The sequence below is a fragment of the Mycobacteriales bacterium genome, from assembly GCA_035550055.1.
Taxonomy (GTDB): Bacteria; Actinomycetota; Actinomycetes; order JAFAQI01; family JAFAQI01; genus DASZTV01.
Window position 1 is genome coordinate 1 of the sequence record DASZRO010000049.1, and the last position, 56530, is coordinate 56530.

The 56530-nt window shown below is 69.5% G+C and carries 57 protein-coding genes; 14 read left to right on the plus strand and 43 right to left on the minus strand.

The window, feature by feature from the left end:
* On the plus strand, positions 1-217 hold a 217-nt coding region (locus VG899_07720), incomplete at its 5' end, for a methyl-accepting chemotaxis protein (protein ID HWA66241.1).
* Between the two features lie 93 nt (positions 218-310).
* Here the strand turns inward: VG899_07720 and VG899_07725 are convergent.
* The 6 genes from VG899_07725 to VG899_07750 form a co-directional block, all read right to left on the minus strand.
* The gene (locus VG899_07725) at positions 311-1258 is read right to left on the minus strand and encodes an acyl-CoA dehydrogenase family protein (GenBank protein ID HWA66242.1); all 948 of its coding nucleotides are present in this window, start codon (positions 1256-1258) and stop codon (positions 311-313) included.
* A 16-nt stretch (positions 1259-1274) separates the two neighbouring features.
* Positions 1275-2405, minus strand: a complete 1131-nt coding sequence (locus VG899_07730; protein HWA66243.1) for an acyl-CoA dehydrogenase family protein — start codon at positions 2403-2405, stop codon at positions 1275-1277.
* A 10-nt stretch (positions 2406-2415) separates the two neighbouring features.
* Positions 2416-2850: a nuclear transport factor 2 family protein gene (locus VG899_07735; protein HWA66244.1), complete on the minus strand. Its 435-nt coding sequence runs from the start codon at positions 2848-2850 to the stop codon at positions 2416-2418.
* A 2-nt stretch (positions 2851-2852) separates the two neighbouring features.
* Positions 2853-3908 carry a ferredoxin--NADP reductase gene (locus VG899_07740; protein ID HWA66245.1) on the minus strand — a complete coding sequence of 352 codons (1056 nt, stop codon included), beginning with the start codon at positions 3906-3908 and terminating at the stop codon, positions 2853-2855.
* A gap of 146 nt (positions 3909-4054) precedes the next feature.
* A complete protein-coding gene (locus VG899_07745; protein ID HWA66246.1) occupies positions 4055-4432 on the minus strand; it encodes a hypothetical protein in 378 nt (125 codons plus the stop codon).
* On the minus strand, positions 4429-4752 hold the full coding sequence (locus VG899_07750; GenBank protein ID HWA66247.1) for a hypothetical protein: 324 nt from the start codon (positions 4750-4752) through the stop codon (positions 4429-4431). The genes VG899_07745 and VG899_07750 overlap by 4 nt, the downstream gene beginning before the upstream one ends.
* Before the next feature lie 54 nt (positions 4753-4806).
* On the opposite strand from VG899_07750, the gene VG899_07755 reads away from it, so the two are divergent.
* Positions 4807-4929, plus strand: coding sequence for a hypothetical protein (locus VG899_07755; GenBank protein HWA66248.1), 123 nt, complete (start codon positions 4807-4809; stop codon positions 4927-4929).
* On the opposite strand, the gene VG899_07760 is transcribed toward VG899_07755, so the two are convergent.
* From VG899_07760 to VG899_07785, 6 genes are all read right to left on the minus strand, one after another.
* Positions 4926-6197 carry a cytochrome P450 gene (locus tag VG899_07760; GenBank protein ID HWA66249.1) on the minus strand — a complete coding sequence of 424 codons (1272 nt, stop codon included), beginning with the start codon at positions 6195-6197 and terminating at the stop codon, positions 4926-4928. The genes VG899_07755 and VG899_07760 overlap by 4 nt on opposite strands.
* A 34-nt stretch (positions 6198-6231) precedes the next feature.
* Positions 6232-6972, minus strand: a complete 741-nt coding sequence (locus tag VG899_07765) for an SDR family NAD(P)-dependent oxidoreductase (protein HWA66250.1) — start codon at positions 6970-6972, stop codon at positions 6232-6234.
* Positions 6973-7021: 49 nt separating this feature from the next.
* The gene (locus tag VG899_07770) at positions 7022-8080 is read right to left on the minus strand and encodes a dihydrodipicolinate reductase (protein HWA66251.1); all 1059 of its coding nucleotides are present in this window, start codon (positions 8078-8080) and stop codon (positions 7022-7024) included.
* Entirely contained in the window at positions 8077-9171 is a 1095-nt protein-coding gene (locus VG899_07775; protein HWA66252.1) for an SUMF1/EgtB/PvdO family nonheme iron enzyme, read from the minus strand. Before VG899_07775 ends, VG899_07770 begins: the two co-directional genes overlap by 4 nt.
* Before the next feature lie 111 nt (positions 9172-9282).
* Positions 9283-10935 (minus strand): chloride channel protein, encoded by a 1653-nt coding sequence (locus VG899_07780; GenBank protein ID HWA66253.1) that lies wholly within the window; start codon positions 10933-10935, stop codon positions 9283-9285.
* The gene (locus VG899_07785) at positions 10932-11426 is read right to left on the minus strand and encodes a MarR family transcriptional regulator (protein HWA66254.1); all 495 of its coding nucleotides are present in this window, start codon (positions 11424-11426) and stop codon (positions 10932-10934) included. Before VG899_07785 ends, VG899_07780 begins: the two co-directional genes overlap by 4 nt.
* A 38-nt stretch (positions 11427-11464) precedes the next feature.
* Between VG899_07785 and VG899_07790 the strand changes: the two genes are divergently transcribed.
* Positions 11465-11686, plus strand: coding sequence for a hypothetical protein (locus VG899_07790; GenBank protein HWA66255.1), 222 nt, complete (start codon positions 11465-11467; stop codon positions 11684-11686).
* A 4-nt stretch (positions 11687-11690) separates the two neighbouring features.
* Here the strand turns inward: VG899_07790 and VG899_07795 are convergent, their stop codons facing one another.
* From VG899_07795 to VG899_07825, 7 genes are all read right to left on the minus strand, one after another.
* Entirely contained in the window at positions 11691-12476 is a 786-nt protein-coding gene (locus tag VG899_07795) for an SDR family oxidoreductase (GenBank protein ID HWA66256.1), read from the minus strand.
* Between the two features lie 2 nt (positions 12477-12478).
* Positions 12479-13465: an NAD-dependent epimerase/dehydratase family protein gene (locus VG899_07800; protein HWA66257.1), complete on the minus strand. Its 987-nt coding sequence runs from the start codon at positions 13463-13465 to the stop codon at positions 12479-12481.
* On the minus strand, positions 13462-14055 hold the full coding sequence (locus tag VG899_07805) for a carboxymuconolactone decarboxylase family protein (protein HWA66258.1): 594 nt from the start codon (positions 14053-14055) through the stop codon (positions 13462-13464). The genes VG899_07800 and VG899_07805 overlap by 4 nt, the downstream gene beginning before the upstream one ends.
* Before the next feature lie 12 nt (positions 14056-14067).
* Positions 14068-15096, minus strand: a complete 1029-nt coding sequence (locus VG899_07810; GenBank protein ID HWA66259.1) for an alpha/beta hydrolase — start codon at positions 15094-15096, stop codon at positions 14068-14070.
* Between the two features lie 73 nt (positions 15097-15169).
* Positions 15170-16645: an alkaline phosphatase family protein gene (locus VG899_07815; protein HWA66260.1), complete on the minus strand. Its 1476-nt coding sequence runs from the start codon at positions 16643-16645 to the stop codon at positions 15170-15172.
* Between the two features lie 46 nt (positions 16646-16691).
* On the minus strand, positions 16692-18872 hold the full coding sequence (gene katG, locus VG899_07820; protein HWA66261.1) for a catalase/peroxidase HPI: 2181 nt from the start codon (positions 18870-18872) through the stop codon (positions 16692-16694).
* A 129-nt stretch (positions 18873-19001) separates the two neighbouring features.
* Positions 19002-20009, minus strand: coding sequence for an alanine racemase (locus tag VG899_07825; GenBank protein HWA66262.1), 1008 nt, complete (start codon positions 20007-20009; stop codon positions 19002-19004).
* 48 nt (positions 20010-20057) lie between these two features.
* On the opposite strand from VG899_07825, the gene VG899_07830 reads away from it, so the two are divergent.
* A complete protein-coding gene (locus VG899_07830) occupies positions 20058-21365 on the plus strand; it encodes a D-arabinono-1,4-lactone oxidase (protein ID HWA66263.1) in 1308 nt (435 codons plus the stop codon).
* Between the two features lie 16 nt (positions 21366-21381).
* Here VG899_07830 and VG899_07835 read toward each other — a convergent pair whose 3' ends face one another.
* The 8 genes from VG899_07835 to VG899_07870 are packed head-to-tail and all read right to left on the minus strand — an operon-like array spanning position 21382 to position 31100.
* The gene (locus VG899_07835) at positions 21382-22380 is read right to left on the minus strand and encodes a hypothetical protein (GenBank protein HWA66264.1); all 999 of its coding nucleotides are present in this window, start codon (positions 22378-22380) and stop codon (positions 21382-21384) included.
* Positions 22377-22742 (minus strand): hypothetical protein, encoded by a 366-nt coding sequence (locus VG899_07840; GenBank protein ID HWA66265.1) that lies wholly within the window; start codon positions 22740-22742, stop codon positions 22377-22379. The genes VG899_07835 and VG899_07840 overlap by 4 nt, the downstream gene beginning before the upstream one ends.
* Positions 22739-23047, minus strand: coding sequence for a hypothetical protein (locus VG899_07845; protein HWA66266.1), 309 nt, complete (start codon positions 23045-23047; stop codon positions 22739-22741). Before VG899_07845 ends, VG899_07840 begins: the two co-directional genes overlap by 4 nt.
* Positions 23044-26007: a branched-chain amino acid ABC transporter permease/ATP-binding protein gene (locus VG899_07850; protein ID HWA66267.1), complete on the minus strand. Its 2964-nt coding sequence runs from the start codon at positions 26005-26007 to the stop codon at positions 23044-23046. Before VG899_07850 ends, VG899_07845 begins: the two co-directional genes overlap by 4 nt.
* Positions 26004-28190, minus strand: a complete 2187-nt coding sequence (locus VG899_07855) for an MFS transporter (GenBank protein HWA66268.1) — start codon at positions 28188-28190, stop codon at positions 26004-26006. The genes VG899_07850 and VG899_07855 overlap by 4 nt, the downstream gene beginning before the upstream one ends.
* A complete protein-coding gene (locus tag VG899_07860; protein ID HWA66269.1) occupies positions 28187-28654 on the minus strand; it encodes a hypothetical protein in 468 nt (155 codons plus the stop codon). The genes VG899_07855 and VG899_07860 overlap by 4 nt, the downstream gene beginning before the upstream one ends.
* Before the next feature lie 7 nt (positions 28655-28661).
* Entirely contained in the window at positions 28662-29462 is an 801-nt protein-coding gene (locus VG899_07865; protein ID HWA66270.1) for an alpha/beta fold hydrolase, read from the minus strand.
* A gap of 24 nt (positions 29463-29486) precedes the next feature.
* Positions 29487-31100, minus strand: a complete 1614-nt coding sequence (locus VG899_07870) for a hypothetical protein (GenBank protein ID HWA66271.1) — start codon at positions 31098-31100, stop codon at positions 29487-29489.
* 151 nt (positions 31101-31251) lie between these two features.
* On the opposite strand from VG899_07870, the gene VG899_07875 reads away from it, so the two are divergent.
* The 5 genes from VG899_07875 to VG899_07895 all read left to right on the plus strand — a co-directional run bounded on the left by VG899_07875 (position 31252) and on the right by VG899_07895 (position 35222).
* Positions 31252-31923: a TetR/AcrR family transcriptional regulator gene (locus tag VG899_07875; protein HWA66272.1), complete on the plus strand. Its 672-nt coding sequence runs from the start codon at positions 31252-31254 to the stop codon at positions 31921-31923.
* Between the two features lie 3 nt (positions 31924-31926).
* Positions 31927-33363, plus strand: coding sequence for an AMP-binding protein (locus VG899_07880; protein ID HWA66273.1), 1437 nt, complete (start codon positions 31927-31929; stop codon positions 33361-33363).
* 94 nt (positions 33364-33457) lie between these two features.
* Positions 33458-33958 (plus strand): hemerythrin domain-containing protein, encoded by a 501-nt coding sequence (locus tag VG899_07885; protein ID HWA66274.1) that lies wholly within the window; start codon positions 33458-33460, stop codon positions 33956-33958.
* Between the two features lie 8 nt (positions 33959-33966).
* Entirely contained in the window at positions 33967-34524 is a 558-nt protein-coding gene (locus tag VG899_07890) for a type 1 glutamine amidotransferase domain-containing protein (GenBank protein HWA66275.1), read from the plus strand.
* Positions 34525-34595: 71 nt separating this feature from the next.
* Complete coding sequence (locus VG899_07895; protein ID HWA66276.1) at positions 34596-35222, plus strand: peroxiredoxin; 627 nt, start codon at positions 34596-34598, stop codon at positions 35220-35222.
* Positions 35223-35543: 321 nt separating this feature from the next.
* Here VG899_07895 and VG899_07900 read toward each other — a convergent pair whose 3' ends face one another.
* Together VG899_07900 and VG899_07905 are read right to left on the minus strand one after the other, a co-directional pair.
* The gene (locus tag VG899_07900; protein ID HWA66277.1) at positions 35544-35870 is read right to left on the minus strand and encodes a hypothetical protein; all 327 of its coding nucleotides are present in this window, start codon (positions 35868-35870) and stop codon (positions 35544-35546) included.
* A gap of 17 nt (positions 35871-35887) precedes the next feature.
* Complete coding sequence (locus VG899_07905; GenBank protein ID HWA66278.1) at positions 35888-37123, minus strand: alpha/beta hydrolase-fold protein; 1236 nt, start codon at positions 37121-37123, stop codon at positions 35888-35890.
* A gap of 63 nt (positions 37124-37186) precedes the next feature.
* On the opposite strand from VG899_07905, the gene VG899_07910 reads away from it, so the two are divergent.
* A complete protein-coding gene (locus VG899_07910; protein ID HWA66279.1) occupies positions 37187-38005 on the plus strand; it encodes an acyl-CoA thioesterase domain-containing protein in 819 nt (272 codons plus the stop codon).
* Positions 38006-38110: 105 nt separating this feature from the next.
* Here VG899_07910 and VG899_07915 read toward each other — a convergent pair whose 3' ends face one another.
* The 5 genes from VG899_07915 to VG899_07935 form a co-directional block, all read right to left on the minus strand.
* On the minus strand, positions 38111-38581 hold the full coding sequence (locus VG899_07915; protein ID HWA66280.1) for a MarR family transcriptional regulator: 471 nt from the start codon (positions 38579-38581) through the stop codon (positions 38111-38113).
* Complete coding sequence (locus VG899_07920) at positions 38578-40038, minus strand: DHA2 family efflux MFS transporter permease subunit (protein ID HWA66281.1); 1461 nt, start codon at positions 40036-40038, stop codon at positions 38578-38580. Before VG899_07920 ends, VG899_07915 begins: the two co-directional genes overlap by 4 nt.
* Before the next feature lie 33 nt (positions 40039-40071).
* Positions 40072-40479, minus strand: coding sequence for a MarR family transcriptional regulator (locus VG899_07925; protein ID HWA66282.1), 408 nt, complete (start codon positions 40477-40479; stop codon positions 40072-40074).
* Entirely contained in the window at positions 40476-41855 is a 1380-nt protein-coding gene (locus VG899_07930) for an MFS transporter (protein HWA66283.1), read from the minus strand. Before VG899_07930 ends, VG899_07925 begins: the two co-directional genes overlap by 4 nt.
* 138 nt (positions 41856-41993) lie before the next feature.
* On the minus strand, positions 41994-43229 hold the full coding sequence (locus VG899_07935; GenBank protein ID HWA66284.1) for a cytochrome P450: 1236 nt from the start codon (positions 43227-43229) through the stop codon (positions 41994-41996).
* Positions 43230-43326: 97 nt separating this feature from the next.
* On the opposite strand from VG899_07935, the gene VG899_07940 reads away from it, so the two are divergent.
* Together VG899_07940 and VG899_07945 are read left to right on the plus strand one after the other, a co-directional pair.
* Positions 43327-44337 (plus strand): LacI family DNA-binding transcriptional regulator, encoded by a 1011-nt coding sequence (locus VG899_07940; GenBank protein HWA66285.1) that lies wholly within the window; start codon positions 43327-43329, stop codon positions 44335-44337.
* On the plus strand, positions 44334-44681 hold the full coding sequence (locus tag VG899_07945; protein HWA66286.1) for a SemiSWEET transporter: 348 nt from the start codon (positions 44334-44336) through the stop codon (positions 44679-44681). Before VG899_07940 ends, VG899_07945 begins: the two co-directional genes overlap by 4 nt.
* On the opposite strand, the gene VG899_07950 is transcribed toward VG899_07945, so the two are convergent.
* From VG899_07950 to nadA, 4 genes are read right to left on the minus strand one after another with little or no spacing between them, the layout of a single operon-like run.
* Positions 44589-45455, minus strand: a complete 867-nt coding sequence (locus VG899_07950; GenBank protein HWA66287.1) for an aldo/keto reductase family oxidoreductase — start codon at positions 45453-45455, stop codon at positions 44589-44591. The genes VG899_07945 and VG899_07950 overlap by 93 nt on opposite strands.
* 10 nt (positions 45456-45465) lie before the next feature.
* Positions 45466-46365: a carboxylating nicotinate-nucleotide diphosphorylase gene (nadC, locus tag VG899_07955; GenBank protein HWA66288.1), complete on the minus strand. Its 900-nt coding sequence runs from the start codon at positions 46363-46365 to the stop codon at positions 45466-45468.
* Positions 46362-47963, minus strand: a complete 1602-nt coding sequence (gene nadB / locus VG899_07960) for an L-aspartate oxidase (protein ID HWA66289.1) — start codon at positions 47961-47963, stop codon at positions 46362-46364. The genes nadC and nadB overlap by 4 nt, the downstream gene beginning before the upstream one ends.
* Positions 47960-48958: a quinolinate synthase NadA gene (gene nadA / locus VG899_07965; GenBank protein HWA66290.1), complete on the minus strand. Its 999-nt coding sequence runs from the start codon at positions 48956-48958 to the stop codon at positions 47960-47962. The genes nadB and nadA overlap by 4 nt, the downstream gene beginning before the upstream one ends.
* 155 nt (positions 48959-49113) lie before the next feature.
* On the opposite strand from nadA, the gene VG899_07970 reads away from it, so the two are divergent.
* Positions 49114-49770 (plus strand): NUDIX domain-containing protein, encoded by a 657-nt coding sequence (locus tag VG899_07970; protein HWA66291.1) that lies wholly within the window; start codon positions 49114-49116, stop codon positions 49768-49770.
* On the opposite strand, the gene VG899_07975 is transcribed toward VG899_07970, so the two are convergent.
* From VG899_07975 to VG899_07985, 3 genes are all read right to left on the minus strand, one after another.
* Positions 49698-50828 (minus strand): acyl-CoA dehydrogenase, encoded by a 1131-nt coding sequence (locus tag VG899_07975; protein HWA66292.1) that lies wholly within the window; start codon positions 50826-50828, stop codon positions 49698-49700. The genes VG899_07970 and VG899_07975 overlap by 73 nt on opposite strands.
* A 5-nt stretch (positions 50829-50833) precedes the next feature.
* The gene (locus VG899_07980) at positions 50834-52036 is read right to left on the minus strand and encodes an acyl-CoA dehydrogenase family protein (GenBank protein HWA66293.1); all 1203 of its coding nucleotides are present in this window, start codon (positions 52034-52036) and stop codon (positions 50834-50836) included.
* Between the two features lie 496 nt (positions 52037-52532).
* Positions 52533-54065, minus strand: coding sequence for an MFS transporter (locus VG899_07985; protein ID HWA66294.1), 1533 nt, complete (start codon positions 54063-54065; stop codon positions 52533-52535).
* A 96-nt stretch (positions 54066-54161) separates the two neighbouring features.
* Between VG899_07985 and VG899_07990 the strand changes: the two genes are divergently transcribed.
* Entirely contained in the window at positions 54162-54785 is a 624-nt protein-coding gene (locus VG899_07990) for a TetR/AcrR family transcriptional regulator (protein ID HWA66295.1), read from the plus strand.
* A 310-nt stretch (positions 54786-55095) separates the two neighbouring features.
* On the opposite strand, the gene VG899_07995 is transcribed toward VG899_07990, so the two are convergent.
* On the minus strand, positions 55096-55794 hold the full coding sequence (locus VG899_07995; GenBank protein HWA66296.1) for a hypothetical protein: 699 nt from the start codon (positions 55792-55794) through the stop codon (positions 55096-55098).
* Entirely contained in the window at positions 55791-56300 is a 510-nt protein-coding gene (locus VG899_08000) for a sigma-70 family RNA polymerase sigma factor (protein ID HWA66297.1), read from the minus strand. The genes VG899_07995 and VG899_08000 overlap by 4 nt, the downstream gene beginning before the upstream one ends.
* Positions 56301-56530 lie beyond the last annotated feature (230 nt).

Genomic DNA, 56530 nt, shown 5'->3' on the forward strand with positions numbered 1-56530 from the left:
GATGGTGGATGAGACGACGACTGCGGCCAAGGAGATCTCGGTGGCCACGCAGCAGCAGCGTTCGGCGTCTGATCAGGTGGTCTCGGCGATGACCCAGGTCTCGGACGTGTCTCGCCAGTACGCGGTCGGGTCCAAGCAGGCTGCGGCGGCCGCCGCGCAGCTCAACAACCTCGCAGCCGAGCTCCGCGCCTCGATCGCCCAGTTCAAGGTCGCCTAGGTTTCCCTACGCCGAGCCCAACGTAGTTGGTCCTTCAGCAGGGGTTGAAAGACCAACAGCGTTGGGCTCGGCGGGGCTGGGGCCGACAGCCCGCTAGAGGGGCAAGAGCGGCGGCAGAGCGCGGCGGTCCACGACGGCGGCGCCGACCTCCCGGCGCAGCGCGGCGCTCGAGCCGAGCAGCGCATCGAGCAGCATCGTTCGCTTCAGGTAGCGGTGGAACGGGTGCTCGCTGGTGAAGCCCATCCCGGCGAGGACCTGCTGGGCGTGCTTGGCCACGGTCCTGGCAGCGGTTCCGGCGGCGATCTTCGCCATCGTCGCGGCGAACGGGGTCCGATCGGACCAGCCGGCATCCAGCACCGCTTCGGCGCCCTCGACCGCGACGAGGGACTCGGCGAGCTTGTGGCGGACGGCCTGGAACGAGGCGATCGGCCGGTCGAACTGGCTTCGGCTGACCGCGTGCTCTCGGGCGAGACCGAGCATGGCCCGGGCAGCGCCGGTGAGCTGCTGGGCGAGGGCGAGCTGACCCGCGGCGACGACCTCGTCCCAGGACACCGCCTTGATCTCGCTCACCGTCACCTGGCCGTGCACCGCACGCCAGCCGCCGCCCGGGTCGATGCCGTGCACCGGCGTCGGCTCGACCGCACCGGCCGGCAGCCGGCACAGGAAATGCTGCTTGCCGCCGTCGACGACGACCAGGACTTCGGTCGCCGTGTCGACCCGCGCGCTCGCCAGTCCGCGGATGGTCAGCTGGGCGCGGTCGTACGTCGCGGGCGGTGTGTGCCTGCCGATCGGCGGGAGCACGACCGCGCGTTCGGTGGACGGGTCGAGACCCAGCGCGAAGGTGAGCACGTCGTCGAGTGCGCTGGAGCCAGCGTTCAGCTCGCCGAGTACGCCGAACACCGCGCGGGTCGCGGCGGCGGGATCGTCAGCCAGGGCGGCCCGCCAGTCCATCGCGGCGAGCGCTTCGTCGACGCCGTCCTCCTGACGCGTCAGGGACTGCCGGAACGCGTCGGTGAACAGCCGAAGCTCCGCACTGTCCATCACGAGACCGGGCCCATCAGGCGTCGGCTCCCAGGTCGAGGAGGCGCCGCGCCACGATGTTGCGCTGCACCTCCGAGGTGCCGCCGTAGATCGTCGCCGCCCGGGAGTAGAGGAACTCGGCCCGCCAGTCGTTGCTGCGTACGTCGTCTGCGAGCAGGACCTGCTCGGGCACGGTTGCGGCGACCAGGTCGTAGACCAGCTGCTCGGCGGTGCCGAGCAGGATCTTGTCGATCGAGGTCTCGGCGCCGAGCTTCTCGCCGCGGGCAAGCCGGTGCTGCGTGGCGCGCGAGCGCGCCCGGAAGGCATAGAGCGCTTCGACGACGGCACCGAGGTCGCGTGGTTCGAGCAGCTCGGGGTCGGCGGTCTCGACGAGGCGTTGCAGCCGTTGCGAGAGGTACGCGCCACGCAACCACAGCGACGTGCTGCGCTCGTACGGCAGCAGGTCCATGGCGACGGCCCAGCCGTCACCCTCGTTGCCGAGGGTGCGCTCGGCGGGAACCTCGACGTCGTCGAAGAAGACTTCGCAGAACTCGTCCACGCCGTGCATCGTGCGCAGCGGTCGCACGGTGATGCCGGGGGAGTCCATGTCGACGAACAGCGCGGTGATGCCCTGGTGCCGCGACGCCGCGTCACCGGTCCGGGTCAGCAGCACGCACCGCTGCGCGAACTGCGCGTAGCTGGTCCACACCTTCTGCCCGTTGACCCGCCAGCCGGTGCCGGTCCGGGTGGCCGCGCACGTCAGCGCGGCGAGGTTGCTGCCGGTCGACGGCTCGGAGAACCCTTGGCACCAGGTCTCGTCGCCGCGCAGCAACAGCGGAACCATCTGCGCCGCCAGATCACGGGAGGCGAAGCCGATCATCGTCGGGGCGAGCACCTCGGTCATGCAGTAAGGCCCGGGCTGCACCAGGTCGCGCATGACCAGGGTCTCGGCGAGACAGGCGCGGCACAGGTTGTCACCGCCGAGCCCGCCGACCTCCGCAGGCCAGCCCCACCGTGCCCAGCCTGCGTCGTAGGTCAGCCGCTTGACCTTGTTGACCTGCGCGACGTGATCGGCGAGCGAGGCGGTCGCGCCGTGGGCCGGACGCAGCTCGTCGAGGTTGGCCTCCAGCCACGCCTCGAGTCCGTTGCGGAACTCGGTCAGCTCCATCGCAGGCAGGCTAGGCGCCGGCACCCGGCGCCGGCCGGCGAGGGTCGTGGGCCTTGCCCGCGTCGCGGGCGCCACTGCGCCGCAGGAACGTCATCGAGCGGGTCGCCAGCCGCCAACCGTCGGCGGTACGCCGGTAGGTGTCGGTGTACCAGCCGATGCGCATGTCGTGGTTGGACTGGTCGACGAAGCACAGAGGCTGCATGCCGGTGCCTTCGTCCCCGTCGAGGGCGAGCTGAGGTGGCCCGACCATGAACAGCCCCTTCGGTGCCGCCGCGACCAGCGCCGGGAAGTCGGCGAGGGCGTAGACCTCACCGAACGCGCTGTAGGTGCCATCCGGTGTGAACACTTCGACCACCGACGCGACGTCGTCGCGGGTCATGCCGACGGCGTACTTCGCGAGCAGCTGCTCGAGCTCGATGACGTCCTCGACCGGCAGGGTAGGCATCACTAGTCCTCGTATCCGTAGATGACGTGCACGGTAGGCGTGGTCGGCACCGACTGGCAGGTCAGGATCCAGCCGTCAGCCACCTCGTCGTCGAACAGCGCGTCGTTGACGTGCATCTTGACCTCGCCTTCGACCAGCTTGGCCATGCAGGTCGCGCAGTTGCCGGCTTCGCAGGAGAACGGCGGCGTCATGCCCATCTGCCGGGCGGTCTGCAGGATCGTGGCGCCCGGGTGATGGGTAGTGGTGGCGGTCCTGCCGTCGACCTCGATCGTCACCTGCGCTCGGTCGCCGGTGTCCGCGGTCGGTGCGGCGTACGCGGCGGCCTGCTCGGCGTCGTCGGCCGGCGTCACGGTGAACCGTTCGATGTGGATCCGTTGCTGCGGCACCCCGCGGGTGAGCAGCGTCGACTCGACCAGGTCCATGAACGGCGCCGGCCCGCAGATGAACACGTCGGCGGTGAGCGCGGCGTCGATGAACGGCTCGATGTCGGCCGCGGTGACGAAGCCACGGTCGCTGTCGAGGTGATGGGTGGTGAGCAGTCGTCCGGGATAAGTCGCGGCGAGCTCGTCGAGCCCGTTGTCGAAGATCACCGAGTCCACGTCACGGTTGGCATACAGCAACTGCGCGTTGCGGCTCGTGGTGGCGAGCGCGGTCTTGAGGATCGAGTAGATCGGGGTGATGCCGCTGCCCGCCGCGAACGCGACGAGGTTGCGGTCCTGCGGACCGAGTCGGAACACGCCGGCCGGGACGCTGGAGTCGATCGAGTCGCCCTCGTGCAGCGAGTCGTTGATCCAGTTGGACACCGCTCCGTCGGGCACCCGCTTGACGACCACGGTCAGCTCGTCGTCGACCGCCGGTGCCGAGGACATCGAGTAGGAGCGGTAGAAGGTCCGATCGCCGATCGGCACCCGGAAGGTGACGAACTGCCCGGCTTCGTAGCGGAACGCGGTCGCCAGGGCAGGCGGGACGTCGAGGGTGTACGACCGTGCGTCCGGGATTTCGACGCTCACCCGCTTGACCGGCAGCGGGTGGTAGCCGCGGTCATGTGAGACGCCCATAATCGGAAACGATAATCCCATTTCCGCTGCACGGTCAGGTCGTGCCGGATGAGTTCGCCCTATGGCTCCCTCCCATAGGGCAATGTGGCATTGCCCTGCCGCAGTGTCCGACTTAGCGCTTTGCCCGCGCCCGCTCGAGCGGCCAGCTAGACACGGATTATCTCGACGTGACGCTCTGCCGCGCCGACGAGGATTGCGATGTCGTCCGGATCGGATGTCAGGATCTCGTCGCCATCCTCGGCGATGAGGGCGAGTGCGGCATCGACTACGTCGCTAGTCCGCGTTGCGGCGAGCAGCTCGCCCGACAGCCGACCGAGGTCCTGATCGAGTGGGCGGACGTCGATTCCCGCCAGAGCCTGCGAAAGCCGTGCCTGACGTGGGGCTCCCCGCCACACCTGTCCGAGCACGCCGGCGTGAGTGATCGGCACTGACTGCGCAAGCAGCGCGCTCTTCAGGCGAATCCACATCGCTCGGTCGCCGCGCTCGATTGCGATGAGGCCACCGCTGTCCAGCACAAGTCTCACGCAACGCCTCGACGGGTTCGCTTCGTCGTCGCCGCGCGAGGGGTGCGGGAGCGTCGTCCGCGCACCACGACCGCGGTGGCCTGGTCGGTGCGCCTCAGGTCTGTGATCTCCGCAGGCGAAATCTCGCCAAACTGGCTCTCGTAGTCAGCAACGGCCGCGGCGAGCGCGGTCAGCCGTCGGTCACGCGCCGCCCGTGTCGCGAGCGCCTCGTTCACCCAACCACTCAGTGAGTCGGCCAGCCCCGAGGCCACGGCGTCGTTTCCTGCTGCGACCAGATCTGGGTCGACCGTGACCGTCAGCCGTTCCTTACGACCGCTCATACTCCAATGCTAACGACTGTATGACTACCATTCACTACGGATACACCGTCAGCGGTGAAGGCACCTGTCACGGATTCGTTGTCCCACCGCAACCGGATCGGCATCTCGCAGAACGCGCGCGAGTTCGGGATCCACGAGTCGATTGTGCCCGAGGCCCTTGCGTCGTCGCGGACCTAGGCCGGGTCGAACTCGATGTGCAGGGCGCTCAGGCCGCGCAGCACCCAGGTCGGCTCGTAGCTGAACCGCCGGGCGCCGGCCGGCCCGTGATGCTCCTCCGAGAGCCGGATGTTGCGCATCCGGTCGAGCACCTTCTCGACGCTGATCCGCCCCTCGGCGCGAGCCAGCGGTCCGCCAGGGCACGTGTGCGCGCCGCGCCCGAAGGCGAGATGTGACCGGCCGCCGGGGCGGCCGACACGGAACTCGTTCGGGCACTCGTAGCGCTTCGGGTCCCAGTTCGCGGCACCGTTCAGCAGCATCACCGGCGTACCGGCCTTCACTTCGACGCCGCCGATCGAGGTGGTGCGGCGCGCCAGCCGGAAGTCGGCCTTCACCGGGCTCTCGATGCGCAGCGCCTCCTCGATGAAGTCCGGGATGAGCGTGCGGTCGGCGCGCAGCTGGTCCTGCAGCTCCGGGTTCTCCGCGAGGTACTTCAGTGCGACCGCCAGCAGCCGAGCGGTAGTCTCCTGCCCGGCAGCGAACAGGAACGTCGAGCTGCGTACGACGTTCACGACGTCCGGCGTCGCGCCGTCGGGGTACTTCGCGAGGGCGAGATCGGTGAGGACGTCCGAACGCGGGTTGGCCCGCCGCTCCTCGATGTACTTCGTGAACATCTCGTCGCACCACGCCAGCGCGTTGAGCATGTTCGGGCCCTCGCTGTCGCCGAGGACGCCGGGGGTGTTGCCGTAGCCGAAGCCCTGCCGGAACGCCTCGTGGTCCTCCTCGGGCACGCCGAGGAGATCGGCCACGACGAGGAGCGCGAACGGCTGGGTGTAGGCGCGGATGAACTCGCACTTGCCGTCGGCCAGGAAGGTGTCGAGCTGGGCGTCGGCGAGCCGCGCCATGAACTCCTCGTTCTGCTGTAGCCGCCGCGGCGTGATCAGGCGCATCAGCAGTGCGCGCTCGCGGGTGTGGTCCGGCGCGTCCATCGTCACCATGTGCTCGAACATCGGGAGCTCGTGGCGGTGCCCGTCGATGATCGCGCTGACGTCGTCACCCTCGAGCGGCACCGGGAAGGTGGCGAACGGACCGATCACGGAGTTGCACGAGCTGAACGTCTCGTTGTCGCGGTAGACCTCGTTGGCCTCGTCGTACCCGGTGACCGCGACCACGCCGTGGTGGGGGATCGGCGTGACCGGGCACTTTGCGCGAAGCGCGTCGTAGTAGGGGTACGGGTCCTCGTTGAGCGACTGGTCGGCGAAGAAGTCGACGTCGGAGAGGTCGGTCACTGGTGTTGCCTTCCGCTAGTACTGCACGAGCAGGTCAGATGTACATGCCGCCGTTGACGCCGATCACCTGGCCGGTGATGTAGCCGCCCTCTTCCGAGCACAGGAACGCGCACGCCGCAGCGATGTCCTCGGGCGTGCCGGCGCGCCCGAGTGGCACGTGAGCCGCCATCGCCTCGACGCTGACGAGGCCTTTCGCCTCCGCGCCGCGCGCCATCGGGGTGTCCACGAGCGACGGCGGGATCGTGTTGACGGTGATCTGTTGCGAGGCGAGCTCTCTGGCGAGTGCCTTGGTCAGCCCGATCACCCCGCCCTTGGACGCGGCGTAGTGCGCCATGTGGGGGGCGCCGGACTGCGCGCTCGAGGAGGAGATCGTGACGATGCGGCCCCAGCCGGCCTCGAGCATGTCGCCGAGTGCCGCCTGCACGCAGCTGAACGTGCCGGTGAGGTTGATCGCGATGATCCGGTCCCACGACTCGGCGGACAGCGAGGACGCGGGCTCGAAGGCCTCGACTCCCGCCGAGGTCACCAGGACGGTGACCGGGCCGAGATCGGCGCGGACCTTGTCGAAGGCCGCCGCGACGGCGGCGCGATCCGCGACGTCGCAGGGGACGCCGATCGCCTCGGCCCCGGTGGAGCGCAGCTTCGCCGCCTCCGCCTCTGCCGCCTCGCCGGCTACGTCGAGCAGCGCGACCTTGTCACCGTCGGCGGCCAGCCGGCGGGCGATCCCCAAGCCGATGCCGGACGCTGCTCCGGTGACGACCGCGACACGACTCACCTGAACTCCTCGGGGCGGTACGTCGGATGCTGTGCAAGTGCTCAGCAGCCTATCGGGCGAAGCGGGACGCCTGTGCCGGCAGGTCGGCGTAGGTCACGATGCCAGGTCGCGCCCCGACGACGGCGGGAATCGCGTTGACGATCGGCATCGCGGTGATGACCGAGCCGATCGCGAGCATCTCGTCGAGTGACATCGACTCGAAGTCCTGCGGCAGCACCTCGGCGCGCAGGTTGACCTGCGGGTGGCCGCGGACCTCGATGAGGTAGGCCATCGCGATCTCCCAGGCAGGGTCGAGGAAGGGCGTGATCGTCCAGCGGACGTTGACCTCGATCAAGTCGGTGCCGGCCCGCGACCCGAACCATTTCGCGTCGATGCCCGCAACCGTTCCGGCCCTCACGTCACGGTTCGGCACGGTGAGATCGGTGGTGGCGTGGGCGAAGCCGACCTCGCAGCGGATCGCGTCGACGTCGGCGCCGAGCAGCTCGGCGAGGGCCTCCACCGCATCGCCGAACGGCGCCGTCGCCTTTTCGATGTCCAAGGCATGGCTGGGGTCTCCGGCGGGTCGGCCCCACCCGAGCTCGTCCTGATTGGCATCGCCCGCCCACGTCCCGATGTCGAAGGACTCGAGGATCCGCACGTAGTCGACCTGCCGGCAGACGCCGGAGGCGACGGCGGCGAGGTAGTCGGCAAAGCCGGGGTTGATCCCGCTGCCGAACAGGCTCGCGCCGCCGGCCTTGGCCGCTGCGTCGAGGCGGGCGCGTGCGTCGCCGCCGTACGCCCGACCGGTGAGGAACGACGCCGTCGTGAGGACGTTGATGCCCGCTTCGAGGAGGCGGATCATCTGGTCCACGTCAGGATGAAGCGGCATGTGCAGCACGCAGTCCGGCTGTAGCGCGATCAGCGCTTCGATGTCGTCCGTTGCGGTGATGCCGACCGCTTCTGGGAGCTCGGCCAGCTCGCCGACGTCCTTGCCGACCTTGTCCTTGCTGAAGGCGTAGACGCCGACCAGCTCGAGATCCGGACGCTCGAGGATTGCGCGGATCGCCTGCCGCGAGACGTTTCCGGTGGTCCACTGCACCACGCGGTAGACGCGATCTCCAGGGTTCACCGCTGCTCCTTCGGGTTGCTGGGAATGGTGGCGGCCAGGCGGAAGCCGTAGGTCTCGAACGGGTCGGCGGCGACGTCGCAGGACCGGCTCGACGACGCGTTGTAGGACCCGGCGTCTCCGAAGTCGGTGCCGCGAACCACGGCGAGCGGGCCGAAGCCGGGGGTGAACGGGGAGCCGATCAACGAGTCGAGCGCGTCGGTCAGCGGGGCGATCGCCGCGCCGGCTTGGTACTGGTCGATCACGGCGTCGGTGAAGTCCTCGGTCCACTGAAAGACGTCACCGCCCTGGTCGTAGGTCCCGTTGGGGCTCGGTGAGCCGGAGTAGGCGCCGACCGGCGTCTCGTCGTTCCAGAACCACGCGGCCACGCCGCGGACGCCCGGGTTGGCCGGGTTCGCGTACGCCGTCACCAGCGCGCAGTTGCCGGTGTTGGGCTTGGCGGTGGGCAGCGCGCAGGTCATGGGGCGGTCCGAGCCGGCCGGGTAGGCGTAGTAGCGCTGCTTGCGCGGGTCCCAGTACGCCGCCTTGTACCACTCGTTCTCACTGGGCAGGAAGACCTTGGCGCCGGGCGTGCGATGGATGTCCAACAGGTTGGTCGGGACGATCCCGTTGCCGTCGAGCAGGTACGCGCCGTGCTCGGTGCTCGCATCGCCCTGGCCGTTGTTCATCCAGTTCGCGAAGCGCATCGCGGAGAACAGGTTCACGTAGTTGACCGGCATCTGGCCGCGGCCGGGCTGCACCACGTAGTGGTAGTGGCCGGGGCCGCCGGTGCGCGCGATCCCGCTGCCCTCGTGGTAGCACTGCGACCGGTTCATGCAGGGGAAGAACAGCAGGTGCGGGTCTGCGGTCGAGGCGACAGCGTTGAGGAACGCGGCGTACTGCGTGTTGGTGACGTCGTACTTCCCGATCCGGTACGGGTAGGCGACCGAGCCGTAGCCCGTGGTGCGGTCGCTGGCCATCACGGTGGTGTCAGGCGGGTTGCCCGGATCGCCGATGCGGACCCAGTCGTAGTGCACCCGCTGGAGCGGGGCCGGCCGGTGCGGCGCCGCTAGGGCTGGCCCGTCGAAGGCCGCGAGGGCCAACCCGAACGCCACGGCCGCAGCCCAACGTCGCCTCAAAGCCCCTCCCGATGCGTGCTGTGCGGTCGCTCAGCACACACCATCCGAGCCCGGCTGTCTAGCGCCCTCGGTACGACGCGCGTGGTCTCAGCTGCGCCGCCACGACCGGCCCGGCAGTCGCACTCGGATCACCCGCTCGGCGTACGCCATCTCGTGCAGGTCGCGGCGGCGCCCGACCAGCAGGTCGGCGAGGTCGATCGAGCCGATCACGTGGTCCGGGCGGGCGCGGGTGACGACGGCACAGCGGGTCTGGTGTTCCTCCGCCATCACATACGCGGTCTGGCGCAGCGTGTCGTCCGTGCAGACCGCCGGTGCGCCGTCGAGACCGTCGAGGTCGAAGCTCATGACGTCGCCGACGAACGCGGTCTCGAGCGGATCGACGTCGTACTCCCGCGAGAGGTGGTAGCCGCGCCGCGCGATCTTCTCGGTCAGCACGGATCGCTTGAGGACGAGCACGGAGGCGCCGAACGCCACCGACGCGCCGATCAGCAGCGGCAGGATCGCGTCGAAACGTCCGGTCAGCTCGACGGCGAACACGACTCCGGTGAACGGCGAGCGCATCACGCCCCCGAGGACGCCGGCAAGCGCGACGAGTGGCCAGAAGCCCGGCCCGACGCTGGGGAAGATGTGCGCTTCGAGCGTGCCGAGCGCACCACCGATCATGAACATCGGGGCGAGTACGCCGCCGGAGGTCCCGGAACCGAGCGACAGCGACCAGATCAGGGTCTTCACGACGAGGACGCCCGCGACGAGCCCAAGCCCGATCGACCCGGTCAGCTCGGCGTCGATCACGTTGTAGCCGACCCCGAGCGTCTGCGGCACTGCCAGACCGCCCAGGCCGATGATCAACCCGCCGATCGCGGGCCACCACATCCAGTGGATCGGCAGCTTGCGGAAGCCGTCCTCCGACGCGTAGACGAGGACGGTCGCGATCACGGCGAGGATCGCCGAGCCGACGCCCGACACGACACACAGCAGGTAGCTGACGGCGGTGATGTGCAGGGCGCCGTGGACCGGGAAGAGCAGCCCGCTGCCGAGCAGCGGCCGGCGTACGGCGGCCGCGACGGCGACGGCGGATGCCACCGGGACGTAGCTGCGCGGGCGCCACTCGAACAACAGCAGCTCGACGGCGAGCAGGACCGCGGCGAGCGGCGTGTTGAACGTCGCCGCCATGCCCGCGGCCGCGCCGGAGACCAGCAGCGTCTTCCGCTCGTCGGCGGTCAGATGGAGCAGCTGGGCGAACAGCGAACCGATGGCACCCCCGGTCATGATGATCGGGCCCTCCGCGCCGAACGGACCGCCGGTGCCGATCGCGATCGCCGAGGAGACCGGCTTGAGCACGGCGACTCTCGGCTGGATCCGGCTGCCGCCGATCAGGATCGCCTCGATCGTCTCCGGCATGCCGTGCCCGCGAATCCGCTCGGAGCCGTACCGGGCCATCAACCCGATGACGAGTCCGCCGGCGACCGGTGCCAGCAGGACCAGCGCAGGGTTGTGATGGTGGCTGTCCGGCGCGACGAGAGAGGTGTCGAGGCGGTGGTAGAACACGCCGTTGGTGATGAAGCCGATCAGCCGTAGCAACGCCCAGGACACGCAGGCGCTCACCGCGCCGATCGGCAGGGCCAGAGCCGCTATCAGCAGCAGTCGCGGGGTGGCGCTGAAGTCGCCGAGATGGCTGACGTCTCGGACCTCGGTCGCCGCCGAGTCGAGCTGTTCGCCGTCGGAAGCCTCATCTGTCACCGGTGCCATCCCGGCGTCCATTCTGCCTCGGGTCCCTCGCCGGCGGCGGAGGTGAAGGTGCGCATCGCGTCCACCATCGTGTCGCGCTGGTCGGCCGGGATCCGCTTGGCGATCTTCGAGATGACCGCCTGGCGGCGCGCCGTCACCGACGTGACGACGGTGCGCCCGCTCGGGGTGATCGCCAATCGGGTCGCCCGCCGATCGGTTTCGTCGGCGGTGGCCGTGATCAGGTTCTTGCGCTGCAGGCGGGTAGCCATGCGGGTCGCCGTCGAGCTGTTCACGTCGAGTAGCGCAGCGAGGTCCGACACCCGCAGCCGAGGGTGGTCGTTCAGCGTGGCGAGCGCCCGGAACTGCACGAGAGTCAGGTCCGGGGACTCCTCGTGGACCGAACGGAGCGCGATCCCGACCAGCGCCCGGCTCAACCCGAGGACGGCGTCGGTGAGGGCATCACTTTCTGCCTCGGAGGTGCGAACTTGCCGTACAGTGGGCATAGATGCATTATGCATGCATCTGAGGAGGCGACTTGCTGATGGACCCTCTGCTGGCGGTCATCTTCGTACTCGGGGCAGCGCTGCTTGCCGCGTCGGTCTACATGGAGTGGCTCGGCCTGCTCAGCGTCGCGTCGTCACACAGCAGTCCCCGTCACGCGTTGTGCGGGCACCGCAAGCTCACGCCCGGCAACGACCGCGAGCTGTGCTGGCACTGCCGTCACCGGCATCTCGACGAGGCGTTACACGCCCTGCACCACTGACGCGTCAGGTCGCGAGGCCGGGAAGCGTTGCGGAGTGGGCTGACATGCCGCCGTCGATGACGATCGTCTGCCCGGTGATGTAGGCCGACTCGTCGGAGGCGAGAAACCGTACGAGCGCCGCCACGTCACCAGGCCCGCCGACGAAGGGTGTCAGCGTCCGCGTCGTGTACTGGGCGAGCAGATCCGCAGGAATGCCGGCGCGGGCCGCGTCGGTCAGGATCAGGCCCGGGACGACCGTGTTGGCTCGTACGCCGGAACGGCCGTACTGCGTCGCGGTCGAGCGGGTGAGCGACTCGACGCCGGCCTTCGAGGCGCTGTAGGCGGTCCGGATCAGGTCGCCCTTCCACGCCGCACCCGACGACATGTTGATGATCGAGCCGCGGCCGCTGCGCACCATGTGGGGCACGACGTGCTTGGTCATCAGGAACTGGCTGCGCAGGTTGACGGCAAAAGCGCGATCCCAGACCGACGCCGCGATGTCGGCGATCTCGGTGTCCTCGGCGAGGACGGCGGCGTCGGTGAGCGCGGCGTTGTTGTCGAGCACGTCGATCGTCCCGTAGCGGTCGATGGTCGCGGCGACCAGGGCGGCGATGCTCCACTCGTCGGCGAGGTCGACCGGGATGGCGCTCGCCTCGCCTCCCGCGGCCACGACCTCGCCGGCGACCGCTTGCGCGCCCGGCTCATCGATGTCGGCGACGACGACCCTGGCGCCGCTCGCGGCCAGGGTCGCAACGACGGCGGCGCCGATGCCGCGTGCGCCGCCCGTGACGATCGCGACGCGGTCGTTCAACGTCACAGCCTTCCGACCGCGCGCAGCCAGTCGACGAAACGGGTCATGCCCTCGGAGATGCTCATCGGGGCGTAGCCCAGCGCTGCCCTCGTCGGGTTGTCAGCGCCGCGCGGCGGGCGCGCCTCGCCGGCGGCAGCCTCGGCGATGGCGCACAACGTCGGTCCGAACATCGCCAGCTGCTCCGGCGTCGCGGAGCGCAGGTCGAGGTCGGCGACGCGGTGCTCGACGCCGGCGATCTCGCAGGCGACGTTGCAGCCTTCCGCCGTACTCAGCTCGTCCTCGGGGCGTCCCATCAGCCAGTACCGGGCTCCCGGAGTGCCCCGGTCGAGCGCGGCGATCGATCCCGTAGCGACGTCGGCAGCAGCGACCCAGGTGACCGGGAAGCGGAGGTACGCCGTGATCTTGCCGCGGATCGCGGAGAGCAGGACGCGGTTGAAGCTGGTGCGGTGCAGGGCGCGTTCGACGACGAGGCCGGGGCCGTAGATCGCGCCGGGATGGCACGTCAGGACGTCCTCGCCGGCGGCGGCTCGGCGATGCGTCTCCTCGAACGCCGCCAGCTTGGTGACGGTGTAGGGATCTTGTGGCGGCTCGGCAAGGACCGGCGCGTCCTCGCGCTCGCCCGCCACCGTGAGGTCGAAGAAGGTGCTGGTGCTGAGTGCGACGACGCGCCGCATCCCGTGGGCGCGGCCGGCGTCGAGGACGTTGACGGTCCCCTGGTAGTTGACGGCGCGGAAGTCCTCGATGTCCTGGCTGGCACCGCCGAGCAGCGCGGCGCTGTGGATCGCGGCCTCGCATCCTTTCGACGCGCGCAGGACGTCATCGGCGTCGGTGATGTCGCCCTGGGCCAGCTCGACCCCGATGCCGGCGAGGGCATGCGCCTCGTCGGGGTTGCGCACCAGCGCCCGGACGGCGTCGCCGCGACGGATCAGCTGCTCGCAGATGTTGGCGCCGGCGAGGCCGGTCCCGCCGGTGACGAAGACCGTGCTCACTGTGCGGCAGGGACTGGCTGGCTCGCCTCGTGTCGGGTGTCGATCTGGTCGGCCGAGAACGGCAGCGCGGGCGGCGCCGTACCGAAGATGTCGAGGGTGTGCACGAACCGGTGAGTGCCCATCATCTCGGCGCACGAGAAGCCGAGCTCGACGATCTGCGCGGTCGTGAACACCTCGGCGAGCGCGCGGTAGAAGTCGGCGTCCAGGGCGTGGTGGTCGGCGGAGAGCAGGTCGAGGAACTCCAGCGCCATGCGCTCCTGCGGGTCCATCCCGCTGCGGTCCTCGGTGACCAGGCAGGCCGTCACGTCCTCGTCGGTGATCGAGTCGTGTTTGCGCGACTGCATGCACGGCTGGCATTCCCCGAGCTGGGCGCTGCGGATCCGCAACAGCTCGAGGATCCGCCCGCCGAGCAGGTTGCCCGCCCCCATGGTCAGCCGCTTTGCGTGGGTCGCTTCGAGTCGCTGGGAGTTGTACGCGAACACCTGCAGAGGCAGTGTCGTCGCGTAGAGACCGTCGGCGTACCCGCCTTCGATGATCTCGCGGGAGCGCGGGGGGAGATCCTCGATCGGGATCGGCTCGATGATCGGCATCCCCCAAACATCTCAGCCGCTCGTTGTGCCCGCAAGGACCTCTGAGCTGATCGGCATCGTCGGGCGCGAGCTGTCGATGAGAACCGGCGAGCCGGCGACGTGCTCGAGCGGTCCGGCGGCGCCGTCGCTGTCAGGGTCCAGCGCGTGCTGCAGCACAGCGAGGACCGCGTCGGGCCGGTCGTTCTGCAGGTAGTGGCCGGCGTCGGGGACCAGATAGATCCGGTTGCGGCCGGGCTTGAACATCAGGAAGTCGTCCCATGCGTGCAGCGCTACTCGCGGTGGGGCGACGGTGTCGTTCATCCCCCAGATCACCGTGGTCGGGACGTCCAGAGTGCCCAGCGTCTCCAGCCACTCGGTCTCGTGCTCGGAACGTTCGACGAGGTACTGGACGGTCTCGGGCAGCACCTTCATGCCGTCGTCGTGGGCGAACGTTGTGGCGAGTGCCTGGATCTCCGGGTCGGCGCCGTCGCGCGGCGGGGAGAACGTGGCCTGCCCCATCCCCGCGGCGAGCAGATCCGCGGTCACGACCTCCAGGACCGCCGCGGCGCTGTCGGGGTTGAGGATCAGCCGCTGGAAGTCGGTGAGGTGCGACAGCGGCAGGAAGATGTTGCCATTGGTGAGCACGAGGTGCTCGACCGTCGTACGTGTCCGCCCGGACGCCGCATTGATGGTGTGCAGCAGCGACACGCTCGTGCCCCGGTCGTGGGACACGACGATCGCCGACTCGTTGCCGACGACCTCAGCGAGGTAGTGGTCGAGCAGCTGCGCGTCGCGGCCGAGCCGGTAGCCCCACCCTTGCGGCTTGGCCGAGAACCCGTAGCCGGGAAAGTCGAGGGCGCAGACGTGGTAGCGGTCGCTGAGCATGTCGGCGAGGGCGAACCAGTCGACCGAGCACGTCGGGAAGCCGTGGACCAGCAACAGAGGCGGGTTGGCCGGATCGCCGATCTCGACGTGGAAGACGTCGACCGCCGGCACATTGCTGCCGGGCGACCACGAGAAGGAGCTGCCTTTGCTGCGCCACTGCTCGGCGAGATCTGTCACGCGGGCAGCGTATGAGGCGCGCGGGTAGCGTGCGGCCGCCGACTGGGCGAATGGCACATGCGCGTCGCCGCCGTCAGAGCCAGCCGTCGATTAGCCCTGATTTGCGCAAGGCGTCCCACGCCGGGCGAGCGGTCGGTGTCGCAAGCGGTATGCCGCCGGCGGGTAGCACCGGGATCTCGCACCCGCTCGAAAGGAACGGCGTCGCGTGCGGGAGGTCCGGCACCTTCGGTTGCGGGTTGGCGAAGTCCAACGCGTAACGAAGATTCGACAGGCGCCTGGTCGACGCGCCGGTCAACGGGATCGACGCGTCTCGTGGCGTCATCGCGTGCAGGCTCCAGTTCCACTCGACGAAGCGCAAAACCGAGGCGTGGTCGAAGGCAACGGAGCTGATCCGCGGCTTGTCCGGGTGGCCCTTGGTGTACGGCGAGGCCAGGATGCACGGCACCCGAAACCCGGTCAGCACCCGCGTGATGTGTCCGGTCCTCGGGTCACGCACGACGTCCTGCGTGTCCAGGATCTGGTTGCCCGGTGCGGCCAGGGGCGGCGCGACGTGGTCGAAGAAGCCGCCCCACTCGTCGTAGTTGATGACCAGCAGCGTCTTGTCCCAGACCGGACTGTTCGCGAGGGCGTGGAAGACCTCGGACAGAAAGGCGTCTCCGGCCCGCAGGTCGGACAGCGGATGGTCGTCGCCGGAGATGCCCTGTCCCTCGCCGGCAAAGCGGGGGTCCACCATCGTGAAGTTCGCAAGCGTCCCGCTGGCGGCATCGGCGAGGAACTCGGCGTACGGCGCGGCGATCGCGAGATGCTTCAGGCCCCACAGGGCGAGGAACGGGACGTCGCTGAAGTAGTAGCGACCGGTTGGGCCACCCGGCGTGTTGAGCTGGTCCCAGATGGTCGCCATCTCCGACGGCGCATACAGGGCGTTCGAGGAGTCCGGCTTCACCGTGTCGTTCTGCCGGTCCGTCTGTGCCGAGTGCTGGAAGAACCGGTTGGGCCAGGTCGGGCCGAGGTAGGAGCAGAAGTAGTTGTCACACGTCGTGTAGTGCATCGCGAGCGGCGAGGAGAACTGCCGCTGATCGGCGAGGTAGTAGCTCAGCGCCAGCGTGGTGTTCTCCGGGTCCTGCACGAACCCGTTCATCCGTCCGCGGTTCCACTGGATCCGCCCGCCCGTGTAGCCGTGGTCCTGGTCGGCCTCGCCGCAGGCGTTGAGCTGCGTGTTGTGGTAGATCCGATGCGCCTTGCCGGAGCGGTCAATGAACCGGAAGGATTCGTAGCGCTCCGCGTCGACGACCTTGCCGTCCGGCCCGACCCCGATGCCGTTCGCGCCGGGCAGCCAGCCCATGAAGTGGTCGAAGCTGCGGTTCTCCATCATCACCACGACGACGTGCTCGATGGGCGAACGGCCGGCTACCGACGTCACCGAGTCGAGCGAGATCGGCCCGAGGGTCCGCACCGGCATCGCGGGGATCGCGTCGAGACGCTGCCCGAGCAGGACGGCACCCGACGCGACGGCCGCGCCTTTGAGGAACGAACGTCGAGGCAGCGACACAGTGCAGATTGTGCGCTACCCGGCTTGCCGCGTGGCGAGGAAGCCGTTAACGGTCGGGGAGATCGAACCGGTCGAGGTTCATGACCTTGCCGAAGGCGGCAGCGAAGTCCCGCGCGAACTTCGCCTTGGAGTCGTCCTGCGCGTAGACCTCGGCGATGGCTCGCAACTGCGAGTTCGCTCCGAGGACCAGGTCGACTGCGGTCGCCGTCCTCGTGACCTCGCCGCTGGCCAGGTTCGTGCCCTCGTACACGTTGGGGTCGCTCGCGGAGGTACGCCAGGAGACACCCATGTCGAGCAGGTTGACGAAGAAGTCGTTCGACAGCGTGCCGACCCGGTCGGTGAAGACGCCGTGGGCCGCGCCGCCGGTGTTGGCGCCGAGGACGCGCAGCCCGCCGATCAGCACCACCATCTCGGGTGCGCTCAGCGACAGCATGAACGCGCGGTCCAGCAGCAACGTCTCGGGCGAGACCTTGATGTCGCCGTCGAGGTAGTTGCGGAACCCGTCCGCCTTCGGCTCGAGGACCGCGAAGGAGTCGACGTCGGTCTGTTCCTGAGTGGCGTCGCCGCGGCCGGGTGAGAACGGCACGCTCACCTGGTGGCCGCCGTCCGCCGCCGCCTTCTCGACTGCCGCGCAGCCGCCGAGCACGATCAGGTCGGCGAGCGAGACCTGCTTCGCGCCGCTGTTGAACTCGGCCTGGATGCCCTCGAGGACCGGCAGCACCTTCGCCAGCCGGCCCGGGTCGTTGGCCGGCCAGTCCTTCTGCGGCGCCAGCCGGATCCGTGCGCCGTTGGCGCCGCCGCGCTTGTCGGTGTCGCGGTAGCTCGCCGCCGACGCCCACGCGGTGCTCACGAGGTCGGACACCGACAGCCCGCTGTCGAGGATCTTCGCCTTGAGCGAGGCGATGTCCGAAGCGTCGAGCGGCGCTCCCTGTGGGGCGTCGACCGGGTCCTGCCACAACTGCGGTTCGGCGACCCAGGGTCCGAGGAAGCGCGACACCGGGCCCATGTCGCGATGCAGCAGCTTGTACCAGGCCTTCGCGAAAGCGAGCGCGAACTCTTCCGGGTTCTCGTGGAAGCGCTTGGAGATCGGCGCATAGATCGGATCGAGCTTCAGCGCGAGGTCACTGGTCAACATCATCGGCGCGTGGCGCTTCGCCGGGTCGTGCGCGTCCGGCACGGTGTCTTTCGCCTCGGGGTTCTTCGGCGTCCACTGCTGCGCGCCCGCCGGGCTGCGGGTCAGCTCGTAGTCGTAGCCGAACAGGTTGTCGAAGAACCCGTTGTCCCACTTGGTCGGCTCGTTGGTCCAGGCTCCCTCGAGCCCGCTCGTGATCGCGTCGCCACCCTTGCCGGTCCCGTTCTGGTTCTTCCAGCCCAGGCCCTGCATCTCGAGCGGGGCGCCCTCGGGTTCGGGGCCGACGAGGTCGGGGTTGCCCGCGCCGTGCGCCTTGCCGAACGTGTGACCGCCGGCGATGAGGGCGACCGTCTCCTCGTCGTTCATCGCCATCCGCGCGAAGGTCTCGCGGATGTCCCGCGCGGACTGCAACGGGTCGGGGTTGCCGTTCGGGCCTTCCGGGTTGACGTAGATCAGGCCCATCTGTACGGCGCCGAGCGGGCCTTGCAGCTCGCGGTCGCCGGCGTACCGCTCGTCGCCGAGCCAGGTGTCCTCCGGACCCCAGATGATCTCCTCCGGCTCGTAGACGTCCTCTCGGCCGAAGGCGAAGCCGAACGACTTCCAGCCCATGGACTCCATCGCGACGTTGCCGGCCAGGACGAACAGGTCGCCCCAGGAGATCGCCTTGCCGTACTTCTTCTTCAGCGGCCACAGCAGGCGGCGGGCCTTGTCGAGGCTCGCGTTGTCCGGCCAGCTGTTCAGCGGCGCGAATCGCTGCTGCCCGCTTCCCGCACCGCCGCGGCCGTCGGCGATCCGGTAGGTCCCGGCGGCGTGCCAGCTGAGTCGGACGAACAGCGGTCCGTAGTGGCCGTAGTCGGCGGGCCACCAGTCCTGGGAGTCGGTCATGAGCTCGACGAGGTCCTTGCGCAGCGCCTCGACGTCGAGCTTGTTGAACTCATCGGCGTACCGGTAGTCGGCACCCATCGGATTGGACTCGGGGGTGTGCTTGTGAAGGACCGACAGGTCGAGCTGGTTGGGCCACCAGTCCCGGTTGCTCCGCGGGCGATGAGCTGACGGCTCAGGAGCGTGGATCGCCGGGTTCTCGCTTTCAGACACTTCGGTTCCTCTCGTCCGACCCCCGTTGGCGCTAAATGAGATCGCTTCTCAATGCCTATCGCGATCCGACATCGATCGCAAGGACGAGTTCGTGAACTCCCCGGCAGCGTTCGCCGTCGGCCGCGGGCCTCACCAGCCGCGCATGTCGACCGGCCAGACGTCGACGACCTCCTCGCCCGCCAGGACGTGCATCCGTTCGTGCAGCGCGCACGTCGGGTCGATGTGAGCCGGCTCGAGGCGCACGCGGGTGCCGACCGGCGGCAGGCCGCCGTCGTCCGCGGAGAACACCACGTGCTCGTCGGAGCAGTACCAGACAGTGCAGCCGGGCAACCGCGGGTTCCCCTCGTCCATCCCGAACGCCTTCAGTCCGGCGTCGGCCACCGCCCAACCGTCACCGACCGAGATCACGGTCGCGAGAACGGTCAGCGCCTGCTCGAACGGCAGGTCGCTCAGCCCGCGGTACGTCGTGTCCATCAGCGCATAGGAGCCCGCCTGCAGCTCGGTGACGCCGCGGTTGGCGGTCCAGGTGCCCGTGCCGCCGCCCGAGACGACGTCTCCGCCGACGTCGGCGTGCGCGCTCGCGAGCAGGCCCATGGCCTCATCCGTCTGGTCTGCGCGACGTACCGCGTCCGGTTCGTGCATCAGGTGACCCTCGTAGCCCATGACGCCGCGAACCTCGATTCCGGCTGATCGGGCGCGATCGGCAAGGGCGCCGGCGGCGTCCGGCGCGCAGCCGCATCGGGGGAGGCCGACGTTGACGTCGATCAGGACCTCGCGGACGCCGCCCGCGACGGCGGCCTGCAACGTGGCGTCCGAGTCGATCGCCACCGTCACCCGCGCGCCGCCGTCGACCACCGGTCCGAGCCGACGCGCATCGATGACCTCGTTGGCGAGCAGCAGATCCTCGCCGAAGCCCGCGGCCGCCATCACCTCGACCTCGCGGATGGTTGCGCAGGTGAACCCGGTGTGACCGAGGGCCGCCTGCCGGCGTGCGATGCCGGTCGTCTTGTGCGCCTTGACGTGCGGCCGCAGCTTCCGGCCCGGCCACGCCGTCGCCATCGTCGCCAGATTGCGGTCGAGGGCCGCCGAGTCGACGAGCAGCGCGGGAGTGACCAGGTCGTCGACGGTGGAGGGCACATGCGCAACGTAACCATCCGAACGCAGTGGCGGCGTTATCGTGCGGGCGTGACGTCGCCGGGGTGGCAGAACTGGGGCCGTAACCAGGCGGTCACGCCGCGCGAGGTCGCCGTAGCCCGCGACGTCGAGGCGGTGTCCCGGGTTGTCGGGCGGGCGGCGGCGGACGGCCGCACCGTCCGGGCCGTCGGCTCCGGCCACAGCTTCACCGCAACGGCCCTCGCGCCTGACATCCAGCTACGGCTCGACGGGCTGGATCGCATCCTCGCGGTGGACCGGGACAGCGGCGTCGTCACCGCGGGAGCCGCCATCACGTTGCGCCGGCTCAACGGCGAGCTCGATGCGGCCGGGCTGTCGATGAGCAACCTCGGCGACATCGATGCGCAGACACTCGCCGGTGCCCTCTCGACCGGTACGCACGGTACCGGCGCACGCCTCGGGGGCATCGCGACGCAGGTCCGCGGCCTGCAGCTCGTCCTGGCCGACGGCTCGGTGGCAGAGGTCTCGGCGCAGGCGGACCCAGAGCTGTACGCCGCTGCCCGGGTCGGCGTCGGCGCCTTCGGTGTGGTGACGGCCGTCACCTTGCAGTGCGAGCCTCGGTTCGAGCTGACGGCGGTCGAGCAACCGATGCCGCTCGAGCAGGTGCTCGAGGAGTTCGACGCCCTCGCGGATGGCAACGAGCACTTCGAGTTCTACTGGTTTCCCCACACCGAGGTCGCGCTGACCAAGCGCAACAACCGCCCGAAGCCCGGCGAGGCGCGCACCGCGCTGCCGCGCTGGCGCGAGCTACTCGACGACGAGCTGCTGTCCAACGGCGTGTTCGAGGCCGCCCAGCGGTTCGTCTACCGGCGGCCGTCGTCGATCCCGGCGCTGAACCGGTTGTCGGCCAAAGCGCTGTCCGCTCGCACTTTCACGGACGTCTCCCATCGCGTCTTCGTCTCACCGCGCCGCGTCCGGTTTCGCGAGATGGAGTACGCCGTACCTCGCGACCGGCTGGTCGCCGTCTTCCGCGAGGTGCGCGACTGGATCGAGCGCAGCGGCGCCACCATCTCCTTCCCGGTCGAGGTTCGGGTCGCGGCGCCGGACGACATCTGGCTGTCGACTGCGCAGGGCCGGGCGAGTGGCTACCTCGCGGTGCACCAATGGCATCGCGTCGACTACGAGCCGTACTTCCGGGCGGTCGAGGCGATCGCCACCGCCGCTGACGGCCGACCGCACTGGGGCAAGCTGCACTGGCTGGGCCCCGCCGCGCTACGCGAGCGTTATCCGCACTTCGACGACGCGATGACAGTCCGTGACCGGGTTGACCCCGACCGCGTGTTCAGCAACGTCTATACGACGCAGGTGTTCGGATCCTGATGCCGGCGCGGACCGCCTATCGGCTCGGCGGCCGGGTCAACGGCCGGGTCAGTTGCCGGCCGAACACGAGCAGGGCCGCGAGCACCAGCAGCGGTACGAGGAAGACCGCCGGATAGTCGAAGCCCCTGGCGCGCGACGGCAGCGCCACCAGCCGCGGCGCGATGACGGGTTCGGGCGCCGCCTCACCCGGTGCCTCGCTCGCTCGAGGGGGCGGCGCCAGCCCAGGGACCGCGATCGAGGGAGCCGGGCCGGAGTCCGACGCAGCCGACGTGTCTGACGGCGACGGCGCGGGGTTCGACGGCGCGGGGTCCGGCGGCGAGCCCGTCGCCGCGCCGTCGGTCGTGGCGTTGTCGAGGATGAGGACGGGTGCGGTGGCGGAGCCCTTCGGCCGGGTGTCCGCCGAGACCGTGACGTCGAAGGTCGCGCCGAGTGAGAGCACCGGCAGCAGCGCAAGGCTGGTGCCCCGCTTCTCGAGGCGAGCGGCGATCGGTTTCAGGCCGATGTCGAGCTCCACCGCCGGGGTTCCGATGAGGTGGCTGACGGGCGCCCCCTGGCAGTCGACCGGAGGCGGCGGAGTCGTCGCTGCTTCGACGGCCTTGATCGGCGTCGTCGTCGTACACGCCTCGACCTTCGCCAGGTCCGGTGCGAGCGAACCGTCGAGTGGGCTGGTGTCCAGGGGCAGCCGCAACGTACCGCCGCTGATCGAGGTCGACGGGGGCAGCGGACGGCGCAACGCGAGGTAGCTGCGGGCCGACTCGCTGCCGCCGGCTGCGCCGATGTGCAACGTGCCGGCCGGGTAGACCTGGGGGAACGGCGACGGGATCGGCAGACAGATCGACGCGATGCACAGCTTCGGGCTGCTGTACCAGGCTTCCGCACCCAGCGCGACGACCGTTTCACGGGCGGCGCTGGTGCCGCCGCTCGCGCTGGCGCCCGCCGACTGGACCGCCAGTGCCCCGGGAGCCAGCGCCGTACCGGTCAGGATCAACGGCAGCGCGTGCCAGCCGGCGTTCATGCCCCACCGCGTTTCGCGCTCGCCCGCCGCGGCCGCGGGCGTGCCGCGGGTGCGGCCACGGGCGGCGCGGCGAGTCGGCGCCGCTCGAGCGCCGCGAGCGTGCCGACCCGCAGGAGCACGGCGTCGTCGTCGGCGCGCTCGCGTTCGGCACAGGCGCGCCCGACCTGGACGTAGCCGAGGACACATCCGGTCACCACCAGGGCGATGCCACCGATCCCGCCGCTCACCAACGCCGGGATCTGGTCGAACACGTCGAGGGTGCGGGCAGCGATCACGTAGCCGACCGTGATGGCGACGCCGCCGGCCACCACCAGAGCCGCGCAGGACCACAGCGCGAGGGCGAGCGGGCTGGACCGCTTCATCGACCCTGCTCGCTCAGCCGGACGAGCTCGTCGAGGGCGTCGGCCATCCGCAGCGACTGCGCGCGCCGGGCCGCGGAGTCTCGCAGGCGCACGTCGATCGCGACCAGGGTGACTCCGAGGCAGACGAGGGCGAGTCCCGTGAAGCCCGCGCTCATCACGTACGGGAGCTGGAGCGGTACGTCGATCTCGCCCGCCGTCTTGCCCCATGCGACGGTGATGAGCACGAATCCTGCGGCGGTGAGCAGCAGTCCGAGCCAGGTCCCGAGGTGGGGGATCCGGCGCAGCGGCGCGATCAGGTCCTTCATCCGGCTGTCCTCACGAGAGCGGGCGTGCGACTTCGGCTGTCAGGGCGTGGGTGTTCCGCGTCGATCGATCCCGATCGCTGGATGGCGGTCAGGCTGCCCCCGAGGTAGGCCTCGACGACGTTCGGGTCGTTGCGCACGCGGTCGGGCGTGCCTTCGGCGATGATCTCGCCGTCGGCCATGCACACGATGCGATCCGCCATGGCCATGATCATCGGGATGTCGTGCTCGATGATGCACAGCGTCAGATCCAGGTCGCGTTTGAGCGTGGTCAGCAGGTTCTGCAGCGCCTCGGTCTCACACTGCGCGATTCCGGCGCACGGTTCGTCGAGCAGCAGCACCTCGGGCCCGAGGCCGACCAGGCAGGCGATCTCGGCGATGCGCCGGGTGCCGGTGGACAGGTTCTGGATCTGCGCGGCGCGATAGCGGTCCAGGCCCATCCACGACACGAGCTCGCGTGCCCGTTGCTCCTTGCGGCGCTCACCGCCGGTCAGGCCGAGAACTGCCGCCGTCAGGGTGCTGGGATCGGTGCGCTCGAGGGAGAGCGTGACGCACTCGAGAACGGTGAGGGTCGGGAACAGTGCGGCGTCCTGGAAGCTGCGGATCAGGCCGCGTTGGGCCCGGGCCTCCGGGCCGAGCGTTGTGACGTCCTCGTCGTGGAGGCGCACCTGGCCGGCGTCGGGAGTGGTGAAGCCGGCGAGCAGCTCGAACGTCGTGGTCTTGCCCGCCCCGTTGGGTCCGATGAGGCCGAGCGTCTCGCCGCGGTTCACCGCGATCGACACGCCGCGAACCGCGTGCACGCCGCCGAATGACTTGACCAGTCCGGTCGCCTCCAGGATCGGACGTACGCCGACCGGGCGTGGCGGCACGGTCATCGGCGGGGCCTTGGTGGGCGCCGCGATCTCGACCGCGCTCGCACTGCTCGACTCGGCGAGGTACGCCGCCTCGGCGTCGACTCCGGCGCGCCGAGCGAGTGCCTTGACCACCGCGTCGCGGAGCGGGGTGAGCACGTGGATGAGGCCGCCGGGCAGATAGACGATGATCAACAGCTGGCCGAGCGCGGTGCCGGCGATCGCCAGGCTCTGGAGGTGACCGAAGTCGGGCAGCACGAACACGACAAGGGCACCGAGGACGGGCCCGATCAGGCTTCCGATCCCGCCCACCACGGTCATGACCGTCACCGACAGCCCGTCGTTCGGGTCGAAGCTCGCCCCGCCGAGCGTGAACAGCGAGTGCGCGTAGACCGCCCCACCGATGCCGGCGATGAAGCCGGCGATCGCAAAGCCACGAATCTTGATCGCGGTCGCGGGCACCGTGAACGCGCGGGCGTTGTCCTCGTTGTCGCGGACCGCGACGAACAGCCGGCTCAACCCGCCTGACCGGATGTTGCGCGCGACCGCGAAGCAGACGACGGTCATCGCGAGTGCGAACCAGTAGTAGCGCTTGCCGGTGTCCAGGTGCACGCCCATGACGGACGGGCTGCCGGGACTCACCCCGTCGTACCCGAACAGCCAGCTCGCCGGAAGCAACCAGTTCGTGACGAGCAGCGCGAACGACAGGGTGGTGACGGTGATGAACAGGCCTTTCGCACGGATCGCGAACAGCCCGAGCACCACCATCACGAGCGCGGCGGCGACACCCGCGTAGAGGAAGGACAGGACGTAGTCGTGGGTACGCGAGGCGACCTCGTAGCTCGCGATCGAGCCGACCGCCGCGATCCCGAACTGTCCGATCGTCAGCTGACCGCCCAGCCCGGTGATGATCCCGACGGACAAGCCGACGATCACGAACGACAGGATCTGCGTCATCCGGACCGAGTTCGAGTTGGTGATGCCCAGCGGCAGGACCGCCAGCCCGGCCAGCACGACGAGCGTGATCGTCGGCGCGAGCGCGCGCACCGCCGGCAGCCGGCGCAACGCAGCAGGGATCGGTGCCGGTGCCGCGACCGTAGCCCAGGACCCTTTCTCCTCGGACCGGCCGGTGGGCGTCTTCAGGAGCACGAGCGCGCCGACGACGATCAGCACGAACAGGATGAGGCTTTCCACGCCGAGACCGCCGTAGTTCCAGAGCAACAGCTGCTCCAGGACCCCGATCGCCGTGCCCGCGACGAGAGTGAGCGGCAGGTTGTCCATCCGGCCGATCACCGCGGCGGCGAGCGCGACCTCGAGCAGCTGCGGGCCGAACTGCCCGGGCTCGACGCTCAACGTCGGCGCAGACATGATCGCGGCGAAGGCGGCGACTCCCGCGCCGAGGGCCCAGGCGAGCGAGTTCATCCGGCCCGAGAAGATGCCGGCCATCCGGGCGGCCTCGGGGTTGTCGGCCGCGCAGCGCATCGCGACGCCGACTCGGCTGTAGCGCAGGAACCCGCCGACCAGCAGGACGAGGATCGGCGAGAGGATCAGCATCGCGGAGTATGCCGGTCCGACCTCGAGCGCACCGACCCGGAACGACGGCATGCCCGGTGGCGACGGGAAGACCCCACCCGCTCCTGCGCTCGGATCGATCAGCGTTGCGAAGACGACCAGGAACAGCCCTACGCCGAGCGTCGCCACGACACTGACCGCGAGCGGCGCCTTGCCGAGCCGGCGGATCACGGCGGTCTCCGTCACCGCGCCCACTGCGCCCGCGATGGCCAGGGCAGGGACAAGTGCGACCCAGTACGGGAGGTGGGCCTTGGTGACCAGCAAGAAGAACGCCACCGACCCGAACGCGCCCATCTGCCCTTGCGCGAAGTTGATGACCCGGCTGGAGCGGTAGATCAAAACCAGGCCGACCGCGAGCAGCCCGTAGGTCACGCCGACCGTCAGGCCGAGCACGATGGCCGACGCGGGGGTCTGCCACCTGCCGCTGATCGTGCCCGAGACGTGAAGGACGTGCGGCAGCAGGAACTCCGCGACGAGGAGCGCAGCCGCGAGGATCGCGACCGTCACGGCGGCGGGGCGCGCCGCCCGGACCGCCGTCACGCCACGCCCGCCTTGCTCGCGCCCTCGAGGAAGACGGCCCGCAGCAGGTCGTCGCGCGCCAGCAGCTCGCCCGCCTTCCCGTCGAATCGCATCTCGCCCTTCTCCATGAAGTAGGCGTGGTCGACGAGGGACAGCGCGATGTTGACCGACTGCTCGACGAGTACGACGGCGGTGCCGGCGGCGTTGATCTCGCGGACCAGGTCGAGCAACTGCCCGACGACGACCGGTGCGAGCCCGAGCGAGAGCTCGTCGATCAACAACAGCTTCGGCTCGAGGATCAGCGCCTTGCACAGGCCGAGCATCTGCTGCTCGCCGCCCGACAGGGTGGCCCCCAGCGACGCCTTGCGTTCGGCGAGCCGGGGGAAGGCGGTGAGGCACCGCTCGATGGCATCGTCGATCGTGCGCTTGTCGGCGCCGAGGGTGTAGCCGAAGCCACGCAGGTTCTCGACGACGGTCATCCGGCGGAAGACGGCGCGACCGCCCGGGATCTGGCTGATGCCGAGCCGCACCCGACGTTCGGCGTCGAGGTAGGTGATGTCGTCGCCGTTGAGGCGCACGGTGCCGGAGGATGGCAGTCCGATCCCGGAGATCACCTTGAGCAACGTCGATTTGCCCGCGCCGTTCGTCCCGAGCAACGCGACCATCTCGCCCTCGTCAACCGTGAAGTCGACGTCGAAGAGCACTTGCAGCTTGCCGTAGGAGAAGTTGACCCCGGTTGCGGCCAGCAGCGGCGGCCGTCGCCCGTCGCGGTGAAGCGCGGCGAGATCCTGCTCCTCGAGGATGGCGTCGACCATCCGGTCGATGTCGCTGTCGATCAGCTTGCCGGCCGACCGTACGACGAGGGAGCCCAACGTGCCGGGGACCAGCAGCGCGATCATCGTCCCCGTCGACCCGTACTCCTCGTAGACGCTGTTGAGCAACAGCACGCCCAGGATCGCGCCGAACCCGAGGGAGATGCCGATCATCGCGGCGGCGTGCGGCCGGTAGCGCGCGTCGACGATCGAGAGCACGATCGCGTTCAGGCCCGGCAAGGTGAGCACCAGCGCGGTGATCGCGAATGCGAACATCGCGACCATCGCGATCTTGTTGGGCATGACCGCGGCGAGCGCGATGAACAAGACGATGCCGAAGATCGCGTAGCCGACCTGTTCCACGACCTTGGCCGGGCTGTGAGCGAAGGTCGTCTCGGCGACCTTGCCGTAGACCAGCAGACCGAGGGTGGCGATGCCGTACGCCGTCGAGATGACGACGCCGCGCGCTGCCGAGTCGAAGTGCCAGCGGTCGACCAGGAACGATGACAGGAACGTCGTGAACGGGATCGCGATGATGCCGAACACGAGAGTGCCCACGCAGATCCGCTGGATCGTGGGGATCAGCAGGATCCTCCTGACGATCTCGAAGAACCCGAGCTGCGGCCCGCCCTCGACGGCGCGGTCGGCGTGCAGCTGTTCGGTGTCGAAGCGTCCCGCACCCGGGTCCCGAACTCCGATCGCGCACAGCGAGCTCAGCACCGAGATCCCGCCGAGCACCAGGAACACCCCGCGCCAGGTCAGGTCGAACGGCCCGGTCAGCAGCGACACCAGTAGCGGCGCGACGATCTGCCCGACCACGGTGATCGCGCGGTATCCGGTGAGCACCCGCAGCCTGGCCTGTGGCGGATAGGTGTCGGCGAGGAGCGGCGTGTGCAACGCATTGACGCTTCCGGTCGACAATCCGTCGGCGACCAGGACGAGAAGCAGTGCGACCAGCGACGTCACGAACCCGGTGAACAGCGTGATGACGCTCCACCCGATCGCGGTGATCAGACAGAGCAGGCCGCGCCGCCCCCAGCTGCGGGCGAGTGCGGCCATGGGCAACGGCGCCACCGCCTGGGCCAGGAAGCCCAGCGACTGCGCCAGCCCGATCAGCCCGAACGACAGACCGAGGGTGTTGCGGACGTCGGGCGCGACGACGACGAGCGCGCTGCCCTGGAACAGGTCGACGAAGCCGAGCACCCCCAACGCGACCATCGGGTAGAGCCCGACGCCGTGCTCGCGCAGGACGGCGCGAAGCGACCGCGGATCGTCCTGGGCCGGTTCAGCCTGCGTTCCCTGCAAGCCGAGTGTTGCGCGGGCGGCCTGACGCCGTGCCGCGAGACGGTCGCCGACCGGCGCCGGCACGGCCGCGCCGTTCGCGGCGGTCACGGCGCGCTCTTCGGCAGGTCGAACTCGCGTACCCACGCGCTCTCGTTGAGTCGGTCGCCGTTGGGTGCGAGGAGTACGACGGTCGCTTGATGACGTTGGCGGGAGGCGCGGTCGTAGTCGAGGTCGGGGATGATCCGGATCGTGATGTGGTCCTGATCGGTCTCGTACACATTGGTGGCCGCCAGCAGCGCGGGCGTCGCACGGGTGCCCTTGGGCAGCACCGAGTCGATGTTGTGCCCGACTTTGACGGCTTGCTGGTCGATGAAGATCCCGAAGCGGTAGTCGCCCGGCGGCTTCATCGTCCACGACAGCGTCACCGGGAGGCGGGTCAGCTGGTCCTCCGCCGGCGCGGTGAAGCTGAGGCGGTGATCCTGGACGAACTCCAACCCGCTGCAGCCGCTGATGGCGGCGGCGGCCGTGACGGCGAGTGCCGTGGCCGTGAGCGATGGACCGGAGATTCGCACGGTGTGGTCAGGCGCTCGCCGGCGTCGTGGACGCGTCGACCTCGGCGTAGAAGTCGAGTGCCTCGCGGGTGACCCGCTCGATGTCCATCAGCAGGTAGTTGTGTGCCGCGCCTTCGTAGCTCGACAGCCGGGCGCCGGGGATGGTCCGGGCGATCTCCTGGCCCTTCTCGTACGGCACGAGGTTGTCCGCCGTGCCGTGCTGGACGAGGGCCGGAACCGAGATCGTGGCGGCGTCGCCGAGCGTCATGCTGAACTCGGAGATGCCGACGTGTTGTGCGACGACCCCGCGGGTGGAGAACCGGTCCTTCTTCAACATCGCGTAGTCGCGCCGGGCGACGTCGGCGGGCACGTTCGGGTAGGCCTTGCTGCCGGTGAACACTCTGAGGACGCCCGGCGGGATCCGTAGGAGCACCGACCCGAGCACCGGATGCGGCTTGACGACCTCGGTCTTGATGGCCGTGCAGCCGAGGATGAGGGAACGTACCCGCTCCGGCGCGGTGATCGCGAGCTGTTGGGCGATGCCGCCCCCCATCGACACACCCCAGACATGGGCCGAGTCGAGTCCCGCCGCGTCCATCACGGCGAGGGCGTCGGCGACCATCTCGGCGACCGACGCGGTCCGCGCCGCCCGGCTCTGCCCGGTGCCCCGGTTGTCGAACCACACGACGTGGTGCTGCTCGGTCAGGGCGTCGCGCACCGGCCACCACATCTCGGCGCTGTACTTGTGGCCCATGATCAGCAACAGCGGGGAGCCTTCGCCCTGCTGTTCCCAGTGGATCCGGACGCCGTTGCTGCTGACGAATGGCATGTGAGGTCCTCGGGTCGGTGACGGTCAGGAGAACGGCGTGACGGGGCCGGTGTAGTGGAAGCACCGGCAGCTCGAGTCGAAAGCCAACGGTCGGTACGCGCTTGCGCCCGCGTGGTGTTGCGGGTCGAGAGTCGAGGTGAACGTCACCGCGTCAGCCCGTGACGAGCCCAGCTTGTTGTAGCCGTCGAGCAGGCTGGCTCCGGTGATGTTCGAGGCGCCAGAGGCGTTCGCAGCGGCCTGGACGAACAGCATGGCGTCGCAGTACTGGAAGGTCGCGAACTCCTGCACGTTGTTGGTGAGCTGGCCGGTCGGCCGCTCGATCTCGGCGCACAGTCGGGTCGCGGAGTTCTCGAAGACGCTCGACCCGTAGGTGCCGACATCGGCGGTGGGCTGCCAACCGACACCGATCGCGCCGGCCAGCGCGCCGAGGACCATCTTGGTGTGCGCCTCGGCGAGTGCCCACGGGCTGTCGAGCGAGGTCAGCGCGTACTTGGGGTACCAGTGCTGCTGGTAGGCGTCCTGGATGAAGCTGCCTTCGACGCCGGGCGCAAGGAAGAGCACGTTCGTCACGCCGTTCGCCCGCATGTGGAGTTCGTCGTTCGAGACGGTTTGCGCCTCGGCGACGGCCGCCTGCGTCGATGGCGGGTACTCGATCCCGTACGAAGTGACCGAGGCCACCCTTCCCTTGAGCATGGGTACGACCACGTCGTTGTAAGCGTCGACCGCTGCGGTCTCGTTGGTGCCCAGCATGACGCCGACGCGGCTCTTCGAGCTCAGCACGTGGTCGGCCAGCATCGTCTTCACCAGCGCGGACATGACGTCCGTCGTCGTCGCCTCGTACGGGCTCACGAGGTAAGGGATGTTCCGGTAGGAGTTGTTGTCGTGGAGGTAGCCGCCTCCCGAGACATACGGGATGTGGTGGCTGCTCAGACAGGCGGCGAGATCGTTCGGGATGGCAAAGCCGACGGCGACGCCGATCGCGACGTGGTGGTCCTGCGTCCAGTCGCTGCAGATCGCCGCCATCGTGGTGGAGTACGGCTGCGTGCTCGTCAGCGGGATCGAGTAGTAGACCGGTTCGAGGACGTGCCCGGCGAGTCCGCCGTGCTTGTTCACGTAGCCGATGGCCGCGTTGGCGTCGGTCTGCAGGTTGCCGAGGTCGTCACTGCCCCCGAACAGCTTCGCGAAGGCACCGAGGTCCCCGCTGTAGACGATCCCGACCTCGACCGCCGACAGCTTCGCGGGACCCTTGTAGACCTTGCCCGTCGGCGTCGGCGTGGACGGCGGCGCGGTGGAACTCGGCGTCGCCGCCGAGGTCGCGCCGGTTGGGGCAGTAGCGCGCCCGGCGCGGCCCGTCGGGCTGGCGCTCGCCGAAATCGTCGGTTCCGCGCCGCCCGCGGTCGCCCTCGGGACGGCGGGGACCGTGCCGCTCGGACCGGTCGGGCTCGAGCCGGTCGCGGCGGTCGGGACGACCTCGCCGGGGACGATGACCTGGGTCGACCCGTCGAAGCCTTCGTCGGCACGCTGGCTGAGGACGGCGTGTGCGTTGCGGACCGTGGTGCCGCATGCCGCCACCGACAGCAGCGCGATGCCGGCGACCGCGGTGGTGCGTAGACGGCTTCGGCGGCTGCTGCGGTTCATCGCACCTCGTCGTAGAGCAAGCACTGCGGGCCGGACTATCAGTTGATAGTTAGCCGTGAAGTAAGCCACCTGCTGTCCTGCAAGTCAAGGAAGGTTTGATGCGATCGAACGATCGTTGACAGAGCGGCTCCGAGTTGGGTTTGCTTTCGGCGTGGGCAAGCGCAACGAGCGGCTCGCCGTTGCGCCTGCGACGGTGGTGACTCGGCGCTGGCGAAGCGACCTCGATCCCCGCGCCCTGCCGCCCACCGAGCACCTGACGCTGGGGCAGCGCCGAGTGCTCGGCGCCTGCCTCGTGCTGTTCGCCGAGCAAGGCTTCGCCGCGACGTCGATCAGGGACGTGGCTGGCGCTGCCGGGATGCAGTCGGCAAGCCTCTACAACCATTTCGCGTCCAAGGACGCGATGCTGACCGAGCTGGTGACGCTCGGAGTGGGCACGCACCTCGAGCGGCTGATCGCCGCAGTGGTGAACTCCTCAGCCGGACCGGTCGAGCAGCTGCGATCGGCGATCCGCACCCATGTCGCGGTGCACTGCGAGTACCCGAACCTCGGTCTCGTCGTGAACCACGAGGTGCGACACCTGACGCCCGAGGCAGCGATCGCACTCGAGTCGGTACGCCGGAAGTCCGGCGGCCTGGTGAGCGAGGTGCTCAACCGTGGGGTCGAGGAGGGAGTGTTCACCCTCGACGCGCCGCAGGCCGCGATCTTCGCGATGGCCAGCATGGGGGTCGACGCGGCCCGCTGGTATCCCTATCAAGACGAGATCTCGGCAGAGCAGCTGTGCGACGTCTACGCCGAGCTGGCACTTCGGATGGTTGGAGCCTGACGCATGACCTCGATCCCGGCGGCACTGCGCGCGTTCGCGGCCGCCAAGCCCGACGCCCCGGCGGTCACCGACACCAAAGCGACACTGTCGCGTCGGGAGCTGCTCGACCGCGCCGACACCGTGGCTCACGCACTGCATGACCAAGGCGTCGGGGTGGGCGACCTGGTCTCGATCGGGCTGCCGAGCGACGCCTCCCACGTGGTGGCTTCGATCGCCACGTGGCTGGTGGGGGCGACGCCACAGCCGGTAGCGGCGAACATGCCGCGCGCCGAGCTGGACGCGGTCCTCGAGCTGGCGAAGCCGGCGATGGCGATCGGCTTCGACGGCGGCGACCTCGCGCCGACGATGCTCACGCTGCCCGAGCCGACCGGGCAGGCTCGCGAGCCGTTGCCCGACGTGGTCTCACCCAACTTCAAGGCGCCGATGTCCGGCGGGTCGACCGGTCGGCCGAAGCTGATCGTTGCCACGAACCCGGCCGAGGTGGAGGGGCTCGCCCTGCTCGGCCAGGTCATGCGGATCAAGGCCGAGGACACGTCCTTGATCACTGCGCCGATGCACCACAACGGGCCGTTCCTGACCTCGACCGCGACGATCGCGCTCGGCGGCCATGTCGTCCTGCCGGGCCGCTTCGACGCCGAGACCACCCTCGCGCTCATCGAACGGGAACGTGTCGGATGGGTCTACCTCGTGCCGACGATGATGTCGCGGATCACGAAGCTGCCTGACGACGTCCGCCTCCGCTACGACCTGTCGACCCTGCACACGGTGATGCACATGGCGGCGCCGTGCCCGCCGTACCTCAAGCAGGCGTGGATCGACTGGCTCGGCGGAGAACGCATCATGGAGCTCTACGCCGGGACCGAGGCGCAGGCTGCGACGTTCATCAGCGGCACCGAATGGCTCGAGCACCGCGGCTCGGTCGGCAAGCCACTGATCGGGCAGATGCAGATCTGTGATCCGGACGGCAAGCCGTTGCCGACCGGCGAGGTCGGCGAGGTGTGGATGAAGTCCGACGCCGGCCCGACTTACAAATACATCGGAGCGGAGCCGAGGGCCCGCGAGGACGGCTGGGAGTCACTCGGCGACCTGGGCTGGATGGACGCCGACGGCTACCTCTACCTCAACGACCGGTTGACGGATATGGTCCTGGTCGGCGGCAGCAACGTCTACCCCGCCGAGGTCGAGGCCGCGCTCGATGAGCATCCGCACGTGCTGTCGTCATGTGTCATCGGGCTGCCGGACGACGACCTCGGCAACCGGCTGCACGCGTTGGTGCAGCTTCGCGACGAGGTCAGTGACGACGAGCTGCGGTCGTGGTGCGGCGAGCGGTTGACGAAATACAAGGTGCCGCGGACCTTCGAGCGGGTGGCGCAGCCGCTGCGCGACGATGCGGCGAAGGTACGCCGCTCGCAGCTTCGCGCCGAACGCCTTCCCGGTTAGGCGCCGGCCGGCAGCGGTCCGGCTGAGACGAAGTCGCGCGTTTGCCCGACCCGCAGCCGGGGATTCGTCTGACATCTGTCGAGGAGGTTCTCGGATGTCGAACGACGCCATCGTGATGCTGAAGGAAGACCACAAGAGGGTTCGCGCGCTGTTTCGCGAGTTCAAGGGCGCCGGGGAGAATGCGACGGCCACCAAGGCGAAGCTCGTCGACAAGATCCTCGAAGAGCTCACCGTGCACACCTACATCGAGAACGAGGGGATGTACCCGGCCGTCCGGGAGCAGGTTCCCGAGCTGGAGGACGACATTCTCGAGTCGCTCGAGGAGCACCACGTGGCGGACGTGCTGTGCATGGAGCTCGCCGCGATGAGTCCTGAACACAAGCATTTCGACGCGAAGGTCGCCGTTTTGATCGAGAACGTCGAGCACCACATCGAGGAAGAGGAGACCGAGTGGTTCCCGCAGGTGCGCGAGAAGCTCGGTCGTAACGAGCTCCAGGCGATCGGGACCCGGCTCGAGGAGCTGAAAGCCAAGTCGCCGCGCCGGCCGTCGAACCCGAAGTCGCTGGTCAAGGCCGTCAAGGCGCTCGTCTCCTAGGAGCAGCGATGGCCAACGAACTCGACGGCAAGACGATCGCCTTCCTGGTGGCCAACGAGGGCGTCGAGCAGGTGGAGCTCACCGAGCCGTGGCGGGCGGTCGAGGCGGCCGGCGGCACCCCCAAGCTGGTCGCACCCGAAGCGGGGAAGGCACAGGGGTTCAACCATCTCGACAAGGCGGACGAGTTCCCGGTCGACGTCAGCGTCGCGGACGCGAGCGCGCAGGACTACGACGCCCTCGTGCTGCCGGGCGGGGTCGCCAACCCGGACCAGCTGCGGACCGAGCCGGCCGCGGTCGCGTTCGCGAAGTCGTTCTTCGACGCGGGCAAGCCGGTTGCCGCGATCTGCCACGCGCCATGGACGCTGGTGGAGGCCGACGTGGTCCGTGACCGGAAGATGACCAGCTGGCCGAGCCTGCAGACGGATCTGCGAAACGCGGGCGCCGACTGGGTGGACGAGCAGGTCGTGGTGTGCACAGGCGGGTCGAACGTGCTGATCTCGTCGAGGAAGCCGGACGACCTCGACGCCTTCTGCCGGGAAATGGTGGATCGGTTCGCGGCTGCGTAACCGGCGGCGACTAGATTCAACGTCGCCAGGGCGGCACTCTGCACCGCCCGTTTCCCCTCAAGAGGAGCACCATGAGCATCCGGCTGGGCGACGACGCCCCCAACTTCACCGCCGACACCACAGAGGGCGAGATCGACTTCTACCAGTGGAAGGGCGACTCGTGGGCGGTGCTGTTCAGCCACCCCGCTGACTTCACGCCCGTCTGCACGACCGAACTCGGTCGCACCGCGGCGTTGAAGAGCGAGTTCGACAAGCGGAACACGAAGGCGATCGCCGTGTCGGTGGACTCCGTCGACAACCACAACGGCTGGGCGCCCGACATCGCCGCGGCCACGGGCAGCGAGGTGAACTTCCCGATCATTGCCGACGAGTCGCACAAGGTGTCTGAGCTCTACGACATGCTCCACCCGGGTGAGGGCGACTCGAGCACCGTACGGTCGGTGTTCATCATCGCGCCGAACAACAAGGTGCGGCTGACCCTGACCTACCCGAAGTCCGTCGGCCGCAACTTCGACGAGATCGTGCGCGTCATCGACGCGCTACAGGCCACGGACCGGGACCCGATCTCGACCCCGGTCGACTGGAAGCCGGGTGACCGCGTCATCGTGTCGCCGACGATCTCGACCGAGGACGCGCGGGCGAAGTTCGCGAACGTCGAGGAGAAGAACTCCTACCTCAGGTACGCCGACCAGCCCTGATCGTCGCGTCGGATGCCCGGCGGAGGAGTAACGATCATGACCGCCGGGCATCAATGACGTGTGAGTACCACTTCCCACCTATCGACAGACCTCTGCGACGGCAGGCAGCGCTACGCGACGTACGCCGACGCGGATCGACAGGCGTGGTACGCCATGGCGCGCCGGCGTAACGCCGACGAGGACTTCATGCTTGCGGCGCACTATTGCCCTCGATGCAAGGGCTGGCACATAGGCAATCCGCGCAAGCAGTCTGCGGAACGGTGGAGCGCCTCGCTGTCCTAGTCGGCAGCGAGGCGCTTCGGCGTCCGAGGGGGCGAAAGCTCAGGGCTTCGGCAGCGGCGGCGTGTACATGCTCGCCGACGGCTCAGAAGCTCGGCGGCGGCGGGTGATGCCGAACACCGCGGCGGCCGCGGCCACTCCACCCAGCACGACGCCCAACATCGCCCATCGGCTGCGTCCCTTGGGCAGCCGATCGGTGACCGCGGACGGATCGACGTCCTTGAGTGACGGCAGATGCGAGCGGACCGTCTCGACATCCACCGACGGCAGATGCGACCGAACCGCTTCGGTCGCGTCTTTCGCCGAGGGCATGTTCTTCGGTGCCTTCTCGCGCAGGTTCGACAACACGTCGCTCACAGCTTCACTCATGGCGGCGTTGTGCCCGCTCACCTGACGACTAAGCAGTCCCGGCTCGCCAGGTCCAACGTCGCCGGAGTGGCGGTATGGATCCGGCAGCCGCCTGAGGTCTCGACGGTGACCGCAGACCCCGCGTGGCTGATCGTCAGCCTGCCGTACGCCGCGGTGAAGCGCACGACCGCAGTCGGCGGCCGATCGAATCGATAGCTGATGTTCCACAGGTGTCCGCTGGTCGCGACCGTCTGGTTCGTCCAGGTCCGCGGATGGTCGACGACGGGCTTGAACAATCCCCAGGCGATCGCGGCGGCCAGTTCTTTGGAGAAGTCCGGCCCGTCGTGTCCGCCAGGGTGAGGCACGTACGTGACTGCGACACCGGCACGCTGCGCGGCCTGCCTGAACAGCACGTTCATCGGGTAGATGATCGGGCCCTCGAGCCCGCCGCCACCGAGTGCGAGGACCAGGTTCTGGTCGATGCCCGCCTTGCTCGGTACGCCGGTGCCTGTCGTCAGGAAGACGTGCGTGTGTTGCAGGTTCTGCACCAGGCGGGTGGGGTTGTGGCCGGTCGCGTAGAAGCCGTCGGGCGGGCCGAGCACCGGGTAGGACGCGTGGTCGTCACGCAGCGGGGCCGCCGAGACGATCCCCATGCCCTCCTGGGTGATCGCACCGAAGTACTGCGGGTCGAGGAAGCCGGACAGGCTCGCGACGGTGCCGAAGAAGCCCGGCAACCGGCCGCCGAGGTAGGTCGCGCCGAGCCCGCCCATCGAGATCCCGATCACGGCGTGCCAGCGTCGCTGCGGGCGGATCCGGTAGTGGTGGAGGATCCACGGGACCACGTCGTCGAGGAAGTAGCTCTCCCACGCGGGGTCACGGCGCTTGCCGTTGTTCCACCAGTCGTCGTACCAGCCGTTGTACGGCTCCGGGGTGACCACGATCGCGTTGATGTGGACGCTCGTCCCGAGCGCCGCCTTGGCGTAGTCGCCGCCGAGCCCGCCCAGGTTGAGCACCAGCGGGTAGCGCTCGGCGGGGTCGTAGCCGGCCGGCAGCAGCACGTCCGCACGAGGCTGACCGGGGTAGGGCAGCCACTTCGCCGGAACGTAGTCCTGCGGGTCCGGGATCGTCGTGGTGACCAGCCGCGGCCCGACGCTCGCCACGGCGCTGTGCGCTGCGGGCGCGCTTCCCGCTGCGCCTACCGCCGCGCCTCCCGCCGCGCCGAGCGTCAGCGCCGCGCTGAGCGCTGCTGCTACCGGCCAACGGACGCGGATCACGTCCGGGACACTAATCGGCAACCCTGCAGATATCTGCCGACCTCCGCCCGGCAGGATGGTCCGGTGACCGACCGCCGTACCTTCCTGACCCGTTCCGACGAGCACACGTTCGTCCCGACGCGCGCCGCCGTGGGCCCGTGGGGTCCCGACACGGTCAGCGGGCTCGTCATCACCGGCCTGGTCGGGTACGCCGCGGAGCGGGCGGCTGGCAATGCGGATTTCGTCGGCACCCGGCTGACCGTCGACATGGTGCGCATGGCGATGCAAGGCGAGCTCCGCACCGAGGCGACCGTGTTGCGGGAGGGCCGCCGGCTGCGGATGGTCGACGTGACCATCAGCCAAGGTGAGCGCAACGTCGCGCACGGGCGAGGCATCTTCGTCCGCCGCTGCGAGCCGCCGCCCGGAGCCGTCTGGTCCGCGCCGGTGGCGATGGCGAAGCCGCCCGAGCCCGCCGACACCCCGCAGTACGGGCCGAAGCCGTACGTCGGTCCCGACGCGACGGCGGCGGCCGACTTCGAGCCGTGGCGGGACGCCACCCAGCCGAAGTACGTCTGGTACGACTTCGAGGCCGCGCTGGTCGAGGGCGAGCCCACCTCGCCCTTTGTCCGCGCCGCCGCAGTCGCCGACGTGTCGAACCCGCTCATGAACTGGGGCAGCCACGGCCTGCAGTTCGTGAACTCCGACATCACGATGCTGCTGGCCCGCGAGCCGGAGGGGACGATGCTCGGCCTGGCCGCTCGCGACCGTCAGGAAGCCGGGGGAGTGTCCGTCGGGTCGGCCGTCATGTTCGACCCGGCCGGACCGATCGGGCTCACCACGGTCACCTCCCTGGCCTCCGAGGTCCGGATGTCGATCCCGGACCACCGCGCCGCCAGCAGCTGAGACCGCCGCTGTCCACGTGCGTGTGGGGTGCGAGCGGAGCTGCTCATGTCTGTCATTGGCGATCCCGGCGCCAATCGTTACATCTCCGCGGTCATCTCACCTGTGTCAGGGCGACTCGGAGTCGTCCTCACCAAGCCCTTCCATCACCTCGACCACCCGCTCGAGGACGGTGATCGCGGCGGCGATGCTGCGGCCCGGTACGTCGGCGAAGATCTCCGACATCCGCCGCCGCCAGTACGCCTGCTTCTCCTCGACCACTCGCTGCCCGGTCGGGGTGAGGGTGATGAAGCACTGCCGGCGGTCGTGTACATCGCGCTGACGGGTCAGCAGCCCGCGGGCTTCGAGCTGGTCGATCGCCACGGTCATCGATGCAGGCGTCAGATCGGCTGCTCTCGCCAGTGCGCCGACCGTCGCGTAGGGCTGTTCCAGGAGCAGATGGAGAGCGCGCAGGTGGGTGCTGCTCAACCCGGACTCGGCGTTGTGGTGCTCACGGTGCCGCAGCCGACGGTCCGCAGACAGCAGTCGGCTCACCGAGCTGCGCAGCGCGTCCAGCTGCTCGTCGGTAGGCGTGGTCACGCCGCTCCCACCAGGGCGTCGGAGGTGACCTCGCCCGCCAGCGGCGGCGCGCCGTCGAGCCTGGCCCGCCGTTCGATCCACCAGAGCAGAACGGTGGGCAGCGAGGCGACGGCGGTGATCGCGAGCACCCAGCCGAAGCTCACCCCGAAGGCGTGCGCTTGTCCCGCGGCGGTGCCGGCGTGGTCGAGATGGTTCTGCAGGATCACGGTGAGGATGGCCGTGCCGATCGAGGAGCCGACTCGCTGAACGACGTTGATCTGCGGGGTCGCGTCGTTGACCTGATCCGGGGTCAGCCCGCGCAGCGCCGCGGTCATCGCGGGCATCGAGGACAGGCCCACGCCAAGGCCGCGCGCGAGCATGGCGAACTCGACCGGCAAGTACGCCGTGTGCGCGCCGAGGAAGAGGAACGGCACGGTCGTCGCGATGCTGACGAGCGCTCCGCAGATCGAGACCAGGCCCGCGCCGTACCGATCGACCAGACCGCCGGCCCACCACACGGCAAGCGCGGAGCCGATCCCTTGGGGCCCCAGCAGCAGTCCGGTACGAAGGGCGTCCTCGCCGCGCACGGTCTGGAAGTACAACGGCATCAGGATGAGCCCGCCGAACATCGCGGCACCGAGGCAGAACGTCGTCAGCGAGGCGGCGCTGAAGGACTTGTCCTTGTAGAGCCGCATGTCCAACAACGGCCGGTCGACGCGCAGAGCCCGGATCACGAACACCGTGACGAGCGCCGCGCCTGCCAGCAGGGGAGCGAGGACGGTGGCGGACAGGAACGGATCGACGCCGATCTTGGCGAGGCCGTAGGTGATGCCCACGAGTCCGGGTGCGACGATCGCGAGCCCGCTGATGTCGAGCGGGCCGGCGTCTTCCGGTTGGTCGGCCGGGAGCAGTCGTAGCGCCGCGACGAAGGCCGCGACGCCGACCGGCAGGTTGACGTAGAAGATCCAGCGCCATCCGGCGTGGTCGAGCAGGAGTCCGCCGATGGTGGGCCCGACGACCGGGCCGAGGATCACCGGCACGGAGATCGCACTCATCACCCGCGCCAGGCGCTGCGGGCCCGCCTTCTTGACCACCAGCATCATGCCGAGCGGGACGATCATGCCGCCGCCGACGCCTTGCAGCACCCGAAACGCGATCAGCCATGCGATCGACGGGGACAGCCCGCACAGCGCCGACCCGAAGGTGAACACGACGATCGAGATCAGGAACAAGCGCTTGGTGCCGTAGCGCTTGGCCGCCCACCCGGTGGTGGGGATCACGGCCGCCAGCGCCAGCAGATAGCCGGTGACGACCCACTGCACCGTGTCCAGCGAGGTCTTCAGGTCGCGGGAGAGCGAGATCAGCGCGACGTTGACGATGGTCGTGTCGAGGGTCGACATGACCATGCCGAGGATGACGACGACGCAGACCCGCCAGACGTCTGCGCCGAGCGGGGGACGTGCCGCCGATCGTTTCATGACGTAAAGATTAGGTGGCTAACTTTCTGGTGTCTAACTTTCCCGGATGCTGTCGAGGATCCGCTGCAGGTCTTTCAGGTCGGCGGCCGGCAGCCTGCTGAGCGCCGCCGGGGGGCAGCTGAGGATCTCGTCGGCGGTGCGAGCGAGGGCGAGCCCGCGCTTGGTGGTCTCGACGACCTTCGCGCGCCGGTCGGTGGGGTGGGGCCGGCGCTGCACCAGGCCGAGCTTTTCCAGGTCGTCGACGAGCGTGGTGGCGTTGGGCGGATCGATGCCGAGGGCCGCGGCGAGCTCACCCATGGACATCGGTTGGCGGGCAAGCCGGCGCAGCGCGCGCGTCTTGCCGAAGCTGAGCCCGACGGCCTCCGACACCTCGCGGCGACGCTGGTTGCTCAGAACGAGGTCGGCCATCATCGCCCAGACCTCTCGCGCGTCCGTCGTCATGAGCCGAGAAACTCCGGGTTCAGCTCGGCCGCCGCGCGGCGGGCAGATTCGGTGGCGACGGGCGTGGTGGCGAACCAGCCGAGCAGGGCGACAGCGGCGCCGCAGCTGAACATCACCCACCAGCCCGGGTGGCTCGCCGCGGCGAGGCCGTCGTACGAGCGCTCGCCGATCCGCGAGGTGACCAGCGCTCCGATGACGGCGACGCCCAGGGTCGATCCGACCTGACGTGAGGTGGAGGCGACCGCCGACGCGACACCGGCCTGCGCGCGTGGCATGCCGGAAACGGCGGCGTTGGTGATCGGCGCGTTGACCAGTCCGAACCCGAGGCCGAAGACGAGGTAGGCGGCGAACAGCCAAGCGAAGGAGGTCGTCGCGGTCAGCTGCGTCAGCATCGCGCTGGCGGCCATGAAGCAACCGCCGGAGGCCAGCAGCGGCAGCCGCGGACCGCGTCCGCCCACGAGGCGGCCGGAGATCGGTGAGGCAATCATCGTCATCGCTGCCATCGGCAGGGTGTCGAGCCCCGCGTGCAGCGGGGAGAGGCCGCGGACGTTCTGCAGGTACAGCGTGTTGACCAGCAGGAAACCGCCGAGGGAGGCGAACGCCGCGACCGCGGTCAGTGTCGCGGCGGAGAACGGGATCGAGCGGAAGAAGCGCAGATCGATCAGGGGCTCTTCGCGGCGCGACGCGTGGCCCACGAAGCAGGCGAGCGACACGGCGGCGACCGCCAGCGCCGCGACGATCGTCGCGGAGGTCCACCCGCGCCGCGGCGCCTCGATGATGCCGAAGGTCAGCGAGGCCAGCAGGACGACCATCAGCGCCTGCCCGATCGGGTCGAACCGCCGCGGTCGCGGGGCGCGCGACTCCGGCACGAACCGCACGGCAAGCAGGATCGCGAGGACGCCCACCGGGATGTTGATCCAGAACACCGAGCGCCAGCCGGCGGAGGAGACGAGCAGGCCGCCGACCACCGGCCCGAGCGCCATCGAGACACCCACCACCGCACCCCACACGCCGACTGCCTGGGCACGCTCGCGCGGCACGGTGAACGTGTTGGTGATGATCGACATGGCGACCGGGTTGAGCATCGAGCCGCCCACGGCCTGCACCATCCGGAACGCGACCAGCCACCCGAGGCCCGGGGCGAGGCTGCACAGCAGTGACCCGACGGAGAACAGCGTCAGCCCGACGACGAAGGTGCGCTTGCGGCCGAGCCGGTCCGCGGTGGACCCCGACAGCATCAACAGGCTGGCGAGGACCAGGGTGTACGCGTCGAGCGCCCACTGCAGCCCGGAGAGGCTGCCGTGAAGGTCGTGCCCGATCGAGGGAAGCGCGACGTTCACGATGGTCACGTCGAGGCCGACGATCAGCAGGCTCATGCAGCAGATGAGCAGAATGCCGACGCGACGCCGGCGGCTGAGCTCGTGGATCTCGGTCGCCGGCTGGTGTGGCGAAAGTAGTTGTGATCGCATAACTATTATGAAGTTATCACGATCCCGGCGCGACGCCGGCGGCGGCTACTTCCAGGTGAGCATCAGGTCGCGCACGTGGCGCAGCCCTGGCGGGTAGGAGAGGCTCTCGTGCCCCGGGGTCAGCCAGTAGTCCGGGATCCGGCGATGCCACTCCTGGAGGACCACCTTCAGCTCGCGGCGGGCCAGGTGAGAACCGAGGCAGCGGTGCGGGCCCATCCCGAACGTGATGTGGCGGTTGCGGCCGCGGTCGAAACGCACCTCGTGTCCATCCGGGAACTCGATCGGGCAGACGTTCGCCGATCCGTACGCCGCCAGCACCATCGAACCTGCGGTGACCGGGCAGCCGTTGGGGAGCGTGACGTCCTCGGTCGCCGAGCGCGGTGAGGAGAACGGGACCGGCGCCTCCCAGCGGAGCATCTCCTCGACGGCGTTGTCGATGCAGCCGGGGTCGTCGACGAGCTGCTGACGGTGTGCGGGATTTTGCGCAAGGAAGGCGTAGAAGCAGGTCAGGGTGTCGCTGACCGTGTCGAGCCCGGCGATCAGGAACAGGAACAGCACATCGAGGATGTCTTCGTCGGTGAGCCGCACGCCGTCGATCTCCGCATCGATGAACTGCGAGATCACATCGTCGCTGCGGTGCTTCTTGCGCTCCTCGATCAGGCCGGTGAACAGCTCGTAGATCTTCTCGCCGGTCCCGAACAGCACCTTGGTGCGTACTTCGGGGTCGAAGGCCGCCATCTCGTCGATCTTCTCGGGGTGCAGGATGCCGTCCCGCAGGTGCAGGAACTCCTCGAGTCGCTCGATCGGCAACCCGGTGAGGTCGAGGAAGATCGTGCTGGGCAGCAGGTCGGCGAAGTCGTCGGTGAAGTTGCACGAGCCGTTGTCGATGAACGTGTCGATGAGCGCGTTCGCGCGCATGGCGATGTCGGGCTCGTACGCCGCCATCTTCTTGGGGGAGAACAGCGGGTCGAGCAGCCGGCGGTAGTTCGAGTGCTTCGGCGGGTCGACGTTGAGCGGGATGAGCGGGCGGACGTTGCCGAGCCCGAGGTCGACCTTGGAGGAGAACAGCTGCGGGTTGTGCAGGATGTACTCGATCGTCTCGCGATCGAAGTGCATCGACATCCCCTCGATCGGCACCAGGAAGCGGCTGCCTTCGATCAGCGAGCGGAACCGGCTGTGCGGCGCCGAGAAGTCGAGCAGCGCGGTCATGTCGTCCATGACCTGGACCTCGCCGAGGTTGGCTTCCGGGTTCGCGTCGGGGCTCATCACTACTTCAGTCACGGACTAACTGTTGCACGTTCTCTGACGTCTGCGTCAGCAAAGTGTGGGCCAGTTTCCGGCGCAGGGCTTGTATGCATAAAATCAGCCGGTGGTGACGATGCTGCCGGCCCCGACGCTCGACGACGTCGCGGTCCGTGCCGGGGTGTCGCGGATGACCGTGTCCAACGTCTACAACCGTCCCGAAGTGGTCGCCGAACCGACCACGGCGAAGGTCCGGCGCGCAGCCGCGGAGCTGGGGTACGCCGGGCCGAGCCCTGCGGGTCGAGCCCTTCGCCGGGGCCGCACCGGCGTACTCGGGTTGGTGACCGCGGACCCGTTGTCCTACCTGTTCACCGACCCGGGCGCCGCCAGCTGGATGCACGGGTTGACCGAGCAGGCGGCCGAACGAGATCTGGCCCTTCAGGTCATCCACGCCTCGGGCGCCGCGGTACGCCGCAAGATCGCCGACAGCCTGGTCGACGGCTGGATCGTCTTCGGGGTCGCCGCTGACGACCCCGCGATGGCGGCCGTGATCGATCGGCGCCAGCCGTTGGTCACCTGGCCCGGGCCCCACGTGCCCGGGGCGCACTGCATCCGCGCGGACGTCGCAGGCGGCGCCCGGGCCGCAACGGGTCACCTCGTCCGGCTCGGTCATGAGCGGATCGCGATCGTCACGCCGCCGCCGGTCGGGCCGACCTGGCGTACCCGGCTCGCGGCGTACCGGGACGCGTTGGCGGCCCACGACAGGGACTGGTCGTCGGTCGTCGTGGCCGAGACCGTCGCGAACTCTCGTCCGGCGGGCGCTGCGGCCGCGGCCGGCCTGCTGGCGGCGGGTCGACCGACCGCCGTGCTCGCCGCGACCGACGCGCTCGCGCTCGGGGTGTTGGACGCGGCGCACGCGCTTGGGCTGCACGTCCCGCGCGACCTCAGCGTCATCGGCTTCGACGACATCGACGACGCGGCGTCCGCGTCGCCGCCACTGACCACCGTTCGCCAGGACCTGCCATCTCAAGGCCGGCTGGCGGCCCAGCTGGTGTCCGACGCCGCAGCCGGCGACGGCGTGCTTCACGTCCAGCCGACCGACCTGATCGTCCGGTCGACCACGGCGCCGCCTGGCGGCCGGAGGTGAGCCCTGATGTGGTCGGGCTGATCGCCGGTGCGCTCACGACAGGCGCGTGGTTGCCGCAGCTGCACCGGAGCTGGCGCAGCCGGTCCACCCGCGACCTGTCGTGGGCCTATCTGCTCGTCATGACGACCGGGATCGCGCTGTGGCTCGCATACGGCGTCGCCACGCGCGACGTCGCGGTGATCGCGGCGAACTCGGTCACCCTGCTGCTGCTGGCGGCGCAGCTGGTGCTGAAGACCGTCGACCACGCTCGGTCAGGCAGCGATTCGGTCCAGCTCGGCGAGGTCGACCTCGGACAAATGCAGCGAGGCCGCGGCGACGTTCTCTCGCAGATGGACGCGCGATGAGGTGCCGGGAATCAGCAAGACGTTCGGAGACCGGTGCAGCAGCCATGCCAGTGCCACGGCCATCGGCGTAGCGCCGACGCGTTCGGCGACTGCGTCGAGCTTCCCGGACTGCAGCGGCGAGAACCCCCCAAGCGGGAAGTACGGCACGTACCCGATGCCTTGCGCCGCCAGTGCGTCGATCAGCTCGTCGTCGTTGCGGTGCGCGACGTTGTAGTAGTTCTGCACGCACACGACCGGGGCGATGGACTGCGCCTCGGCGATCTGCTCGGCGTTGACCGTGCTGACGCCGAGATGCTTGATCAGCCCGTCGCGCTGCAGCTCGGCGAGCGCCTCGAACTGCGGGGCGATCGATCCGGGCTCGGGCGCGCCCAGGCCACCCATCCGGAGGTTGACGACGTCGAGCGCGTCCAGGCCGAGCCGGTCGAGGTTGTCGTGGACGGCGGCTGTCAGCTCGCGTGGCTCGCGGGCGTTGACCCAGCCGCCGGCGGCGTCGCGCCGGGCGCCGACCTTCGTCACGATCCGCAGGTCGGCGGGGTAGGGATGCAGCGCCTGCCTGATGATCTCGTTCGTGACGTGCGGTCCGTAGTAGTCGCTGGTGTCGATGTGGGTGATGCCGAGCTCGACTGCCTCGCGCAGCACCGCGATCGCCTCGTCGCGGTCAGCCGGCGGTCCGAACACACCCGGGCCGGCGAGCTGCATCGCGCCGTAGCCCATCCGCGTCACGGTGAGGTCGGGTGCCAGCGTGAAAGTTCCGCCGGGCGCGGTTGCGGTCATGGGTCGAAACCTAGGACGTGCTGTCCAGCCCGATGTCGAGGCTCGGGGCAGCGTGGGTGAGCGCGCCGACGGCAAGGTAGTCGACGCCGGTGGCGGCGACGGCGCGGGCGTTGTCGAGCCGCAGCCCGCCGCTGGCCTCCAGGCGTACGTGCGGCGCACGGCTGCGGACCAGCGCGACTGCCTCCGTCAGCTGCGCCGCGGAGAAGTTGTCCAGCAGGATCTCCGTGGCGCCATGGTCGAGTGCCTCCCCGAGCTGCGCCAGCGTGTCGACCTCCACCTGCACCACGTACTCGGCTGCGGGGTAGGCCTCGGCGACCCGCTCGAGAGCGGCACCGACCCCACCCGCCGCGACGACGTGGTTGTCCTTGATCAGTACGGCGTCGTCGAGGCCGCGCCGGTGGTTGACGCCGCCGCCGCAGCGCACGGCGTACTTCTCGAGGTTGCGAAGTCCCGGCGTGGTCTTGCGGGTGTCGCGAATCCGGGCGCCGGTACCAGCGACGGCGTCAACCCATGTCCCCGTGACGGTCGCGATGCCGGACAGGTGACCGAGCAGGTTCAGCGAGAGCCGCTCGATGCCGAGGATGCCGCGCGCGTCGCCGACCACCGTCGCGATCACCTCGCCCGCCGCGATCGGCGCGCCGTCGTCGGCTCGCCACTCGACGCGGGCCCGGTCGCCGAGGACCAGCTCGTAGGCGGCGAGCAGAACCGGCCCGCCCGCGAGGACCCCGGGCTGGCGGGGGACGTAGCTCACCGCGATCTCGGTGTGCGGACTCACCGTCGCCAACGACGTGAGGTCACCCCGAACGCCGAGGTCTTCCTCGACGGCGGCCCGGATCACTCGCGCCACGTCGCCGGGGTCCAGCCCCGCGCGTTCGAGCAGTGTCGCGGTGCCCGTCCGAAGCTCGTTCATGCCGTCCGCTCCAGCGCCGGCCGAGAGCGAGCGATCGGTTCGACCGTCGTGACAGGCAGGCCGTCGGCACCGAGCGAGGTGAGCACCCGGTGGCGGTGCCACCATTCGCTGGCGGCGGGATGGTCGTCGCGCCAGTGGCAACCGCGGCTTTCCCGACGGGTCGACGCGGCGGCGACGACGGCGCTCGCCGCCAGCCACTGGTCTCCGACCGAGTCCGCGTCGTCGACGCCTTGTGCGGAGGGCATCGAGGCGAGCCGGTCGGCGGCGTCAGCGAGCGCAGCGCCGTCACGCCGGATGCCGGCGTCGTCACTGAGCAGCAGCCGGATGCCGTCGAGCCGAGCCCGGTTGACCGCGGGCCGCGGTGTGAGGGTGTCGGGCTGCGACGTCGTAAGGGGCAGGCTCAGACACAGCCGCGCGGCGAGCCGGGCACCGAAGACGAGTCCTTCGACGAGGCTGTTGGAGGCGAGCCGGTTCGCGCCGTGGACGCCGGTCGCTGCCGCTTCCCCGACGGCGAACAGGCCGCGGACGTCGGTGGCGCCCCACTCGTCTGTGCGGATGCCGCCGCAGCTGAAGTGCTGTGCCGGTGCGACCGGAATCGGTACGGCGGACGGGTCGATCCCGTGCGCGGCGCATGCGGCGACGACCGTGGGAAACCGGCTTGTGAGATCGTCGACCGAGGTCGCGTCCAGATAGACCCGGCCGGCCGCGGCGCGTACCTCGGCGACCCGCCTGGCCACCACATCGCGCGGCGCCAGGTCGCCGAGCGGGTGGCGGCCGGCCATCACCGGCCGCCCTCGTCCGTCTCGTAGGACCGCGCCTTCACCACGCAGGGCTTCCGTGATGAGTGGGACCTGGCCCGCGCCGCCACCGGTGTCGAGGGCGGTGGGGTGGAACTGGACGAACTCCAGGTCGGTCAGGGTTGCGCCGGCTCGAAGTGCCAGCCCGAGCCCGGCGCCCGTGACCTCCGCCGGGTTCGTCGACGTGGTGAACAGGCCGCCGATTCCCCCGGTGGCGATGACGACCGCTGCGGCCGACAAGACCTGCTCACTGCCGTCAGGGCCGACGGCGACGACCCCTCGCACCGCCCGGTCCAGCCCGCGCCCGACGGTGAGCAGGTCGCGCGCCTCGGTGTGCTCGAGGATGTCCACGTCGTGCTGTCGAACCGCCGTGGCAAGACTGCGACTGACCTCGGCGCCGCTGGCGTCGCCGCCGGCGTGCGCGACCCGCCGCTGACTGTGGCCGCCTTCTCTGGTCAGCGCGATCCGGCCGAACCCGTCGCGGTCGAGCCGGGCGCCGCGTCGTAGCAGATCACAGACCGCTTCGACCGCCGAGCCGGTGAGGATCTGGATCGTGGCCGGATCGCCGAAGTCACTGCCCGCCGTGACGGTGTCGACGGCGTGGAGCGACGCCGAGTCATCCTCGCCCAACGCCGCGGCAAGCCCACCTTGCGCCCACGTGGTGCTGCCGCCGCGCAGCTCGCCGCTCGTGACGAGTGCGACCCGGCGTACGCCGGCCAGGCCGAGTGCGGTGGCGAGCCCCGCGACGCCCGACCCGATCACGACGACGTCGTAGAGTCCGTCGGCGCGCGCGCCCGTCATTCCCCGCCGCCTGGGGTGCCGATCGCGATCATCCGTTCGACGGCGCGGCGCGCGCGGGCCGCGATGGGCTGCGGGACGTCCACCTCGTCACGCTCTTCGCGCAAGCTGGCCAGCAGCAGCTCCGGGGTCGTCATCTTCATGTAGCGGCAGGACGCCTTCGGGTTCATCGGAAGGAACGTCACTCGTTCGTTGGCGAGCCGCAGCTGGTGGAGCATCCCGATCTCGGTCGCGACCAGCACCGTCGGGGTGGACAGCTGCGGCGCAAGCTCAGCCATGCCGCCCGTCGACAGGACGTGGGTGCGATCGGCCGGCAGGTCCCCGGTGTCGGCGAGATAGAGGGCGGAGGTGGCGCACCCGCACTCGGGGTGGATCAACAACGAGGCGTCGGGGTGCGCTGCAACCTGCGCGCGGACGTCGGTGGGGGAGATCCCGGCGTGGACATGGCACTCGCCGAGCCACACGTGCAGGTTCTCGCGACCGGTGACGCGCCGGACGTGCGCGCCGAGGAACTGGTCGGGAAGGAAGAGCACGGGCTGGTCGGCGGGGATCGACGCGACGACGTCGACGGCGTTGGAGGAGGTGCAGCAGACGTCGGCTTCGGCTTTGACCGCAGCGCTGGTGTTGACGTAGGCGACGACTGCCGCATCCGGGTGCTCCGCCTTCCACGCCTTGAGCTGGTCGGCGTCGATGGTGTCGGCGAGCGAACACCCGGCCTCGGCGGTCGGGATCAAGACCTTCTTGTCAGGGGCGAGCAGCTTCGCCGTCTCGGCCATGAAGTGGACGCCGCAGAACACGATGATCGCGGCGTCGGTGCGCGCCGCCAGGCGCGACAGTGCCAAGGAGTCACCGACGTGATCGGCGACGTCCTGGATCTCCGGCCGCTGGTAGTTGTGGGCCAGCACCACCGCCTGTTTGCTTCGGGCGAGCGCGCGTATCTCTTCGCGCCAGTCGGCGGACGTCGCACAAGGCGCATCGGCCAGATCGCTCGCAGTCATGGTTGCCTCCAGCGGCGTCGCCAAACCGGTTTTCGCCTCAAAGGCGAATACCTGTACCCGAACCGTAGCATTGCCGGGTGCCCGCTTCCGCCGCCGGACCCCCTGCCGCGTCCGCAACGCGGCCGGTCCCCAACCGGCCGGCGTACCCGCACGAGGTGGTGGCGGTCGTGCTGTCGGTGCGCGAGGGCGTGTTGTCGGTGCTGATGTGGCGGCGCGCGCAGGCGCCGTTCGTCCGGCGGTGGGCGCTGCCCGGAGGAGGGGTCGGGGAGGACGAGCGGCTGCGCGCCGCGATCCTGCGTCATCTCGCCGAGAAGGTGGACGTCACCGAGGTCGCCTATCTCGAGCAGCTTGCGACCCACAGCAACATCAAGCGCGACCCCCGAGGGCGCGTCCTCGCGACCGCCTATCTCGGGCTGGTGCCGTCTTCCGTCGTACCTGACCTGCCGCCGGACACCGGCTGGCACCCGGTGTGCGACCTGCCGCCGACGGCGTTCGACCACGCCGACTTCATCAGCGCCGGAGTGGAACGGCTGCGGGCGAAGCTGACGTACACCAACATCGGGTTCGCGCTCGCACCCGAGGAGTTCACGATGTCCCAGCTGCGCGACGTGGTCAGCGGCGCCCTCGGCTACTCGGTCACCCAGACGAACCTCGCCCGGGTCATGACCCGTCGGCAGCTGATCGAGCCGACCCGGGCGCGCAGCCAGCCGGGGCCGGCCGGCGGGCGGCCCGCCATGCGCTACCGGTTCAGGTCGCGAGAGCTGGCGGTGACCGATCCGTTCGCTGTGCTCAAGCCCAGTCGTCGAAGGTGAAGCTCGGCGTCCCCGAACAGCGCATCGTTGGCGAGCAGCCGCTTGAGCAGGTGGCCGACCGCGAGCTCGTCGGTCATGCCGACGCCGCCATGGGTCTGCACTGCGGCTTCGGCGAGGGCCCGGCCGAGCCGGCCGGTCTGCGCCTTGAGGACAGAGATGTCAGAGGCAGACGCCAGGCCGGCCTCGCAGAGGGCGGTGACGTAGAGCAGCGACGCGTGTGCCTTGGTGAGGGCGATCTTCATGTCGGCCAGCCGGTGCGCGACGGTCTGGAAGCTCGCGATGGGTTTGCCGAACTGGGTACGCGTGGTGGCGTACGACGCCGTCATCCGGAACAGCGCTTCCATCGCGCCGACGGACTCGGCCGCAAGATAGACCGTCGCGTCGGCGACGACCTGATCGATGCGCGTCGCCGCGTCACGGAGTAGTAGCGACTCGGCCGGCAGGACGACGTCTCGCAAGCGGACCCGACCCGCACCGCGCCCGTCGATCGTGATGTACGGCTCGATCGTCACGCCGGCCGCGTGCGGATCGACCAGAAAGACCGCGAGGCCGTCGTGAGCTTGTGCAGTCACGACGAGATGGGAGGCATCGCCGGCCGCCAGGACCAGCGGCTTGCAGCCGGTCACGACGAAGGTGTCGCCTGCGGCGCGCGCCGAGGTCTCGATCAGCTCGGCCGGTCCGCCGCTCACGGTCTCGTCGTGGGCGAAGCCGACGATCGCCGCGCCGGATGAGATCTCGGCGAGCACCTCGCGCGCCCGCTCGGTGACGGCGAGCTCGAGGGTGGCGCCGGCGAGGATGACGGTGGCCAGATAGGGCTCGGTGAGCAGCGCCGCTCCGAACCGCATCGCGATCGCCACGACGTCGACGATGGTGCCGCCGCCGTCGGCCCTGGGCAGGGAGAGCAGACCCTGCTCGGCGAAGTGCCGCCACACCGCGGGGGCAACGGTGACGCCGTCGGCGAGCTGGGCGCGGCGCGCCGGGAAGTCGCGCTCCTGGTCGAGGAGCCGGCCGACCGTGTCGGCCAGGGCGCGCTGCTCGTCGGAGAAGGCGAGGTCCATCTGGCTCACAGTCCGATCGTGCGCGCGATGAGGTCGCGCTGGATCTCGTTGGTCCCGGCGTAGATCGTGGTCGCCCGGCTGTTGAGGTAGTAAGGCATCGCCACGAGGGAGAAGTCGTCGTCGAGTGGTGGGGTCGGTGATCCCACTTCGAGGGCAGCGGTCTGCACAGCGAGGCCGCGCAGTCCTGCGACGCGGGTCATGAGGACCGACAGCGCCTGGGTCACTTCGGTGTTCATCACCTTCGCGATGGACGGGAAGGCGATGTCCTGAGCGATCGGGTGGCCGCTGGTCGCCAGCTTCTCGAAGTGTTCGATCGACCCGATGTCGGCTTCCAGCACACCGAGGTCACGCTGGAACGCGGGGTCGTCGGCGATGACACCGCCGAACGCGGTCGGCTGGCGCGCGGCCATCTCCCGAAGCGCTTCGACCCGACGCCGAAGCGCTGGGCTGGCGACGGCGCCACCGCGCTCGTGGACGAGCAGCTGCTTCGCGACCGACCAGCCGTCGTTCTCGGCACCCACGCGGCCCGACTGCGGCACCCGTACGTCGCGAAAGAAGACCTCGCACTGCTCGGGCACCCCGTCCAGTCCGATGATCGGGCGAATCTCGATGCCCGGCAGGTCGACGCGGTCGAGCAGCAGGAACGTGATGCCGGCTTGCTTCTTGCCCTCCGTGCTGGTGCGCACCAGCATGAACATTCGGTTGGCGTGGTGGGCGTAGGTGGTCCAGATCTTGCTGCCGTTGATGATGTAGTCCTCGCCGTCGGCGACTGCCGAGCAGCTCAGCGCCGCGAGGTCTGAGCCGGCGTTGGGCTCGGAGTAGCCCTGTGTCCAGTAGTCCTCACCGGCCAGGATGCCGGGCAGGTAGCGGGCCTTCTGCTCCTCGGTGCCGAGGTGCATCAGGAGCGGGCCGACCATCTGCAGCCCGTTCGGCAGCAGGGGCGGCAGGTCGCGCTTCCAGTACTCCTCGGCGTAGACGTAGCGCTGCTCGACCGACCAACCTGTCCCGCCGTACTCGACCGGCCAGGCCGGGGCGGCCCAGCCCTTCTTGGCGAGGATGCGGTGCCACTCCATCACCTGCTCGAAGGGCGCGAACACGCTCGTGGTCTTCCGGCCGGCTTCGCGGATCGCCTCGGTGGGCGCGGTGTCGAGGAACTCGGCCACCTCCTGGCGGAACGCATCGAGCGCCGGATCCTGGTCGAGATTCATCGCATGCCCTCCGGCAATCGGCGGTCGCGCCGAGGCGTGCTTCGTCGCCCCGGCATTCGCGCCCAGTCTCACAGTTGTGCCGCTCGCGCCCGTGCCCGCTGCGCACAGCTCACCACCAGGGTGACGGGACTCGGCGATGTACGGGAAAAATTTTGTGCCCCCGGTGGGACCCGGACCAGTCCTCCGCAGATTGCTCCGGCTGAACAGGCGGGTCTGCCTTGGTGAATGAGCGTCGCGGCCCGTCGGCGCTCGCCGCGTCGAATTGCGTCGGCGATGAGGCGGTCATCACCGCAAATCACTACCCCGCTGCTTGATCAACAGCAGCCGCGGCGCCGTCACTCGGATCGGCGAGGTCGGGGTGGCTTACGACACTGATTTCGGCCGGGCCTATGTGCCGGTCCTCCGCGCCGGCGGCACGGCCAGCCCATGATGCTCGCGGTCGGTGAGCCAGCGGTATCCGGTGATCGACGGAAGGCGCTCTTCTCGGACTGACTCGTCATCCGGCGACGCAGGCAAGCTGCTCGTGCTTGGCTTGCTCACCCGGCTGGTCGGTCGCGGTGTGTCCGCGCAGCAGGACGAGGACGCTGAGCGCGCCAACGGCCGCGGCTGCGGCTGCGTAGAGCAGTCCGCTGTGGATCCCGTCGACGAACGCGCTTTGCGCGTGGGCGCCGGTGGTTCCGCCGGCGTGGATGGCGACGCCGAAGGAAGCTCGTGCGCTTGAGACGACCCGGGCCGGGGCGCTGGGCAGGGACAGGTGGGAGCGGTAGACGGCGGTGACGATGCTGCCGAGGACGGCCGTGCCGAGGGCGCCGCCCACTTCGCGGGACAGGTCGTTGAGCGCGGAGCCGACTCCTTGTTGCACCAGCGGGAGCGCTTCGGTGATGGCGGCGGTGGCGGGGGTCATCGCGGCTCCCATCCCGATACCGAGGGGGATCAGGCCGGCGAGCAGCAACAGGTAGGGGGTGTCGATCCCGATCCGGGACAGTGTCGCTAGCCCGGCGGCGACGAGCAGCAGGCCGGTGACGCACACTGTGCGGGCGCCGTGCCGGGCGACCAGCCGTGGGGTGAGCCTGGCGGTGGGCATCATCGCTGCCGAGACCGGGAGGATCGAGCAGGCGGCGACGAGCGGGCTGTCGCCTCGGACGCCTTCGAGGTACTGCATGGAGACGAAGGTGAAGCCGAAGAAGGCGAAGAACTGGATGCAGATCGACAGGGCACCCGCCGACAGTGACCGGTTGAGGAACAGCCGCGGATCCAACAGTGGATTGGGCTGACGGAGTTCGTAGAACACGAACCCGGTGAGCGCCGCGAGACCGGCGGCGAAGCCGCCGAGTGTCCGGACTGTGGTCCAGCCGGCGTCGGGAGCCTCGATGATGCTGAAGACCAGGGCAACCAGCCCGATCGTGGCGAGCGCCGCGCCGCCCTTGTCGATGGCAGGGGCCTCGGGGTCGGAAGACTCCGGGACGAACCGAAGGGTCCCCACCAGCGCCATCGCCGCGAGGACGACGTTGACCGCGAAGGCGGAGCGCCAGGAGAACCAGTGCAGCAAGACTCCGCAGCACAACAGTCCCAGGATTGCGCTGCCGCCCGCTACCGCGGCCCACACGCCGACGGCTCGGGTTCGCTCCGCTGGTGAGAATGTGCTGGTGATCGTTGACAGGGTCGCCGGCATCACGAACGCTGCGCCGAGACCGATCAGCCCTCGAAGCACGACGAGCTCGTTCGCCGACGACACTGCCATCGCTGCCGCCGACGCACCCCCGAAGACCAGCAGGCCGATGACCAACGCCCGGCGGCGCCCGTAGCGGTCGCCGAGCGCGCCTGAGGGAAGCAGCATCACCGAGAAGACCAGCAGGTAGGCGTCGATGATCCACTCCAGCTGCGTCTGCGTGGCGTGGGTGCTGCGCACCAGGTCAGGAATGGCCACGTTCAGCGACGCCATCGCCGCGGTGACGCCACCGAGCGCGAGACACACGACCGCAGTCACGACCGAGGGATTGACGGGCTTGGACTTGGTGAAATCAGACACGATCCGACTCCTATAGCGAGGGAACGTTCGCTTTATATGACGAAGCGCCTTTTCTGTCAAGACGAAGATTCGTTCTGTTTGTGTTAGCGTCGTGACATGCCGCGGATCACCGACGAGCGCCGCGAGGCCCGTCGCGAGCAGATTCTCGAAGCCGCACGCGCGTGCCTTCAGGAGCACGGTCTGGAAGCCGTTTCGATGGAGATGATCATCGCCCGCTCCGGCCTGTCCACAGGTGCGGTGTATGGCTACTTCATCGGCAAGGATCAGATCATCAACGCCGTCATCACCGAGGGCACCGCGGCGATGGCCGAGCACCTCGCGCCCGTCCTCACCAACCCCGAGCCACCACCCCCCGCCGAGTTCGTCGAGCAGCTGCTGCGCGCCATCGCCCGCTTCGGCCGCCACAAGAAAGGCGACATCGACCGACTGCTCGTCTCCCTCCACGGCTGGAGTCACTCTCAAAGCAATCCCGACCTGAGAAAGGCGACAAACGCCGCCTACGCCGGCCTGCGCAAGAGATTCCGCGACGTGGCACAGCGATGGCAGGCAACCGGCACGCTCGCGGCCGACACGAACCCGGACGCCATGGCCCAACTACTCACGACCATCACCCTCGGCTTCGTCGCCCAGCGAGCCCTCGCCGGTTCAGCCGACCTAGCAGCCCATGTCGCCGCCCTGAAGTCGCTCGCCGGCCGCGTCCCCATCAGCGGTGCACGGTGAGCCCGCTCGGCACATCACCAGCCGTCACGCGCGCCGGCCACTCCTCGGCTGACTATGCCCTGCACGGAGTCAAAGTCTGCAAGGCCGTCGCCGCCGAGCCGCCACGCGCAGGTTGCCTCCGGGTGCTTGGCTGTCCAGGATTTCTCTGGGGTGCATTCGGTTGCCCGCGCAGGTACGAATCACCCCTGCTCTCGCCAGACCCAGTCACGACGGGTTCCTACCTTGGTCCAACAAGGCTCTGACCAGCGCAAACGCACGCACAGTATCGATCTCCGACAACGGCGCAGCTGGCCCATAGTCGGGCGTCCGTCTAGCCGGTGCATGCCGAGGTTGTGGCCACCAGTCGTGGCAGCAGGATCGCGACAGATCCGGCGGAGGTAGACGAGGCCAGTTGTACGCCGGCCCCTTGTGGCAGGGCTGACGGGTTGATCACGACAACCGTGCTGCCCTCGGTCGGCATCGTCACCGTCGGGCTCGGTGGTGGCGCGTCGGGGGTGGCGCGGGTCATTCGGGGGGTTCCGGCCGGCGGCGTGGGCAGTTGGTGATCGGACGGGAAGACCTCGTCCAGCACCTCCGAGCTTGCCGGGTAGGTCCGGCATGACGAGTTGAGCTGATCGAAGGTGACGCTGGCGGGCACCCCGTCAGCACGCAGCGTGGCCTGCAGGCCGCCCGGGTCTCGCAGTTGACGGAGAGTGATGGAGATGTCGCCGTCGGCTTGCTTAGCGACGGTCCAGGCGGCGAGCCGCACGTGGGTGGCCGGCGTACGGGGCGAGCGGTTTGCGCCGCTGCGGCTGTCGGTCGCCTGCTGCGTCGGGTGCCCCGATGCGGTCAGTGTGCTCGCGGCCAGGGCACCCGCTCCGGCGACAGCGACCGTGGCCGCTGCCGCGACTGGCGCGCGCCGGCGAGCTCGGATGGTGTGGCCGCGACGGATGATCTGCGTGAGGGGGGTGTCCGCGTGCACGTCGGCGACCGAGTCGCGCACCATGGTGGCCAGCTGACTGTCGTTCATGATCGCTGCTCCTGTCGTAGGTCGGGTTCGAGTTGGCTGCGAAGCGTGGTCATGGCGCGGGCGAGGTGGGCCATCACGGTGCCGGGAGCGATCCCGAGGGTGGCTGCCGTCGTGTTGGTATCGAGGTCGAGGATCAGCCGCAGCGCGACCACCTGCCGCTGCCGCTCGGGGAGTCGACGCAGCGCCGTCATGATCTGCGGGTCAACCCAGCCCGCCGACGTGGCGCCAGCTTGGGAGGGCTCGGCGCCCGCGACCGGTGCGGGCACAGGTATCTCGCGGCGACGCCGCCGCCAACGGGACACGCCGGCATTCAGCGCGGTCCGCACGATCCAGGCCTTGGGCGCCGGGTGGTGGCCCACGGTGGACCAGGACGCCCAGGCGCGGGCGAACGCCTCGTCCACCAAGTCTCGTGCGACATCGGCGTCTGCGACGCTGACCACCACCGCGCGTAGGCAGTCGTCGACGGCGTCGCGGTAGAACTCCGCGAAGTCCAGCCGATCGCCCACCACACTCATACAACGCCCGAGATGATTGATCGCATTACACGATGGCCGATCTCGATCCTGGGCCCGCTCAGTCCCGGTTGCCGCGGCAGTGAGGAGTTGACCGCAAACGCAGGGCACTGCAGTCTGCGTCATCCCACGGACCGCGCACGTGCGAATCGCCCCTCTTGTCGGCGGCCGACTGGCTTCCTACGCCATCGGGCCGAGCATGATCGGCATCTGGTGTCCGTCGT

Excerpts from the sequence above, each read along its gene's own strand:
- VG899_07980 (HWA66293.1), bottom strand. The coding sequence starts at position 52,036 with ATGAATCTCGACCAGGATCCGGCGCTCGATGCGTTCCGCCAGGAGGTG.
- VG899_07840 (HWA66265.1), bottom strand. The coding sequence starts at position 22,742 with ATGAAGCGGTCCAGCCCGCTCGCCCTCGCGCTGTGGTCCTGCGCGGCT.
- VG899_07790 (HWA66255.1), top strand. The coding sequence starts at position 11,465 with ATGGACCCTCTGCTGGCGGTCATCTTCGTACTCGGGGCAGCGCTGCTT.
- nadA (HWA66290.1), bottom strand. The coding sequence starts at position 48,958 with ATGACTGCGAGCGATCTGGCCGATGCGCCTTGTGCGACGTCCGCCGAC.
- VG899_07805 (HWA66258.1), bottom strand. The coding sequence starts at position 14,055 with ATGCCGATCATCGAGCCGATCCCGATCGAGGATCTCCCCCCGCGCTCC.
- VG899_07925 (HWA66282.1), bottom strand. The coding sequence starts at position 40,479 with ATGACGACGGACGCGCGAGAGGTCTGGGCGATGATGGCCGACCTCGTT.
- VG899_07880 (HWA66273.1), top strand. The coding sequence starts at position 31,927 with ATGACCTCGATCCCGGCGGCACTGCGCGCGTTCGCGGCCGCCAAGCCC.
- VG899_07930 (HWA66283.1), bottom strand. The coding sequence starts at position 41,855 with ATGAGCCTGCTGATCGTCGGCCTCGACGTGACCATCGTGAACGTCGCG.
- VG899_07735 (HWA66244.1), bottom strand. The coding sequence starts at position 2,850 with ATGCCTACCCTGCCGGTCGAGGACGTCATCGAGCTCGAGCAGCTGCTC.
- nadB (HWA66289.1), bottom strand. The coding sequence starts at position 47,963 with ATGACGGGCGCGCGCGCCGACGGACTCTACGACGTCGTCGTGATCGGG.
- VG899_07900 (HWA66277.1), bottom strand. The coding sequence starts at position 35,870 with ATGAGTGAAGCTGTGAGCGACGTGTTGTCGAACCTGCGCGAGAAGGCA.
- VG899_07835 (HWA66264.1), bottom strand. The coding sequence starts at position 22,380 with ATGAACGCCGGCTGGCACGCGCTGCCGTTGATCCTGACCGGTACGGCG.
- VG899_07975 (HWA66292.1), bottom strand. The coding sequence starts at position 50,828 with ATGGACCTCGCCTTCTCCGACGAGCAGCGCGCCCTGGCCGACACGGTC.
- VG899_07920 (HWA66281.1), bottom strand. The coding sequence starts at position 40,038 with ATGAAACGATCGGCGGCACGTCCCCCGCTCGGCGCAGACGTCTGGCGG.
- VG899_07950 (HWA66287.1), bottom strand. The coding sequence starts at position 45,455 with ATGACCGCAACCGCGCCCGGCGGAACTTTCACGCTGGCACCCGACCTC.
- nadC (HWA66288.1), bottom strand. The coding sequence starts at position 46,365 with ATGAACGAGCTTCGGACGGGCACCGCGACACTGCTCGAACGCGCGGGG.
- VG899_07895 (HWA66276.1), top strand. The coding sequence starts at position 34,596 with ATGAGCATCCGGCTGGGCGACGACGCCCCCAACTTCACCGCCGACACC.
- VG899_07740 (HWA66245.1), bottom strand. The coding sequence starts at position 3,908 with ATGGGCGTCTCACATGACCGCGGCTACCACCCGCTGCCGGTCAAGCGG.
- VG899_07870 (HWA66271.1), bottom strand. The coding sequence starts at position 31,100 with ATGAACCGCAGCAGCCGCCGAAGCCGTCTACGCACCACCGCGGTCGCC.
- VG899_07995 (HWA66296.1), bottom strand. The coding sequence starts at position 55,794 with ATGAACGACAGTCAGCTGGCCACCATGGTGCGCGACTCGGTCGCCGAC.
- VG899_07730 (HWA66243.1), bottom strand. The coding sequence starts at position 2,405 with ATGGAGCTGACCGAGTTCCGCAACGGACTCGAGGCGTGGCTGGAGGCC.
- VG899_07940 (HWA66285.1), top strand. The coding sequence starts at position 43,327 with ATGCTGCCGGCCCCGACGCTCGACGACGTCGCGGTCCGTGCCGGGGTG.
- VG899_07725 (HWA66242.1), bottom strand. The coding sequence starts at position 1,258 with ATGGACAGTGCGGAGCTTCGGCTGTTCACCGACGCGTTCCGGCAGTCC.
- VG899_07890 (HWA66275.1), top strand. The coding sequence starts at position 33,967 with ATGGCCAACGAACTCGACGGCAAGACGATCGCCTTCCTGGTGGCCAAC.
- VG899_07885 (HWA66274.1), top strand. The coding sequence starts at position 33,458 with ATGTCGAACGACGCCATCGTGATGCTGAAGGAAGACCACAAGAGGGTT.
- VG899_07750 (HWA66247.1), bottom strand. The coding sequence starts at position 4,752 with ATGAGCGGTCGTAAGGAACGGCTGACGGTCACGGTCGACCCAGATCTG.
- VG899_07865 (HWA66270.1), bottom strand. The coding sequence starts at position 29,462 with ATGCCATTCGTCAGCAGCAACGGCGTCCGGATCCACTGGGAACAGCAG.
- VG899_07785 (HWA66254.1), bottom strand. The coding sequence starts at position 11,426 with ATGCCCACTGTACGGCAAGTTCGCACCTCCGAGGCAGAAAGTGATGCC.
- VG899_07990 (HWA66295.1), top strand. The coding sequence starts at position 54,162 with ATGCCGCGGATCACCGACGAGCGCCGCGAGGCCCGTCGCGAGCAGATT.
- VG899_07845 (HWA66266.1), bottom strand. The coding sequence starts at position 23,047 with ATGAAGGACCTGATCGCGCCGCTGCGCCGGATCCCCCACCTCGGGACC.